This is a genomic window from Streptomyces sp. NPDC051320 (assembly GCF_040682175.1).
Classification (GTDB): domain Bacteria; phylum Actinomycetota; class Actinomycetes; order Streptomycetales; family Streptomycetaceae; genus Streptomyces.
Genome location: NZ_JBFBAL010000006.1, coordinates 282,324 through 325,874 on the forward strand (window position 1 = coordinate 282,324; position 43,551 = coordinate 325,874).

The 43,551-nt window shown below is 69.1% G+C and carries 39 protein-coding genes and 2 pseudogenes (1 of these 41 cut by a window edge); 17 read left to right on the top strand and 24 right to left on the bottom strand.

The window, feature by feature from the left end; translation table 11 throughout:
- The 5 genes in view from AB0M87_RS16100 to AB0M87_RS16120 are tightly spaced (at most 57 nt apart) and all read right to left on the bottom strand, a layout consistent with a single transcriptional unit that may run on beyond the window.
- Positions 1-793 carry the 5' portion of an L-fucose/L-arabinose isomerase family protein gene (locus AB0M87_RS16100; RefSeq protein WP_365853166.1) on the bottom strand. The gene continues 632 nt to the left of window position 1, outside the view, so only the first 793 of its 1,425 coding nucleotides appear in the window; it begins with the start codon at positions 791-793; the stop codon falls past the left edge of the window.
- 57 nt (positions 794-850) lie between these two features.
- Positions 851-1,918, bottom strand: coding sequence for a rhamnose ABC transporter substrate-binding protein (gene rhaS / locus AB0M87_RS16105; RefSeq protein ID WP_365853168.1), 1,068 nt, complete (start codon positions 1,916-1,918; stop codon positions 851-853).
- 20 nt (positions 1,919-1,938) lie between these two features.
- Positions 1,939-2,922 carry an ABC transporter permease gene (locus tag AB0M87_RS16110; protein WP_365853170.1) on the bottom strand — a complete coding sequence of 328 codons (984 nt, stop codon included), beginning with the start codon at positions 2,920-2,922 and terminating at the stop codon, positions 1,939-1,941.
- The gene (locus AB0M87_RS16115; RefSeq protein WP_365853172.1) at positions 2,919-3,944 is read right to left on the bottom strand and encodes an ABC transporter permease; all 1,026 of its coding nucleotides are present in this window, start codon (positions 3,942-3,944) and stop codon (positions 2,919-2,921) included. Before AB0M87_RS16115 ends, AB0M87_RS16110 begins: the two co-directional genes overlap by 4 nt.
- Positions 3,941-5,476, bottom strand: coding sequence for a sugar ABC transporter ATP-binding protein (locus tag AB0M87_RS16120; RefSeq protein WP_365853174.1), 1,536 nt, complete (start codon positions 5,474-5,476; stop codon positions 3,941-3,943). Before AB0M87_RS16120 ends, AB0M87_RS16115 begins: the two co-directional genes overlap by 4 nt.
- A gap of 268 nt (positions 5,477-5,744) precedes the next feature.
- Between AB0M87_RS16120 and AB0M87_RS16125 the strand changes: the two genes are divergently transcribed.
- Positions 5,745-6,710, top strand: coding sequence for a pirin family protein (locus AB0M87_RS16125; RefSeq protein WP_365853176.1), 966 nt, complete (start codon positions 5,745-5,747; stop codon positions 6,708-6,710).
- 146 nt (positions 6,711-6,856) lie between these two features.
- Here the strand turns inward: AB0M87_RS16125 and lpdA are convergent, their stop codons facing one another.
- Positions 6,857-8,269: a dihydrolipoyl dehydrogenase gene (lpdA, locus tag AB0M87_RS16130; protein ID WP_365853178.1), complete on the bottom strand. Its 1,413-nt coding sequence runs from the start codon at positions 8,267-8,269 to the stop codon at positions 6,857-6,859.
- Positions 8,270-8,518: 249 nt separating this feature from the next.
- The gene (locus AB0M87_RS16135; protein ID WP_365853180.1) at positions 8,519-10,654 is read right to left on the bottom strand and encodes a SpoIIE family protein phosphatase; all 2,136 of its coding nucleotides are present in this window, start codon (positions 10,652-10,654) and stop codon (positions 8,519-8,521) included.
- Positions 10,655-10,974: 320 nt separating this feature from the next.
- Here AB0M87_RS16135 and AB0M87_RS16140 point away from each other — a divergent pair, with 320 nt between their 5' ends.
- Positions 10,975-12,546 carry a carbohydrate-binding protein gene (locus AB0M87_RS16140; protein ID WP_365853182.1) on the top strand — a complete coding sequence of 524 codons (1,572 nt, stop codon included), beginning with the start codon at positions 10,975-10,977 and terminating at the stop codon, positions 12,544-12,546.
- Positions 12,547-12,651: 105 nt separating this feature from the next.
- On the opposite strand, the gene AB0M87_RS16145 is transcribed toward AB0M87_RS16140, so the two are convergent.
- A complete protein-coding gene (locus tag AB0M87_RS16145; protein ID WP_365853184.1) occupies positions 12,652-13,350 on the bottom strand; it encodes a type III effector protein in 699 nt (232 codons plus the stop codon).
- A 127-nt stretch (positions 13,351-13,477) separates the two neighbouring features.
- Between AB0M87_RS16145 and AB0M87_RS16150 the strand changes: the two genes are divergently transcribed.
- From AB0M87_RS16150 to AB0M87_RS16170, 5 genes are all read left to right on the top strand, one after another.
- Positions 13,478-13,912, top strand: coding sequence for an Hsp20/alpha crystallin family protein (locus AB0M87_RS16150; RefSeq protein ID WP_365853186.1), 435 nt, complete (start codon positions 13,478-13,480; stop codon positions 13,910-13,912).
- 80 nt (positions 13,913-13,992) lie between these two features.
- Positions 13,993-14,388, top strand: a complete 396-nt coding sequence (locus AB0M87_RS16155) for a DUF2267 domain-containing protein (RefSeq protein WP_365853188.1) — start codon at positions 13,993-13,995, stop codon at positions 14,386-14,388.
- A gap of 106 nt (positions 14,389-14,494) precedes the next feature.
- On the top strand, positions 14,495-14,935 hold the full coding sequence (locus AB0M87_RS16160) for a DUF2267 domain-containing protein (RefSeq protein WP_365853192.1): 441 nt from the start codon (positions 14,495-14,497) through the stop codon (positions 14,933-14,935).
- A 37-nt stretch (positions 14,936-14,972) separates the two neighbouring features.
- Positions 14,973-15,461 (top strand): MSMEG_6728 family protein, encoded by a 489-nt coding sequence (locus AB0M87_RS16165; protein WP_365853194.1) that lies wholly within the window; start codon positions 14,973-14,975, stop codon positions 15,459-15,461.
- Positions 15,462-15,595: 134 nt separating this feature from the next.
- Positions 15,596-15,733: a hypothetical protein gene (locus AB0M87_RS16170; protein WP_365853196.1), complete on the top strand. Its 138-nt coding sequence runs from the start codon at positions 15,596-15,598 to the stop codon at positions 15,731-15,733.
- A gap of 25 nt (positions 15,734-15,758) precedes the next feature.
- Here the strand turns inward: AB0M87_RS16170 and AB0M87_RS16175 are convergent, their stop codons facing one another.
- The 3 genes from AB0M87_RS16175 to AB0M87_RS16185 form a co-directional block, all read right to left on the bottom strand.
- Positions 15,759-16,940: a glycoside hydrolase family 76 protein gene (locus AB0M87_RS16175; RefSeq protein WP_365853198.1), complete on the bottom strand. Its 1,182-nt coding sequence runs from the start codon at positions 16,938-16,940 to the stop codon at positions 15,759-15,761.
- A gap of 67 nt (positions 16,941-17,007) precedes the next feature.
- Positions 17,008-18,189 carry a glycoside hydrolase family 76 protein gene (locus AB0M87_RS16180; protein WP_365853200.1) on the bottom strand — a complete coding sequence of 394 codons (1,182 nt, stop codon included), beginning with the start codon at positions 18,187-18,189 and terminating at the stop codon, positions 17,008-17,010.
- 228 nt (positions 18,190-18,417) lie between these two features.
- Positions 18,418-18,615: a hypothetical protein gene (locus AB0M87_RS16185; RefSeq protein ID WP_365853202.1), complete on the bottom strand. Its 198-nt coding sequence runs from the start codon at positions 18,613-18,615 to the stop codon at positions 18,418-18,420.
- Between the two features lie 400 nt (positions 18,616-19,015).
- On the opposite strand from AB0M87_RS16185, the gene AB0M87_RS16190 reads away from it, so the two are divergent.
- The 4 genes from AB0M87_RS16190 (at position 19,016) to AB0M87_RS16205 (ending at position 21,478) form a co-directional block, all read left to right on the top strand.
- Positions 19,016-19,915, top strand: a complete 900-nt coding sequence (locus tag AB0M87_RS16190) for a serine hydrolase (protein WP_365853204.1) — start codon at positions 19,016-19,018, stop codon at positions 19,913-19,915.
- A gap of 88 nt (positions 19,916-20,003) precedes the next feature.
- Positions 20,004-20,273, top strand: a complete 270-nt coding sequence (locus AB0M87_RS16195; protein WP_365853206.1) for a hypothetical protein — start codon at positions 20,004-20,006, stop codon at positions 20,271-20,273.
- Positions 20,274-20,549: 276 nt separating this feature from the next.
- Entirely contained in the window at positions 20,550-20,960 is a 411-nt protein-coding gene (locus AB0M87_RS16200; RefSeq protein WP_365853433.1) for a N,N-dimethylformamidase beta subunit family domain-containing protein, read from the top strand.
- A gap of 74 nt (positions 20,961-21,034) precedes the next feature.
- Complete coding sequence (locus tag AB0M87_RS16205; protein ID WP_365853435.1) at positions 21,035-21,478, top strand: flavin reductase family protein; 444 nt, start codon at positions 21,035-21,037, stop codon at positions 21,476-21,478.
- A gap of 12 nt (positions 21,479-21,490) precedes the next feature.
- Here AB0M87_RS16205 and AB0M87_RS16210 read toward each other — a convergent pair whose 3' ends face one another.
- From AB0M87_RS16210 to AB0M87_RS16230, 5 genes are read right to left on the bottom strand one after another with little or no spacing between them, the layout of a single operon-like run.
- Positions 21,491-22,189, bottom strand: a complete 699-nt coding sequence (locus tag AB0M87_RS16210; protein ID WP_365853208.1) for a hypothetical protein — start codon at positions 22,187-22,189, stop codon at positions 21,491-21,493.
- Between the two features lie 7 nt (positions 22,190-22,196).
- Positions 22,197-23,111, bottom strand: coding sequence for a carbohydrate ABC transporter permease (locus tag AB0M87_RS16215; RefSeq protein WP_365853210.1), 915 nt, complete (start codon positions 23,109-23,111; stop codon positions 22,197-22,199).
- Positions 23,108-24,016: a sugar ABC transporter permease gene (locus AB0M87_RS16220; RefSeq protein ID WP_365853212.1), complete on the bottom strand. Its 909-nt coding sequence runs from the start codon at positions 24,014-24,016 to the stop codon at positions 23,108-23,110. The genes AB0M87_RS16215 and AB0M87_RS16220 overlap by 4 nt, the downstream gene beginning before the upstream one ends.
- Positions 24,013-25,272 (bottom strand): sugar ABC transporter substrate-binding protein, encoded by a 1,260-nt coding sequence (locus AB0M87_RS16225; protein ID WP_365853214.1) that lies wholly within the window; start codon positions 25,270-25,272, stop codon positions 24,013-24,015. Before AB0M87_RS16225 ends, AB0M87_RS16220 begins: the two co-directional genes overlap by 4 nt.
- 39 nt (positions 25,273-25,311) lie before the next feature.
- Positions 25,312-26,331, bottom strand: coding sequence for a hydroxyacid dehydrogenase (locus tag AB0M87_RS16230; RefSeq protein WP_365853216.1), 1,020 nt, complete (start codon positions 26,329-26,331; stop codon positions 25,312-25,314).
- 164 nt (positions 26,332-26,495) lie between these two features.
- Here AB0M87_RS16230 and AB0M87_RS16235 point away from each other — a divergent pair, with 164 nt between their 5' ends.
- The 3 genes from AB0M87_RS16235 (at position 26,496) to AB0M87_RS16245 (ending at position 30,422) form a co-directional block, all read left to right on the top strand.
- Positions 26,496-27,620, top strand: coding sequence for a substrate-binding domain-containing protein (locus tag AB0M87_RS16235; protein WP_365853218.1), 1,125 nt, complete (start codon positions 26,496-26,498; stop codon positions 27,618-27,620).
- 134 nt (positions 27,621-27,754) lie between these two features.
- The gene (locus tag AB0M87_RS16240; protein WP_365853220.1) at positions 27,755-29,758 is read left to right on the top strand and encodes a heparinase II/III family protein; all 2,004 of its coding nucleotides are present in this window, start codon (positions 27,755-27,757) and stop codon (positions 29,756-29,758) included.
- 16 nt (positions 29,759-29,774) lie between these two features.
- Complete coding sequence (locus AB0M87_RS16245; protein WP_365853222.1) at positions 29,775-30,422, top strand: DUF1707 domain-containing protein; 648 nt, start codon at positions 29,775-29,777, stop codon at positions 30,420-30,422.
- Between the two features lie 77 nt (positions 30,423-30,499).
- On the opposite strand, the gene AB0M87_RS16250 is transcribed toward AB0M87_RS16245, so the two are convergent.
- From AB0M87_RS16250 to AB0M87_RS16270, 5 genes are all read right to left on the bottom strand, one after another.
- Positions 30,500-32,284, bottom strand: coding sequence for an RICIN domain-containing protein (locus AB0M87_RS16250; protein WP_365853224.1), 1,785 nt, complete (start codon positions 32,282-32,284; stop codon positions 30,500-30,502).
- 169 nt (positions 32,285-32,453) lie between these two features.
- Positions 32,454-33,215 (bottom strand): carbohydrate ABC transporter permease, encoded by a 762-nt coding sequence (locus tag AB0M87_RS16255; protein ID WP_365853437.1) that lies wholly within the window; start codon positions 33,213-33,215, stop codon positions 32,454-32,456.
- A 65-nt stretch (positions 33,216-33,280) separates the two neighbouring features.
- Positions 33,281-34,255, bottom strand: a complete 975-nt coding sequence (locus tag AB0M87_RS16260; RefSeq protein WP_365853226.1) for a sugar ABC transporter permease — start codon at positions 34,253-34,255, stop codon at positions 33,281-33,283.
- Positions 34,256-34,313: 58 nt separating this feature from the next.
- Entirely contained in the window at positions 34,314-35,561 is a 1,248-nt protein-coding gene (locus AB0M87_RS16265) for an extracellular solute-binding protein (RefSeq protein WP_365853228.1), read from the bottom strand.
- 55 nt (positions 35,562-35,616) lie between these two features.
- On the bottom strand, positions 35,617-37,629 hold the full coding sequence (locus AB0M87_RS16270; RefSeq protein ID WP_365853230.1) for a beta-L-arabinofuranosidase domain-containing protein: 2,013 nt from the start codon (positions 37,627-37,629) through the stop codon (positions 35,617-35,619).
- 304 nt (positions 37,630-37,933) lie between these two features.
- Between AB0M87_RS16270 and AB0M87_RS16275 the strand changes: the two genes are divergently transcribed.
- A complete protein-coding gene (locus AB0M87_RS16275; RefSeq protein WP_365853232.1) occupies positions 37,934-38,953 on the top strand; it encodes a LacI family DNA-binding transcriptional regulator in 1,020 nt (339 codons plus the stop codon).
- A gap of 6 nt (positions 38,954-38,959) precedes the next feature.
- On the opposite strand, the pseudogene AB0M87_RS16280 reads toward AB0M87_RS16275, so the two are convergent.
- Positions 38,960-39,082: pseudogene (locus tag AB0M87_RS16280) on the bottom strand (LuxR C-terminal-related transcriptional regulator); the annotation flags it as partial.
- 65 nt (positions 39,083-39,147) lie between these two features.
- Between AB0M87_RS16280 and AB0M87_RS16285 the strand changes: the two are divergent.
- A pseudogene (locus tag AB0M87_RS16285) lies at positions 39,148-39,303 on the top strand (methyltransferase); the annotation flags it as partial.
- On the opposite strand, the gene AB0M87_RS16290 reads toward AB0M87_RS16285, so the two are convergent.
- Both AB0M87_RS16290 and AB0M87_RS16295 read right to left on the bottom strand, forming a co-directional pair.
- Positions 39,281-41,350, bottom strand: a complete 2,070-nt coding sequence (locus tag AB0M87_RS16290) for a SpoIIE family protein phosphatase (RefSeq protein ID WP_365853234.1) — start codon at positions 41,348-41,350, stop codon at positions 39,281-39,283. The pseudogene AB0M87_RS16285 and the gene AB0M87_RS16290 sit on opposite strands and share 23 nt — an antisense overlap.
- Positions 41,351-41,508: 158 nt before the next feature.
- Complete coding sequence (locus tag AB0M87_RS16295; protein WP_365853236.1) at positions 41,509-42,939, bottom strand: NAD(P)/FAD-dependent oxidoreductase; 1,431 nt, start codon at positions 42,937-42,939, stop codon at positions 41,509-41,511.
- Between the two features lie 115 nt (positions 42,940-43,054).
- Here AB0M87_RS16295 and trxA point away from each other — a divergent pair, with 115 nt between their 5' ends.
- Positions 43,055-43,420, top strand: coding sequence for a thioredoxin (trxA, locus tag AB0M87_RS16300; protein ID WP_365853238.1), 366 nt, complete (start codon positions 43,055-43,057; stop codon positions 43,418-43,420).
- The last annotated feature ends 131 nt before the right edge of the window (positions 43,421-43,551 follow it).

Below are 43,551 nucleotides of genomic sequence, written 5' to 3' on the forward strand. Positions count from 1 at the left end.
GCCGGTCCAGGCCCGCGGCGACCCTGGCTGCCCAGACGAGGTCCTCGGTCACCACCGAATCGGCGATCTCGAAAAGCTCGCGCGCCTCTGCGAGTCTGCTCTCGGTCTCCCGGTCGCCGGTCTGCTCGACCCGGACCCGCAGATCGTCGATCTCGAGCACCTCGACATGCCCTCCGAGGTGCCCGGGCACCATGGTGAGATCCGTGGAAACGTCGTACATGCCCGGGTACAGATGCCCGAGCAGACCGTGTCGGCCCCGGCGCAGCACGGACCGCACCCCGGCCGCCCTGACCCAGCGGCCGATCCGCTCCCAGGCCCGCTCGTCGTCCAGATGGCCGGAGACCGAGCGGAAGCCGACCCCGACGCGCTCGAAGGCGTTGGCCATCTCCGGCAACGGACAGGCGCCGCAGTAGGCCAGCCAGTCCCCGGTGCCGAAGGAGGCGTGATCCATCGCCTCGGTGGGCTGCAGATTGATCAGCAGCACGGGTGCGCCGGTGCGCTGGGCGACCGGCACCAGCATGGTGGCGGTCATGTACGTGGTGAGGAAACCGACGATGAGATCGCAGCCCGCAGCACGCAGCGTCTCCGCCGCTTCGGCGCCCTCCCGCGCGTCGGAGATGAACCCGACGTCGACCACGTCCGCGTCGTAACCCCGCAGCCGCTCGGCCACCCGGGCGGCCGAGCTCCGCAACTGCGGCAGAAGTCCCGGGAACTGTGGCCAGTACGCGCCGAGTCCGCCGGCGACCAGCCCGATTCTCGGGCGGCCGGCCACGCCGGGTGTCCGTACGGCCATGCCGTGATGCCTCCGTCCTGCCGGCTCGGCGTGCCGGCTCGTCCTGCCGGCTCGTCGTCAGAAGTTGAACTGGTCGATGTTCTTCTTGTCGAAGACGGTGGGCGGGCCGAGAATGACCTCGCCGGCAGCCCGCACGGTGAACTCACCGAGGTCGCCGGCCTTGAACTTCTCCCCCTCCGCGCCGGTGATCTGCCCAGAGGCGAGGGCGGCGGCCGCGTACGAGGCGAGCTTGCCCAGCTTCTTGGGGTCCCACAGCGAGAACTGGGCCACGGTGCCGTCCTTGACGTACTTACGCATCTGGTTGGGCGTGCCCAGGCCGTTGACCACCACCTTGCCCTTGTACGAGGAGGTGCTGATGTATCGCGCGGCGGCGGCGATACCGACCGTGGTGGGCGAGATGATGCCCTTCAGTTTCGGATAGGCCTTGAGCAAACCCTGGGTCTCCTGGAAGGACTTCTGGTCGTCGTCGTCCCCGTAGGCGACCTTCACCAGCTTCATGTTCTTGTAGGCCGGCTTCTTCAGCTCGTCCTTCATGAAGGAGATCCAGGTGTTCTGATTGGTCGCGTTCTGGGTGGCCGAGAGAATCGCGATCTGACCCTGGTAGTTCAGCTGTTTCGCGATGTGCTGGACCTGGCTGCGGCCGATCTGCTCGGAACTGGCCTGGTTGATGAAGATCTGCCGGCAGTCCTTGGCGGTGTCGGAGTCATAGGCGACGACCTTGATGTTCTGCTTCATGGCCTGCTTGAGCGGGCCGCACACCGCATTGGGGTCGTTGGCCGCGATGAGGATGGCGTCCTGACGCTGCTGGGTGAGCGTGTTGATGTACGAGACCTGGGAGGAGGCCTTGGCGTCGGAGGGGCCGACCTCCTTGCCGGTGGACCCGAACTCCTTGGCGGCGGCGATCCCCGCGTTGTCCACGATCTGCTCGTACGGATTGTTGATCTGCTTCGGCAGGAAGGCCAGTTTGAGGCCCTTCTTCAGCGCTGCGTCCGGGTTCGCCTTCGCGGCGCTCGCAGTGGGCTTGTCGTCGTTCTTGGTGGAGTCCTTGGTGGTGCCGGAACATCCCGCGAGGGCGAGGCAGCAGACCGCGGCGGTGGCGGCCAGCGTGCGGGTGCGCAGGTTCATGACGTAACGGGCCTCTCTGGTCAGAACGGGGACTGGTCGGGGAGTTGGCGGCGCTCGGAGACCGCGCTGATCACCCGTGGGGTGAGCACAGACGCGATGAGCAGCAGTCCGGTGACGATCACCTGAACCTCGTTGGACACATCGTTCAGCGTCAGCAGGTTGCCCAGCAGCCCGATCAGCAGAACTCCGGCCACGGCGCCGCCGAGTGTGCCCTTGCCGCCGTCGAAGTCGACCCCGCCGAGGAGGACGGAGGCGATCACCACGAGCTCCAGGCCGATCCCGTTGTCGGCGCGGGCGCTTCCGTAGCGGAGGGTGTAGACGATTCCGGCGAAGGACGCGACGAGGCCGGAGACCGCGAAGAGCGCGATCTTGATCCGCTTGACCCGGATGCCCGCGAAGTACGCCGCGTCCTCCTGGGCCCCGATGGCGAACAGCGAACGCCCGAAACCGGTGCAGTGCAGTACGACTGCGGCGATCACCGCGAGCACGATGAACAGCGCGATCGGATACGGGACGAAGGTGCCGGGGACCGTCCTGGTGTAGGCCGCCCACTGGGCGTACGTATCGGGGAAGTCGGCCACCGCCTTGTCGCCGAGCACCACGGACGCGAGGCCGCGGTAGAGGGTGAGGGTGCCGATGGTGACCGCCAGGGAGGGCAGCCCGATGCGGGTGACCAGCCAGCCGTTCAGCAGGCCACCGACCGCACCGACCAACAGGCAGACGGGCACGATGAGCTCGAAGGCCCAGCCGGCGTCCCAGAGCGATCCGGCGAGCGCGCTGGAGAGCCCGAGCATGGACGCCACGGAGAGGTCGACCTGCCCGGCGACGACCAGCAACGTCATCGGCAGGGCGATCAGGGCGATTTCGGCGGTGTCGTCAAGCGCGGCGGAGAGGTTCGACGTGTCGGCGAAGCCGTCGGTGCTTCCCGCACCGGCGAGGAAGACCGCCACCAGCAGCACGGTGACGACGGTGTCCCAGCGGACGTATTTGGTGAGCGCGGTCATCGCCTGCTCCTCTTCCTCAGGGCGCCGGTGGTGCGCACCTGCACGATGCGGTCGGTGGTGATGGCCGCGAGCAGCAACATGCCGGTGATGGCCTGCTGCCAGAAGGAGTCGACCTTCAGCACGACCAGCGCACTGCCGATGGTGGTGAGCAGCAGCGCGCCGAGCGCCGCTCCCCAGACCGCCCCGGTGCCGCCGGTGATCGCGACACCGCCGACCACCACGGCGCTCACCACGGTCAGCTCCCAGCCGCTGGCCGCGTCGGCGACGACCGTACCGAAGCGGGCCAGCCACAGCGCCCCGGCGAATCCGGCCACCGCACCGGAGAAGGCGTAGGCGGCCAGGATCCGGCGGCGGATCGGAATGCCGGCCAGTCGGGCCGCCTCGGGGTTCGATCCGATGGCGTAGAGCTCGCGCCCAGTGCGGTAGGTCCGCAGGAAGTAGCCGGTGGCCACCAGGACAGCGGCCGAGATCAGCGGCAGATAGGGGATGCCGAGAATGCTTCCGGTGCCGAGGGCGAGCACGCCGTCGGGCACGTTCACGGCGTTGATCTGCTCGCCGTGTGCCCAGGCGTGGTCGACACCCTGGATGACGTAGAGCATGCCGAGGGTGACGACCAGTGCGGGCACCCGTCCGAAGCTGACGAGCGCGCCGCTCACCAAGCCGCAGACGACTCCGAGGCCGAGACCGAGCAGCACGACGGTGAGGGCGCTGCGGTCCGTCCCGGAGACGAAGTGGCCGCAGGCGAAGGCGGTCAGCCCGGTGACCGAACCGACCGAGAGATCGATGTTGCGGGTGATGACGACGACCGACTGGCCGACCGCCAGCAGCACCAGGATCGACGAGTTGAGCAGCAGGTCCTTGATGCCCTGGTCGTCGAGGAAGCCGGGGTTGGCGATCCAGGTGCCGAGGATCAGCAGGGCGAGTGCGCCGCCGATGCTGAGCTCGCGGGCCCGGAAGACGGTGTCCATGAACGAGCGTGCGCTGTCCCGCGCCGGCGCGGGCTTCTCGAGTGTGGTGGTCATGCCGCCTCGTTCTCCTGTCCGCCGCGGCCCGCCGCCGCGGACATCACCGCTTCCTCGGTCGCATCGGCACGCGGTATCTCGGCAACCAGCCGGCCCTCGCGCATCACCAGCACCCGGTCCGCCATACCGAGGACTTCGGGCAGATCGGAGGAGACCATCAGCACGGCGAGGCCCTCCGCGGCGAGCGACGAGAGCAGCCGGTGGACCTCTGCCTTGGTACCCACGTCGATGCCGCGGGTCGGCTCGTCGACGATCAGGATCTTCGGCTCGGTGGCGAGCCATTTGGCGAGGACGACCTTCTGCTGGTTTCCGCCGGAGAGCACTCCGACGCTGTCGCCGAGCTTGTTGTACTTGAGTTGCAGCTTCACCGCCCAGTCGGCGGCCCGCGCCGACTCGAGGGTGCGGCGGACCAGGCCACCGCGGCCGAGGTCGCCCAACCCGGTGAGCCCGATGTTGCGCTCGATCGACATCTCCATGACCAGGCCGCGCTGGCGCCGGTCCTCGGGGACGAGCGCGATCCCGGCGTCCATCGCCGCGGTGGGCGAACCGGCGGGAAGTTTCCGTCCGTTGACGGTCACCTCGCCCACGTCCGCCCGGTCGACCCCGAAAACCGCCTGCACGACTTCGCTGCGGCCTGCGCCCACCAGTCCGGCCAGGGCGACGATTTCGCCCCGGCGCACCTCGAAGCTGATGTCGCGGAAGACGCCCTCGCGGGTCAGCCGGCTGACGGACAGGGCGGTTTCGCCTGGCGAGGTCCGCTCCTTCGGATAGAGGTCTCCGAGCTCGCGGCCGACCATCCGCCGTACGAGATCGTCCTCGGTCAGGCCCGCCAGTAGTTCGGTGGCCACCAGCCGGCCGTCCCGCAGCGTGGTGACCCGCCGGCAGAGCCGGAACATCTCCTCGAGGCGGTGCGATATGAACAGCACGGCCGCCCCCTCGGCCCGCAGCGTCTCGACGACCGAGAAGAGCCGGGCCGCTTCGCTGCCGGTGAGCGCGGCGGTCGGCTCGTCCATGATCAGCACCCGGGCGTCGAAGGAGAGCGCCTTGGCGATCTCCACGATCTGCTGGTCGGCGATGGACAGCCCGCGCGCGGGCCGGTCCGGGTCGAGCCCTACACCGAGCCTGCGCATCAGCGCGACCGTCGCCGCATGCACGGCCCTGCGGTCGATGCGGCGCAGCGACTGGCGCGGCTGACGGCCCATGAAGATGTTCTCGGCGATGGACAGATCCGGAAAGAGCGTCGGCTCCTGGTAAATGACAGCGACGCCGGCGTCACGGGCGTCGGCGGGGCTGTGGAAGTCGACGGGTTCGCCGTCGAGCAGTACCCGGCCCGAGTCCGTCCGGTGAACGCCGGCGAGGACCTTGATGAGGGTGGATTTGCCGGCTCCGTTCTCCCCCGCCAGCGCGTGAGCCTCACCGGCGAACAGGCGCAGCGAGACGTCCTGCAGGGCCCGGACCGCTCCGAAGGACTTGGAGACGTCCTCCAGCGCAAGCACCGGAGCGGGGGCCGCGTCCGGGTCGGAGTGGGTCATGGAAGCTCCTCGGTGACGGACGGCGAGCGCCTCGTAGACATGAAAGGTTTCAAACCCGATGGCACGGAAGCTAGGGCCGCCGGTTGCCACACGTCAATGGGTAGACCAGCAGAAAATGAGACGCCTTGCAGATCCCCTGATCGGCTACGGAACAATCCGCCGCCGTAGCACGGTTATGAATCGATTCATGCAGGGGTTCTCCGGTGCGCGGCACGGATCGCGGCGCTGCTCGGGCAGCGCCGGGGCGCGCTGGATTAGATTGGGTGGCATGAGCAATCTCGAGCGCCCGGCGACGCTCTCCGTCTGCGGTGGCCGTGGGTTCGTCGCGGCCGAACCGGTACGTGAACTTCTCAGTCCCCGACAGGTCAAGCTCGGCGAATCGACCGAGGTACGCAGGCTGCTCCCCAATCTCGGCCGGCGCATGGTCGGCGCATGGGCGTTCGTCGATCACTACGGCCCCGACGACATCGCGGACGAGCCGGGAATGCAGGTACCGCCCCACCCGCACACGGGCCTGCAGACGGTGAGCTGGCTGCACGACGGAGAGGTGCTGCACCGGGACAGTCTGGGCAGCCTGCAGACGGTGCGCCCGCGCGAGCTGGGTCTGATGACCTCGGGCCGGGCCATCAGCCACTCCGAGGAGAGTCCCCGTCCGCACCCCCGTCTGCTGCACGGCGCACAGCTGTGGGTCGCGCTCCCCGACCAGCACCGCAACGTCGAGCCGCGTTTCGAGCACCACAGCGCACTGCCCACCGTCATCGCCCCGGGCCTCACGGCAACCGTGATCCTCGGCGAGCTCGACGGGTCCCGTTCCCCCGGCACGACGTACAGCCCGCTCGTCGGCGCCGATCTGTCCCTCTCCGCCGGAGCGGCAACCGCCCTGCCGCTCGAACCCGACTTCGAGTACGCGGTCCTCGCGATGTCCGGCGAGGCGTCCGCCGACGGTGTGCCGCTGGAACCCGGCTCGATGCTCTACCTCGGCTGCGGCCGCACGGAACTGCCGTTGCGCGCCAGGTCGGACGCCGGGCTGATGCTGCTGGGCGGCGAGCCGTTCGAGGAGGAGATCGTCATGTGGTGGAACTTCGTCGGCCGCTCCCACGAAGAGATCGCACGGGCTCGTTCGGACTGGATGTCCGGGACTCGCTTCGGCGAGGTGCATGGCTACGACGGCGGTCGGCTGCCTGCCCCGGAGCTCCCGCCCGTACCACTGAAACCACGCGGACGGGTGCGCTGAGCCGCACCGCAACCCCCGTGGCGGCCCGTCGGCCCGCCCGGCTGCCAGACCGCCGCCGCGGGGTCCGGCGGACCCCGCCGGTCCGCCGGTCCGCCGGCGATCACCTTCCCCGTTCCTAGGGGACGCCATCGCCTCGATCGCCCTCGTCACATGTTGATCATGTGTCCGGCGAGGCCGTGCACGGCCTCCTTCACAGCCTCACCCAGGGTCGGATGGGCGTGGACATTGCGGGCGACCTCGTGGACGGTGAGGTCCCATTGCTGGGCCAGGGTCAGCTCGGGCAGCAGTTCGGTGACGTCCGGGCCGATCAGGTGACCGCCGATCAGCTCGCCGTACCTGCCGTCGCTGATCAGCTTCACGAAGCCACTCGCATCACCCAGGCCGTGCGCCTTGCCGTTCGCGGTGAATGGGAACTTCGCCACCTGGACGTCGAAGCCCTTCTCCCTCGCCTGCGCCTCCGTATAGCCGAAACTGGCGATCTGCGGCTGGCAGAAGGTGGCTCGCGGAATCATCGCGTAGTCCAGCTCCATGGTCTCCGCATCCGCGATCGTCTCCGCGGCGACCACGCCCATCGCCTCTGCCGCGTGCGCGAGCATCAGCTTCGCGGTGACGTCACCAATGGCGTAGATGTGCGGCACGGAGGTGCGGCAGCGACCGTCCACCTCGATCGCACCGCGCTCGGTGACCCGCACACCGGTCTTCTCCAGACCGTAGCCGGTGACGTTCGGGGCGAAGCCGATCGCCTGGAGCACCTTCTCGGCCTCCAGGACCTGCTGGGAGCCGTCCTTGCCGGTGACCGTCACACGGACCTGCGGACCCGATTCGTCGATCGACTCGACCCGGGTCGAGGTGAGGACGTCGATACCCAACTTCCGGTACTGCTTGGCGAGTTCGGCGGACACCTCGGCGTCCTCCAGAGGCGCTGCACGGTCCAGGAACTCGACGATCGTCACCTTCACGCCGTAGTTGTGCAGGACATACGCGAACTCGACACCGATCGCACCGGCACCAGCGATCACGATGGACTGCGGGAGCTCATCCGCGAGGATCTGCTCCTCGAACGTCACCACGCGCGAGGTCCGGCGGGTGCCGGGCAGTAGCTTCGGCGTCGCGCCGGTGGCGACGATGCAGTGATCGAAGCCGATCGTGCGGGTGTTGCCGTCGTAGTCGGCCACCTCGAGCGTGTGCGGGTCGCGGAACGTGCCGCGCCCGCTGATCTCCGTGATCTTGTTCTTCTTCATCAGGAAGTGGACGCCTTTGACCCGGCCGTCCGCCACCTTACGGCTGCGGCGGTGCGCTTCGCCGTAGTCGAAGGAGACCTGCCCCTCCACCTTGATGCCGAAGGTCTTCGCCTCGCGCGTGAAGATGTGCGCCAGCTCGGCATTACGCAGCAGGGCCTTGCTGGGGATGCAGCCCACGTTCAGACAGACGCCGCCCCAGTACTTCTCCTCGACAACCGCGACCCGCTTGCCCAACTGAGCCGCGCGAACGGCGGCGACATAGCCGCCCGGACCTGCTCCGAGTACGACGACGTCGAAGTGCTCGCCCTGCTCGTCCATGAACGTTCCCTTTCGCTGGGCGGCCCCCCTCCTGAGAGGACCCGCTCACTCCCGGTCGCACAGCCCGTTCACCGCTCCACCGGCTGCCACCCGATCTTCCTTTGCCAGCATGCCCCATGAGCCGGGGCAGCCTCGCGTGCTGAGCCGAAACCGCGTCGGTGGCCAGCAGGACATTGCCGTGGAGGGGGCCCTGGGCCTCGCCGGTGCACTGATCGATGCACCGGCGACAGCAAGCCGCTGACCGCTTCGTCACCTTCGGGGTCCGCTCGCGTGCGTTCTGCTCTGCAGGACGAGGAAGGCCAGGTCGTCGGCGCGCTGCCGGGCGGGACGTACCTGCTCCAGCAGGGAGTCGATGAGGAGGTACAGATCCCGGTCGTCGGCGCGTGCGAGACGGCGTGCAAGGTCTGCGATGGAATCGTCGAGATCGATTCCCGGGGTTTCGACGAGACCGTCGGTGTAGAAGGCGAGCAGAAGTCCCGGCGTGAACGGGATCTCGGTGACCGGATAGGTGGCGCCGGGCTCGATGCCCAGCAGTGGCCCAGGTGTGACGTCAAGGGGGAACGTGCGGCGGTCCGGCAGGCGCACGAGTGGCGGCGGGTGTCCGGCGCTGGCGACGCAGACGCGCCGGCGGTCGAAGTCGAGATGGGCGTAGAGGCAGCTGGTGAACAGACCGGGGTCGAGGTCGATGAGGAGGCGGTTGGTCCTGGCGAGGACCTGGTCGGGCGGTGTTCCCAGGGTGGCGTGGGCGTGGACCCCGGTGCGCACCTGGCCCATGAGCGCGGCAGCGGCCGCATTGTGCCCCTGGACGTCTCCGATAACGGCCGCGGCGGCGGTGCCACCGAGTCGGATGAGGTCGTAGAAGTCGCCGCCGATTTCCATGCCGCGGGTGGCGGGCAGGTAACGCGCGGCGACGTGCAGGTCGGGGATGCCGGGAAGGGTGTGCGGCAGAAGTGCCTGCTGAAGACCATGGGCGAGCTGATGCTTGGTGTCGTACAGGCGGGCACGGTCGAGTGCCTGGGCGATGAGCCCGGCGAGCGCGGTCATGACGGCGCGTTCTTCGGCGGAGAACGTGTGCGGGTGCTCGTAGGACAGGACGCAGCAGCCGACCGGCCGTCCCGAGATGTTCAGCGGCAGGAAGGCCCAGGCTTGCTTACCGCTGACCAGCGGAGCGTCCGGGTAGCTCCGCTGCATTTCCTGCGGCTCCGCGAAGAACGAAGGGATACCGCTGGTGAGAGCTTGCCCGGCGGGCGTGAAACCGGTGTCGACGGGGAGGCCGTCGAGGCGCTCGATGGCCCGGGAGGGGTAGCCGCGGTGACCGGTGATCCGTAGCCGGCCGGCCTCCGCGGCGGACAGGACCAGGCCCTGGGCGCCGAAGGCGGGCATGATCTGGTCGGCGATGAGATCCACCACGTCCTGGACGCCGACGACCTCGGTCAAGGCCGCGGCCAGGTGCATCAGTTGGTAGAGCTGCCCCGCGCGGGCCGGCGTGGCGGTGTGCGTGGACAGCCGGGCAGCCGGTCTGGGCGGGGGCTGGGCGCCGGTGGGAATGATCTGGATGCTGATGCCGCTGGCGTCCGGGTAGAGGTGGAAGTCCAGCCACCGGTCCGGTGGCCGGCAAGCAGCGAACGCAACGGGCTCGCGGCTGATGACGGCGGCGCGGTAGCGGTCCTCGTAGGTGGGGTCGTCGAGCCAGGGCAACGACTGCCACGGCAGCGTCCCCAGCAACTGACCGGCCTCGCGGCCCAACAGCCCGGCGCCGCGGGAACTGAGAAAGGTGATGCGCCCCTCGAGGTCGAGCGCACAACAACCGCCGGGCAGGCGCTCGGCGAAGTCGGCGGCGGCCAGCGCGGGCCCGGAGACCGGGCCGCCGGTCTCGACGGGAAGCGCCCGTGGTCGGCCGCCCGGGAACGGGAACATCCCGGCCTCAACGGCTTCCTCAAGCGTCCGAGCCAGCATTCGGCAGCTGGCGGCGACATGACCTTGCTCCCGCCGCGTCATGTTCGGTGGACGGGTGGCCGGCCACAGCAGCAGCAGAGAACCCCACTGCCGGATGCCCGTCACGGGTGCGGCGGCCAGCGCGAACGGGTAGGGCAGTGCCATGGCCGTGCGTGGATAGGACCGCGCCATCTCCTCCTGACTGCCCACCCAGACAAGCCGATTCTCCCGGATCGCCTCGGCCACCGGAGCCGGGCCCCCCACCGGCACTCGGCCCCATGGAGCGGCGAACTCCACCGGCGCCCCGGACAGTACCTCGAGGCGCAGGACGTTCTCGGCCGGGTCGAGCAGAAAGAGCGCACCGATGGAAGCCCCGGTCCGGCGCACCGTTTCGACGAGCGCCGCATCCACCCCGCCGGCATGGGCCGCCGGGTCACTTGCGCTGGTCACGATGCACCTCCAGCGTCTCCGGATGCCGGCCTACCGAGCAGGGTGTACAGGACCGGACCCGGGCCGAGTACCCGATGACGCCGCGATATCCCGGGGAGCACCGGGAGCTTCTCTATGCGCGGCCCGGACGTCGTTCATGTTCATGAATAATAATCAAGCATCCGCATATTGACGCGTCCACGGCAACGCCTTAGCGTCCGGGGAAAGCGCTTCCTACGCACCGGATCCCCGCGAGGTCCGGCCGTCCGGTTCGTTCCAGCTGTCGAACCAATCCCCTCGCTCCCTGAATGGGGGCGAACCCAACCACCTGGAGACAAACGATGCAATTACGACCTGCTTTCGCGTGCGTCAGCCTGCTGGCCGGCACGCTCGTCGCGCTGTCCGGCAATACGGCACAGGCCGCGTCCACCCGCTATGAGGCCGAGAACGCGCAGGCGATCTGTACCGGCACGATCGACTCCAACTGGGCCGGTTACTCCGGGAACGGGTTCTGCAACGGCAACAACGCGGTCGGCGCCTACGCACAGCTGACCGTGAACGCCGCCACGTCGGGCACGGCGACGCTGAAGGTCCGCTACGCCAACGGAACCACCACCGCACGGCCCGCGGCCGTCACCGCGAACGGATCGGCTGCCACCTCCGCGTCGTTCGAAGCCACCGGCGCCTGGAATACCTGGGCGACGCAGACGGTCACGGTGCCGGTGAAGTCGGGCAGCAACACCATCAGGCTCAGCCCCACCACCTCCGCCGGACTGGCCAACATCGACTACCTCGACGTCGAGGTGAGCAGCGCCCCACCGCAGACCGGCACGGCGCTGTACGTGGCGCCGAACGGCAGCGACAGCGCTGCCGGAACGGAGGCGGACCCGACGACGCTCGCGTCGGCGATCGGCCGCGTCACTCCGGGCGGAACGATCTACGTGCGCGGCGGGACCTACCACTACGCGCAGACGGTCACCATCCCGCCGGGCAACAACGGCACATCGAGTGCCCGCACGCAACTGACCGCCTACCCGGGTGAGACCCCGGTGCTGAACTTCTCGGCCATGAGCGAGGACCCGGCGAACCGCGGCCTCGCCGTGAACGGCTCCTACTGGCACGTCGACGGAATCGTCGTCGAACATGCCGGTGACAACGGGATCTTCGTCGGCGGCAGCGACAACATCATCGAGCGCACGGTGACGCGCTTCAACCACGACTCGGGGCTGCAGATCTCGCGCATCGCCTCCTCCACCCCCGACAACCAGTGGCCGTCGAACAACCTCATCCTGAGCTCGGAGTCGCACGACAACGCCGACTCCGACGGCGAGGACGCCGACGGCTTCGCCGCGAAGCTCACGGCCGGCCCCGGAAACGTCTTCCGCTACGACGTGTCCCACAACAACATCGATGACGGCTGGGATCTCTACACCAAGACCGCCACCGGTCCTATCGGGCCGGTGACCATCGAGGACTCGCTCTCCTACGGCAACGGCACCCTCACCGACGGCACCACGAACGCGAGCGGCGACCGCAACGGCTACAAGCTCGGCGGCGACGACATCAAGGTCGACCACGTCGTACGGCGTGACATCGCCTACGACAACGGCCACCACGGATTCACCTACAACAGCAACCCCGGCACGATGTCGATATCGGACAACGTCAGCATCGACAACGCTGAGCGCAACTTCTCCTTCGACAAAGGCACATCGGTGTTCCGGAACAACACATCCTGCCGCAGCAGCGACGGGTCGAACGACAAGACCGTGGGGGACGCCGACAGCTCGAACCAGTTCTGGTCCGGCACGAACGGGTCCCGGTGCTCGTCATACGCCGGCGCGCTGAAGTGGTCCTTCGCCGCAGACGGTCACCTCGTGGTGACCTTCGGCGGCAATGCGGTGACGCCGTAACCCACCACGGTCAACGGTGCCGGTCCCACAGGTATGGCCTCTCCGGGGCACCCGGAGAGGCGGCCCCGGAGAGTTGCTCTCCTGCCTCGGTGGTGGTCCGGCGCGTCACCCGAGCCGGCCGGTCGTGTCTGTGGAGGTGCGGTGAGGGCTGTCGTCGCCCCGGCGGAGCTCGTCGGTATGGCCGGCGATGGTGTCGACGCGGGCCGCGAGATCGGGGTTCCGGGCTTCCAGGTGAGCGCGGCTGTGCAGCAGGGGCGCAAGGAGGCGGGCGGCGTCGTTGTCGGCGAGGGCTTCGGTGAGGGGGCCACGGTCACCGGCGGGGAGATCGGTGAGGGCGATGATCTGGCCGGCGAGCTGGCGCAGGTGTGCCGCGTTGTCGCGGGCCCAACCGGTGACCGTGCGGTCGGCGGCACGGCGGTCGCGGGTGGCTTGTACCCGCTCCTCCCCGGTAGTGCCGGGGGGGCCGGGGCGTACGCGCAAGTAGCGCCGTTCGGCGGCCTGTCGGCTGGCGACGCCGAGGGGGTGGGCCAGGTCTGCCCAGCTGGTACCGGCCGCACGGGCCGCTTCGATCAGTCCCGCCTCCCAGCCGGCGAGTTGCTCGCGCAGTTCGCGCAGCAGGAGCAGGGCGGCCAGCGCCTGCTCGGAGCTGGCCTGCTCGGAGCTGGCCTGCCCGCGCTCCGGGCGTGGCCCGTCCTGCGGGGTGCGGGCGGTCCGAAGGGCCTCGTCGGCGGCGCGCAGTGCCGCCGACGCAGCGAAGAAGGAGGTGGGGTCGCCGACCTGGTCGGAGTGCTCGGATGTGGTCATGGGTCGCCTTCCGTTGATGTCACCCTCCAGATGACGCCAAGCTTGTCATCGTTCCGATGACATGTTACAACAGCGGGGACGAAGCGCATTGGCAGCTACTGCCTGAACCTTTTGGAGGTGTTTCGCGATGTTGATGCGCACCGACCCGTTCCGCGAACTCGATCGGATCGCCCAGCAGCTGACAGGTACGACGGGGACCTGGTCCAGGCCCTCGGCGATGGCCATGGACGCCTACCGCGAGGGCGAGGAGTACGTCATCGCTCTGGACCTTCCGGGCGTCGCCAAGGACGCGATCGACATCGACGTCGAGCGGAACATGCTGACCGTCAAGGCGGAGCGCCGGCCGGAAACCAAGGCCGAAGACGTGCAGATGGAGCTCTCCGAGCGCCCGCTGGGTGTCTTCTCGCGCCAACTGGTCCTGGCCGACACCCTGGACACGGAACGCATCAGGGCCGATTACGACGCCGGGGTCCTCACCCTGCGGATCCCGATCGCCGAGCGCGCCAAGCCCCGGAAGATCGCCATCGGCGGAGAGTCCGTGCACCCACAGATCAGCAGCTGAACAACCCCGCAGCAGCGGAGGGCGGGAAGTGATCTCCCTCTGGCCCGCCCTCCCCTGCGCACCGGCGCCAGGAGGCAGCGGTGACCCTACGATGGGAAGCGTTCCTCGACCAGGTTCAGGAACGCGGACAATACGGCACCCATGAGGAAGCCGAACGGGCGGCGCGTACCGTGCTGGCCCTGCTGGGCGCCCACCTGGTGGGCGACATCAGGGCCGAGCTGGCCGCCCGGCTACCGGACACCTTCGCCCTGATCCTGCTCAACCCGCTCCAGTCCGCCGAGCCCCTTTCACCGGAACGGTTCGTGCGGGCCACTGCGGCGTGGATCGAGGGAGCCACCGAACAGACCGCGACCTGGGACGTCAGCGCCGTACTGAGCGTGACCGCTGATGTGGCGGGTCAAAAACTCACCCGTCGTGCCCTGCTCCAGCTCCCCCCGGGCTACGACCTTCTCTTCGGCCGACCCGACCCCACCTGAACCCACCAGCGCCCCACCAACCTTGGAAGTCAGTAGCGAAGGCGGCAACTGCCCGAGTCCGCAGAACCGCCGACGACCCTCGGAACGAGAAAGGCACACCGCACCGATGTCTCCCCTCCCGCTACCCGAGCAGACCTCGTCCGCGCCGGACATGACGTTCGACCGGATGCTGGAAACAGTCCGCTACGACGGCGTGTATCCCACGCGCGAACGTGCAGAGGAGGTCACCCGCGCCGTGCTGGCCGCACTGGGCCGTCAGCTCACCGGCGACGAACGCGTCGCCCTCGCCGCTCGTCTTCCTTCCGAGGCCGCCCGCATCTTCGCCGGACAGGTACCCGACACCGAACCGCTCACCGGCTGGGGCATGGTCAAGGACCTCGCCACCCGCACCGGTGGCACCCCCGCCACGGCACGCTGGGACACCGGAACCGTGCTGGCCGTCGTCGCCCGCCTCGCCGGCCCGGACCTCCTCGACCGGATCCTCGCCCAGCTCCCCTCCGGCTACGCGCTCCTGTTCGGCCGCGCCGAACTCGTACAGGCCGCATAGCCGACGCCGAAGGCGCTCCGGCGGGTAGAGACGTCACATGCAGACATTTCTTCCCTTTCCCGACTTCACCCGATCAGCAACCGCGCTCGACCCCCGGCGGCTGGGCAAGCAGCGGGTCGAGGCGCTGCAGGTGTTCCGCGGGCTGACCGTGCCCGGCTACGGTTGGCGCAGGCATCCGGCGGTCCGCATGTGGGCCGGGTACGAGGAGGCGCTGGTCCTTTACGGGCTGGACGTGTGCCGGGTGTGGACGGCCCTGGGGAACGCCGACACCTGCGCTGTCACGTTGGTGAACGACTTCCGGAGCTGGCTGCCGGACGCAACGGTGCGGACCCAGCTCCGGCTCGGCGTGGACGGTGACCTCCCGCCGTGGCTCGGCGCCCGGGAGTTCCACCGCAGCCACCAGTCGGCCCTGCTGCGCAAGGATCCGGACTACTACCGGGGCCGGTTCCCCGGGGTGCCGGACGACCTGCCGTACGTATGGCCGGCGTCGGACCGTGCTGCGGAACCGCGGCCGGGCGCGGAATAGCCGCCGGCCTGGCGCGGAGCACCCACCGCGCTCCTCAGCGGCTCGGGACCACGCGTTTGTGAGGTCCCGGGCCGGGCACTCGCAGGTCCCTCACAGAAGAGGAAGACCGTTTCTGTGCGCGAGAGGAGAAAGCGATGAGTGAATCCACTCCGTCACAGGCCGAGGGCGAGCGCGACGACGAAGAGGAGGAACCGGAGAGCACCGCGGGGCCGTCCGAGGTTCCCCGCACAACGCCATCCCAGGCCGAGGGCGAGGACCCGGACCGCGAGTGAGTCTGCGCCCGGCCGAGCACGTCGGTCAGTACAGCGTCGGCCACTTGCCGCGCGGCCAGGCGAGCACGGCGTAGATCTGCGCGACTGCCGCCTGCTGGATGGCCTGAGTGGTGCCGCCGGCGTCGAACCGCACGAGGCCGGTCCCGGGGTCGCGCAGCTTCGCCCACACCTGGTCCGCGTAGTCGGCCATCGCCTTCAGGTACTTGTTTCCGCCGGTCGCCGATTCGAGCAGCAGGAGGTTCTTGAAGAAGATCGAGTTGAAGTAGGGCGGCTGCGTGAGCAGACGTCCTTCGGTGACGTAGTGGGTGTAGGCGGCCTCGGCGACCCGCTCGGCCCGGCGCAGGTACGCGCGGTCGTGGGTTACCTCGTAGAACAGGACGTTGACACCGATCGGCACCCCCTGGTTGTAGGACCACACGGTCTTGTCGATGGAGCCCTTCAGGTCGAGGTTGTCCCAGTACAGTCCGTCGGGGCTCTGCAGGTAGGTGTTGGTCCAGTCGTAGAACCGTTCGGCCGAGTCCAGATAGCTGCGTCGGCCGGTGATCTGATAGAGCCGGAGCCCGAGTTCGGCGGCCGGCATGTTGGACACGGTGTTGCGGGCCTGGCTCCATCCGGCCTGGGTCCAGAAGACGCCTCCTGGATCTGCGTGGCCGGGGTCGGTGTCCCAGCCCGACTCGACGAGCTCGAAGGTCTGCTCGGCGCGCGACAGCGCGGCAGGGTCGCCGGCCTGCAGGTAGCGCTGGACCTTCTCCAGTCCCACCCACTCGTTGTCGTCGTAGAACATGTCGCCGCCCGAGCCGTACGGGGAGACGGGGTAGGAGGCGTAGCCCGGGAGTCCGGTCGTTCCGCCGGCCGTATTCCAGTAATGCTCCTGGGACTTGGCGACGTCGGCCAGTTGCGTCTCGTAACGCCGGTCCACCACCGAGATGTCGAGCGCGGCGATGTGAAACTGGGAGTGCGGCCATTCGTACGAGTACGGGTTGTCGTCGGCGGCTGCAGGGTACTGCTCGCGGAAAAGCCCGGAACCGTCGGTCGTGCCGAGGTACTTCTGCAGAGCGGCGTATGCGGCGGTGGCCCGTGCCGTCGCTTCCGCTCTGTCCACCGGGGCCGGCCGGCTCGGGTCCGGCGTGGCTGCGGAGACCGTCCCCGCAGCCAACACCGCGAGCACAACGCCGGTCAGAACGGTCCGGGAACGACGCGCGTGCATGGAATACCTCCGTTGGTTGTCGATGGCTTCCGCGAGCAGCAGCCGCACGCCGCCCCGGGCCCGCGGCCTATCCCTCGGCCACAACGGCGTGGTACGCGCGCCGGGGCACCGCCGCGACCAGGGCGCCCAGTGCACTGGCCTGGGTACGCCAGTCATGGGCGTTGGGATGACCGGCGGGGTCCGCACCGGCCCAGCGCTGCCCCAAACGGTTCCGGGAGTCCCGGTCCCGGGTCCAGATGCTGTTCGCCTGCTGGACGGTGAAAGCGCGGTAGGTGCCATCGCCGGTGGTGTCGGCCAGGTCCATCATGGAGCGCATGAAAACGCCCTTGAACTGCTTGGCGTTGTCGTCGCAGGTCCGGTCGAGGGCGTCGCACTGCTCAGTGAGCACGCCCCGCTGTACGAGGTCGGGCGAAGCGAGCGCCGCGTCGGCCAGGCGCCGGGCGGTCGCCAGGGCGGTCCGGTCGCCGGTGGCACGGTAGACCTCCAACGCACCGCCGATCGCGGCGCCCTGGTTGTACGTCCAGACGGTCCCACCGTTGTTGCGGCAGTCGTTGGTCAGTCCGTCGTTGACCAGACCCGAGTTGTTGATGAGTCCGCTGCCGGCCAACCAGGTCCAAGCCGTCTGCGCCCGGCCCGACCAGAGCGTATCGCCCGGTATGCGGTTGTGCAGTGCCGCGGTGAGTCGCACGTACAGGCCGTTGGTGATGGAGTTCTTGTAGGTCCGCTCCCGGTCCCACCAGACCCCGCCGCCGCACGTGCTGGTGTCCCAGTAACCGTGCACGTAGTCGGCTATGGTGACCGCCTCGCTCAGGTATTTCTGCTGGCCGGTCAGGTCGTACGCCTGCAACCACGCCAGGCCCCACCACTCGGAGTCGTCGATGGCGCGGCTGGTGAAGTCCCCATCGATCGGGTCGCTGCTGCGCTCCCCGGCCGGGAAGGCACCACGGTTGACCTCGAAGGTGTGGTCGACGATGGGCAGCCGGCGGGTGTTCCCGGTGCGCTGCATGTAATCCATCATCGTGGTGAGTGCGACAGCCGAGTTCCACCAACTGGACGGCCACCAGGCGGTGTCCTGATCGTATGACTGCATCAGCACATCCGCGGCGGCCTCGGCCCTGCCCTGCGGCGTCATCTGCTTCATGGCCGCGCCGGCCGGGCTCGCTGCTCCCAGCAGCATCGCCAGCAGCCCGGCCAGCAACGTGCAGAGGGTTCTGTTCCGGTAGCTCTTCGTCCGCGTGCCCGTACGCATGCCCGCTCCCTCCCTGTTCGTGACGATCAGTTCGGACCTCTGACAACGTTGTCAGGGCGGACGGCCGACGGTACTCGCGGACCTGATCCGGCGTCAATGGGAAGCGGGAAAGCTCACGGAATAGGGGTCGGGAAGGCGTCGTCGAGGGAGTCGGAGTGGACCGGCGACCAGCGAGAGGCGCATGGGCCCTGCGCGACCTCGCGGAAGTGGCCGGCGGCGACAACCGGATCAAGGCAGCGCGCCGCCGGGTCGACGACCGGCTTCCGCCAACAGCACCCGGGGGACGCGTGCCCCGAACTGGTCCAGCCTGCGCTGTGCGGCCAGCAATGGCTGCGGCCCGGATGCGGGCGCGAACGCGACCGCCGTGTCGTCCGGGGTGACGCCGGGCCAGTAGCTCTCCTTATCCGTCCACCTGCCGACGATCACGCTTGCGACCCCGCACCCCTCGAGCCGGACCCGATACACGCCCTTCTTGCTCCCCCGCGCAAGCGGTCCGTCCGGCAATCCGACTCCCGGCCCCCAGCGCGTCGGGTATCACTTCCGACAGGCCCTCGGCGGCCTCCGCATGTCCGCGCATCCGCAGACGACACTCCCCGGCCGGGGCGCACAGTTGGCGAACATCACACGCCATTACATCGGTCAAATAGGACAATTCGTCCCCATTTTTCGAAGCTCTCGTCACGGAGACCCGTACCGTAGCTGCGACCCAGGAACGGGAATCCGAGCCGCCGCGCACAGTGGGCCGCGCCTGGGCTGCCCGCCGAACGCCCTTGCCGGATGGGGCACCAGAGGCCCCGAGGCCACCGTGGGAACAGGACTCACCCTCATGCACCGATCACTGCTGTCGAGCTGCGCGCTGCGCGGACTGACCGCTGCCGTAGCCGCCGGGACCTTGCTCACGACGGCGGGCCCCGCCGCCGCGAGCGACACCTCTGCCGCAGCCACTGTGGCCGGCGGCTCCAAGGTCGTCTGTGCGTCGAACAAGCCGGGACTGGCGCCCAAGCTCTCGCGGGACATCGCGAATGCCCTCAAGAAGCGCCACGGCACGTCGGCGCTGGCTCTCTACGACCGGCGCACCGGGACCAGCTGCACGCTCAACGCCGGAAAGCACTTCGACTCGGCCAGTGTCGTCAAAGTCACCGTCCTCGGGGCACTGCTGCGGCGGGCCGAGGAGGCGCACCGGAAGCTGACGCCGAAGGAGGGGAAATTGGCCACCGCCATGATCACCAAGTCGGACAACGACTCGACCTCCGCCCTGTGGCGCGAGGTCGAGGTCGCCGGCGTCAAGCACTTCCTGTCTCTGGCGAAGATGCGGCAGACCACCCCGGGGGCGGGCGGGTCTTGGGGGCTCACCCAGATCACCGCAGCCGACCAGGTCACCCTGATGCGGCTGCTGACCACGGAGAACGCAGTCCTCAGCCCGAGCGCCCGCGGCTACGCACTCGGCCTGATGAAACGGGTGGTGCCCGAGCAGAGGTGGGGCGTACCCACCGGAGCACCCACCACCGCGACGGCGCATGTCAAGAACGGGTGGCTGCAGCGCGCCACCGACGGGTGGCGGGTACACAGTGTCGGCGCCTTCACCGGCGGTGGCCACGACTACGGGATGGCGGTTCTCTCCCAGGACAACCACACCATGGGTTACGGCGTCTCCACCATCGAGGGAGCTTCCCGCGTCATCCACCGGGACCTGGACAGCGCGGTCGCGACGACGGACGGCGGCTGAACGCGCCGGCAACACGACGACGGGGTGGCGGCCGGCCGTCGCTCGGGCCGCCGGGCGCGTTCGTCGTCCCGGGGCCATCCTGAGACGCATGACATCTGAGATAGCCGAGAGCCGGACAGTGGCCGAGCAGACCGTGGCCGGGCAGAGAGTGGGGGCCACCGCGGCTTTCCGCTTCGGCAGCTGGGACGACATCGAAAGGCGGCGGCCGGTCGGTCACATCGCGGACCGACGTCGCCTGAGCCCACGAGCGGTGCGGGCGGTGCGGGCGGTGCGCCGCGATCGGGTGGCGCGGGCGGGCGTGTCAACGGCCACGGTTGGGGCATTGCGACAGGCCGCGCATCACCCGGACGGCCGGTGACCGACGTCGTCGGAATCCGAGCCGGTCCTGGGCGCAGCTGCTCGTCCGATCCGCCTTCCGGCCCGCGCGGGTCTCCAGGGACTCGGCTCGGGTTCACGATCGCCGGGATGGCGTATCCGGGCGCGACGCACCGGACGCGCCGGTGAACGACCGTGGGACTGGCCTATCCGTTCGACCGGTCCACCCGAGGCCGTTCAGGGTTGCACCGACAAGGTGAGTGTCCGGCCGGGAGAGACGTTCCGGCCGTACGTGTCGACCACCGCGCCGGGGTTCCGGGTGTCGGCCTACCGGGCCGGCCGGTACGGCGGAGCGCAGGCGGCGCTGGTCCGGAGATCTGGCGGCATTCCCGGCCACGCCCAGGGCAGCCGCGCCTGCTCTCCGGCACCCGAACGGTTCAGGCGGGCTGGACGCATCCGGTCCCTGTTCCACGCCGGCATCCGGCCGGAGTGCACGTATCCGCTCCGGCCGGATGCGGAGAACGGCTATCAGCGGTGTGTCCCGCTGGTAGTCCGCTCGCCCAGCGGCGCCGGCCGGACGGTGCTGATGCTCGCATCGGCGACCTGGCCGGCCCACAACCGGTGGGCGGTCTCGGAGCGGTGCCGGGGTCTTCGCCGCAGGCCTCCGCCGGGAAGACGCAGCCGGCGCCCCGGGACAACGTCAACGGCGCTTACGCCGCCGCGTGAGTGAGGCCGATTCGCCGGCGGGCCGGGTACGGTCGGCTTGTGGAACTCGACACGTTCACCGATGTGCTCAACTACCCGATGTACCTCGTGACGGCCTCAGCAGCGGGGGAACAGGCGGGGTGCCTGGTGGGTTTCGCCTCGCAATGTTCCATTCACCCGGTGCGCTACGTGGTCTGGCTGTCGAAGGCCAATCGCACCTACCGCGTGGCGCGACAGGCCACACACCTCGGTGTACACCTGGTGCGCCGTGAGGACGAAGCACTGGCCGCTCTGTTCGGCGGCGAGACCGGTGACCACGTCGACAAGTTCGACCGTGTCGGGTGGCGGCCACGGGACGGTGATGCACCGGTGCTGGATGATGCCTGGGCGTGGTTCGTCGGACGGGTACTCGATCGTTTCGAGGGAGGCGACCATATGGGTTTTCTCCTGGCGCCGGTAACCGAATCCCCGCGCCCGTCCGGCCGTCCTCCGTTGCTCTCCCTCACCGACGTCGTGCACCTCTCCCCCGGCCACCCGGCCTGACCGGAAGAGCCGTCACCGCGTCCCCGGAAGCGCCGCAGCGAGCATGGCGCCGGCGTTCCGCCGGACCACGAACAGGACGCATCCCGGCAGCACGGCCAGACCCAGCAGCGGATCCTGGTTGACCAGCAGCACGGCAACGGCGAGCAGCCCGAGATTCATGAGCCCGAGCATCCAGCGCCGGGTGACGGTGTAGAGCGCGGCCAGACAGCTCCGCCCGCCGACGCGGACCGAATCGTCAGTGGCCACGTGAACCATGGCCACCACCCCCGAGTTCCCGGCCAGCAGGGCGATGACGACGAGCGCCGGGACAAGGGCGAGGACCGGAGCGGTCTCCCGGAGGAGTACCGCGTCGGCTGCGGCGGTGCCGGCGAGGAGCGCGAACGGCGCCCACATGGCCACGGCCCGCGCGAAGAGGCGCCGGTAGGCGCGGAAGTAGTCCGCTGTGGGCGCGCGTTCGTCGTTCTCCGCCCTCCCGAGGTAGCCGAAGGCGGCCGCGAGCGACGGGCCGATGCCCAGGGAGAGCAGCAGGAAGGCGATCGGGTGCCCCCATGGCTGGTGGGTGGCCTGCAGGGCCACGAGAAGCGGCAGGTTGGCCGCCGCCAGACCGAGGTTGACGACCAGCACGCGATGGACGTGGGACCAGATGAGGTCCCACGAGCCGTACGCGACGTTGAGCCGCGGGCGTCGGCCGGCGTTCGGCATGCCGCTCATCGGGGCCTCATCCCTTCATTCCGCTGGCGGCGATGCCGCGTACGAAGTAGCGCTGGCCGAACAGGAAGATGGCGAGGATCGGCAGCACGGAGAGGACCGACCCGGCCATGATCATCGCGTACTGCGCGTTGAACTGGCCGATGAACGAGCGCAGGCCGATCTGGACGGTCCACAGGTTGTTGTCCGTGAGGTAGATGAACGGCCCCATGTAGTCGTTCCAGGTGTTGACGAACGTCAGCAGCGCCAGGCTGGCGAGGGCGGGCTTGGACAACGGCAGGATGATGCGGGCCCAGATGCCGTACTCGCTGAGGCCGTCGAGGCGCGCGGCCTCGCTGAGCTCGTCCGGGATGGTCAGGTAGAACTGCCTCATCAGGAAGACCCCGAAGGCGCCGAACGCCTGCAGCAGGATCAGCGACCAACGGGAGTTCACCAGCCCGAGGTGCTGCATGATGATGTACTGCGGCACCATGTATGCCTGCCAGGGCACGGCGATCGTCGCGATGTAGCCCATGAACAGCACGTCCCGACCGGGGAAGCGCACCTTGGCGAAGCCGTAGGCCGCGAAGCTGCCGGTGAGCACCTGAAGGAACGTGATGACGACGCTGAGGATCAGCGAATTCCCCAGGTAGGTCGCGAGCGGGATGTCCGTCCAGATGTGGACGAAGTTGTCCCAGTGGTAGCTAGTGGGGATCCACTGGATGGGCACCGTGAAGACGTCCCGGTCGGCCTTGACCGAGGAGATCACCATCCAGACGAACGGCAGAAGGATGACCGCCGCGAGTACGACGAGGACCGCGTAGAGCCCCACCCGACCTGTCGTCCCGCGGATCCCCCGGGAGGCGGGCCGGTTCGTCCGGTCACTCGGCGGACTCGGCGTCGCCCGGTCCGGCGGGCTGTCCTTTCTCATCACGGTCGTGTTCATCGCTCGCTCCTGCGCTGGAATTGGAACTGGACGAGGGTGATGACCAACACGATCGTGAAGAGTGCCAGCGAGATGGCCGAGGAGTAGCCGAACCGGCCCTGGGTGATGCCTTCCCGGAAGATCAGCTGGGAGAGCACCAGCGAGGAGCGGCCCGGGCCGCCCTCGGTCATCACCTGCACCAGGTCGAAGATCTTGAAGCTGGAGATGGTGAGCATCATCAGCACGAAGAACGTGGTGGGACGCAGGCCCGGCAGGGTGATGTGCCAGAACCGCTTCCATGATCCGGCGCCGTCGACCCGCGCTGCCTCGTACAGCTCGATGGGAATGGTCTGCAGACCGGCCAGGAAGAGCACCATGTAGTAGCCCATGTCCCGCCACACACTGGTCAGGATGAGCGCGGGCAGCGACCACTGGGTGGAGGTCGTCCATCCCGGGGGGTGTGCTACGCCGAGGTGGTGCAGCAGTTGGTTCACCGGCCCGACGTCGGGGCTCAGCAGCATGTTCCAGACGACGGCGACCGCCACCAGCGAGGTGATGTACGGGAAGAAGAACGCGGTGCGCAGGAGCCCCACCCCGCGCAGCTTCTGGTTGAGGAGCACCGCGAGGCCGAGGGAGGCCGCCAGCGTGAGTGGGATGTGTCCCGCCGCGTACCAGGACGTGTTCCGCACCGCGGTCCAGAAGTTGTCGTCCCCTGCCATCCGCCGGAAGTTGGCGAAGCCGATCCACTTCGGGGTCGAGAAGGAGTCCCAGTCGGTGAAGGCGACCACGAAGGCGCCGATGACCGGTACCAGGGTCAGGGCGGCGAAGCCGATGAAGTTGGGCAGGATGAAGCTCCAGCCGACCAGTGCGCTGCGCCGCCGCCGCCTTTTGACGGCGGCGGCGTTCGTGGTGGAGAGCGTGGTCACTGGACTTCGGTCTTCACGCGGTGGTTCATCTCTTCGATGCCCTTGTCTATGGACTTCTCCCCCGTCATCACCAGCTGGTGCTCCTCGGTGAGGATCTGGTCGATGTCCGAGGACTTGTCGCTGATCGGCATCTCCAACTGCACCTTGGAAGGCTTCATGGCCTGCCGGGACAGCGCGTCGGTGGGCATGCCCTTCACCCCGAAGAAGGCCTTGGTGATCGCGGCGTCCGTGTACGACGGCACGATGCCGATCTTGGCAACGGCGGTGGCGCCTTCGGGACCTGAGGCCCACTCCACGAACTTCTTGGCCGCGTCGGCGTTGCGTGCCTTCTTGTTGACGGCGAAGGCGGTCGGCGAGCCGAAGGTCACGGTCTTGCCGTTGTGGGTGATCTGCGGCATCGGAGCCATCCCCCAGTCGACCGGGTTCTTGCCCTGCGCCTTCTCGGCCAGGAGGGCTGCGGCCCACCAGGTGCCCATCGGGACCGTCGCGGCCTTACCGGTGGTGAGCTGGGAGTCGTAGCTGACCTTCTGGCTGGTGGCGGTCGCGAACGACAGTGCGGCGCCGGATTTCTGCAGGTCCAGGGCGGTTTTGTACTGGTTCTTCATCCACCCGTAGTCACCGCTGAGCAGGTTTCCGCCGGTCTGCGCGGAGGCGATGGCCTGCACCACCGAGCGCCAGGTCTGCAGGTAACTGCCGTAGACCTTGGACGACCCCGAGCCATGGGTGAGGCTCTTCGCCAGGGCGTCGTAGTCGGCCCAGGTCAGATGGGACAGATCCTTCTTGCCGACCATGGCCTTGTTGTAGAACAGCACCCAGAAGTCCTGACGGTAGGGCAGCGCGTAGTAGTCGCCCTTGAGATCGAAGTTGTCGAGCCCTGCGTACGACGCCTTGTTCAGCTTCTTGACGTCGTCGGTGAGCGGCAGGAGCTGGCCGCGGGTGGCGTACCTGGCATAGTCCGTGACGTTCTTCATGGTGAGCACGTCGGTCGTGTCCCCACCGGACAGCATGGTGGTGACCTTGTCGGAGTAGTTGTCGGCGAGGATGTCGACGGGCTGAACGTCGATCTTCGGGTACTTCTTCTCGAAGCCGTCGATCAGTGTTTTGAACTCGGGGGTCTGCTGGTAGTTCCACAGCGCGATCTTGACGACGGTCCGCCCGTCGGAGGTGGTCCCTGATCCGCTGCTGCCGCAGCCCGCGGCGCCGAACAGGGCAACGGCGAGCGCGACAGGCAGCACTCGTGCGGTGGTCTTTCTCATGGTGCGGCTCCTTCGGGGTGGCGAGGATGTGCGTGAGGCTCAGGCGCTCAGGCCCTGGGCCCAGCTCTCCGCGGTGATCTCCGCGGCGAGCGGCTGTCGGGCGGTCCAGCGGACCAGTTCGTCCAAGGCGTGGTCGGTGAGGCGGCCGATCTCGGTACCGAGCGAACCGGCCACATGCGGTGTGACCATGACCCGGGCCAGGCGTCGCAGTGGGGATTCCGGGGGCAGCGGCTCCGGGTCTGTGACGTCGAGGATGGCGAACAGCCGACCGGACAGGCACTCGGCGGCCAGCGCGTCGGGGTCGATCAGGCTGCCGCGGGCGGTGTTGATCACGGTCGTGTGGTCGGGGAGTTTACGAAGCTGCTCGGCACCGATCAAGTGCCGGGTCTCACGGAGTTCCGGGGCGTGCAGTGACAGCACGTCCACCCGGGGCAGCAGATCCTCCAGGTCCATCAGCGTGGCACCGGCGCGTGCCACCTCCTCGGGATCGGCGTGCGGGTCCGCGACGAGGCAGGTCGTATCTCCCAGCATGTTGAGCAGGTCGACGACCTTGCGGCCGATCCGGGAGAAGCCGACGACGCCCACCGTCCGGCCGTAGTTGGACAGGTCCCCGTAACCGCTGACCGAACCCCAGCCCCCGTAGGCCCGGCTTTCGTCGGCAGCGAGAAATGGGGCCTTCTTCCCGGCGAAGATGATGGCTGCCAGGGTGTATTCCGCGACGGGTATCGCATTGGCGTCGGCTCCGCTGGTGACCCGGATACCGCGCCAGTAGACCTCGTCGTCGACCAGTCCCCGCACGCTGCCGGCGCAGTGCAGCACCGCGCGGAGCGCCGGTGCGGCGGCCAGACGCTCACGGGTCAGCCGTGGCGCTCCCCACGAGGTCAGCAGAACCTCCGTCTCGGCCAGGCGTCTGCGCACCTCGTCGCTGTCGAGTTCGTCGGTCCAGACCGGGTCGCCCAGGGTCGCCAGCTCTGCGAGCCGTGCGATGCGGTCGGCGTCGAAGTGGGCATCGAAGCTCGACCCGCTCATCACGACCAGCACGTGCGGCTTCGTCTGCATCGAGTCTCAAGTCCTTCCGATGGGAGCGTTACCTGAGCGAGATGGGGTTCCGCTCCGAACAGGTTGAGACAGGAATAGTGGTAGACAGAGCCCAACCACTAGTGGTGAAACAACTTTGAACCTGAACGTTCAGAAACGAACATCAGACAGGGAGGGTGCCGCCGATGACCGACGACCGACTCTTCGCTTCGCAGCGCCGGGAACGTGTCATGGAGGAGTTGCGTCGGCATGGCGCCGTCCGGGTCGGCGACCTGGCACAGTCCCTGGGGGTCAGCGAGCTGACCGTCCGGCGGGACATCGCCGCCCTGGCCGAGCGCGGTTTGCTCACCAAGGTGCACGGAGGGGCGACCTTGCCGACCGACCTCGACCCGTCACGGGCACCGGTTCGTCGTCAGCGTTCCGGAGCGGCCCAGTTCACCATCGGCGTCGTCGTACCGTCACTGGACTACTACTGGCCGCAGATAGTCAGCGGCGCCCGCACCGCGGCCGCCGCGCTCGGCGTCAACATCCAGCTGCGCGGGTCGAGTTACGACCCGGTCGAGGACCGGCGGCAGATCAGCCGGCTGATCGCGTCGCAACAGGTGCAGGGGCTGTTGCTGGCGCCCAGCCTGGAGGACGACGGCGTCGACGAGATGATCGACTGGATCGGCCGGCTGCCGGTGCCCACCATGCTGGTCGAACGGCAGACACCGCACTGGACGCCGACCCCGCGCCAGCTGGAGTGGGTACGCAGCGACCATGCCCTCGGCATGGAGATGGCCGTGCGCCACCTCCACGAACACGGGCATCGCAGGATCGGATTGGTGTTGTCCAAGGGCAGCCCGACCTCGGCCCATCTCGACGTCGGTTGGACGCGGGCCTGCACGGAGCTGGGCCTGCCAGGTGATTTCGTGGTCAGGGAGAGCGTAGGTCTGGACGTGCCCGGCCATCGCGAGATCATCAAGGGCGTTCTCCAACGCTGCCTCGCCTCGAACATCACCGCGCTGATCGTGCACAGCGATCCCGACGCGATGTCCATCGCCCAGTACCTCACGGAGCAGGGCGTCTCCATCCCCGGTGACATGGCGATGGTCAGCTACGACGACGAGGTGGCGCACCTGGCAGAGCCCGCCATGACCGCGATACGTCCGCAGAAGGCACGCGTGGGACGGGTAGCCGTCGAGATGATGGTCTCCCGCCTGATGGAGGGCAAGCGCCGCCCCGGACAGCGGGTCCTGGTCCTGCCCGAACTGGTCATCCGCAACTCCTCGGTGTCGGCGACCCATCGGACGGGGACCGCCTGGGCGTGACGGAAGCTGCGTCAAGAGACCGGAGTCAACGGCTGCCTTCGTTTGTGTTCGCTTCTGTTCGACCTGGTGCGTGCTGGTTGACGCGACCGGCACTGAAGTCTTGAGTGAACGGCCGAAGAGCATCAGGAGTCACAGTGAACGTCAAGCGCCCTTCAGCGACCGGATTTTCAGCGACCGGACTGCTGCACCGGCGGCTCGCCGGGATCCTCACCCCGGACGTCGACCGCGATGTGCTGGCCGAAGTGCTCAGTGGTGCGCACCGGCGCGTATCCGCACCCCGCGTCGAGGACCGCGCGGCGTGGGACACGGTCGACCGGCAGACCCGCCGCCGGCTGCTGGAGGAAGCGCAGAAGGAGCTCGTCGCGCCCGCGCCCGTGCTGCGCGGTTCCGACTGGGCGAGGACCTTTCGTGACGGCGTACGCACGGCGTACGAGGACGAGGCTCGTGCCCTGCGGGACCGCGCTGCGCTGCTCGCTGTCGCGGCGGTGCTCACGAACGAGGAAGCGCCCGCCGGCGCGCCGCCGGGCAGCGCGCCGTACCTTGACGCCACGGCGGACACGTTGCTGGTGCTGCTCGAGGCGAGCACCTGGTGCTGGGCGCCGCACGACCGCTTCGCCGCGGAGCGCGCCGAGATGCTGCCCGACCCGGACCGGCCGTTCCTGGACCTCGGTGCGGCCGAGACGGCCCTGCTTCTCGCGTGGGCGGATCACGTGCTCGGCGTGCGGTGGGACGAGCGTGTGCCCGGGCTGCGCCGCAGGATCCGCAGGGAAGTGACGCAGCGGGTGCTCGGGCCGTTCCGTGACGTCAGGGACTGGCACTGGATCGGACGGGACGGCTCGGCACACAACTGGAACGCCTGGATTCACCACGCGGTGCTGACCTGTGCACTGCTGCTGGTCGAGGACGACACGGAGCGGGCCGGGCTCGTCCGGTTGGTCGTGGAAGGGCTCGATCACTACCTCGCCGTGCTGCCCGACGACGGAAGCGTCGATGAGGGAGTCGCCTATTGGTGGCTCGGGGTAGGGCAGCTTCTGGAGTGCCTGGACCTGCTGGCCGACGCGGGCGGCCCGCCCCTCGACGCCCGCGACCTGCCCGTGGTCAGGCAACTCATCCGCTATCCGCACCTGATGCACCTGGGCGACTCCTGGTACGTCAACGTCGGTGACGCGCCGGCCCGGTCATCCGGCGATCAGCCCTGGCACCTGCTCTTCCGCTGGGGCCGGCTGCTCGGCGACGGCGAGGTCCGCGGCCACGCACGCGCGAGCCACCACCGTACGGGGACCGGTACCGCGCATCCCCGCCAAGGGCTAGGCCGTGCGATCGCCGGCCTGACGGACCCGGAATGGCACGCCGCGACAACCCGCTCGGCGACCTCGGAGGGCGGTGAGGGCGGCTGGCTCCCCCGGGACGTCTGGCTGCCGCGCGCCCAACTGCTGGTGACGCGTGAGCGCGCCGGTACCAGCGAGGGGCTGACGCTGGCGGTCAAGGGCGGCCACAATGAGGAGCGCCACAACCATCTCGACGTGGGTGCGTACTGGGTGGCGCTCGACGGCCGGCCGATGATCGTGGACATCGGCAAACCGACCTACACCGCCGCCAGTTTCGGGCCCGACCGTTACGAGGCCTGGCCCCTCCGGTCGAGTTGGCACAACGTTCCGGAACCGGGCGGTGAGCAACTCCCCGGTGCTCTGCACGCCGCCAGGGAGGCTGCCGTCGACCTGGGCCGGCACGCGACCGCCTGGCGCGCGGATCTCTCAGACGCTTACCCCGACGGGCTGGTGGAGCGGTGGAGCCGCCGGACTCGCCTGACACGCGCCACCGGTTCCCGGCCCGCACACATTGTCATCGAGGACGAGCCGCGCCCCGTACCGGACCGGTACCTCCTGCGCCATGTCCTGGCAGGGCGGGTCCGTCTCGACGACGGATTCGCTGTGGTCAGCGCCGAAGGCGGGCGGGCCCTTCGGATGAGTTGGGACCCGGCGCTGCTCGAGGCCCGTGCCGAGGTCCGCTCGCTGGGTGATCCCGAGTTGCGTGCGTCCTGGGGTGACTCGCTGACTCGGCTCACTCTGGCCCCGCGCGTCAGCGCCTCGGGCTCGGCCGGAGAACCCGCACGGGTGCGCATCGAACGGGCCGGTTGACCACTACAGTGAAGGTATGTCCGGTGAATTGGTGCCCGATCGCGGCGAGCTGCGCGCGTCCCACGAGGATCGAGACCAGGTAGTGGAGCAGCTGCAGATCGCTGCCGGAGACGGTCGGTTGACGGTGGGCGAGCTGGAGGAACGGCTCGACGTGGCGCTGACGGCCCGTACTCATGGAGAGCTCGCGGCGCTGCTGACGGATCTGCCGGCAGCCGGTTCGGCCTGGGCGGGCGCGGTCGCGGCCGCCGCTCCGAAGGAACTGTCACGGATCACGGTCGACAGCGGGAGCGCGAAGCGGGACGGTGCCTGGGTGGTACCGCAGCGCATGGAGATCGAGGCCAGAAGCGGGAGCGTCGTTCTTGACTTCACCCGGGCCGTCATCGCGTTGCCCACCTTGGAGATCGAGGCGTCGGTGCGCAGCGGGTCGGTGAAGCTGGTGGTTCCGCCGGATGTTTTCGTGGATGTGGATGACGTGGCGGTGAGCAGCGGGAGCGCGCTCAGCCGCGCGCAGATCGTCCCGGGGGCACCGGTCCGGCTGCGCGTCCATGTGACGGGGAAGGTACGCAGCGGCAGCATCACGGCGGGGCCGCCCAAGCCCCCACGTCGCAGTTTCCTGCAATGGCTGTTGCGGCGCCCGCGGCCGACGACGGCACTCCCCCGCTGATGCACGGCCGGCTCCTCAGCTGACAGCGCCGGGTTCCCGCACCCGCCGGATGACCGGCGGGCGCGGGGACAGATCTTTCAGCGAGCGGTCAGTTTCCACAGATGGTCGGCGGTGCCGTTGTCGTCCCACTGGAGGACCTGGGCGCCGGAGGAGGTGCTCATGCCGTCGACACCGAGCAGCAGACCACTGTTGTAGTTGGCGATCTTGTAGTAGCCGCTGCCGGCCGGAATGAGCTGCCAGAGGTGGTCGTCGGTGGCGTTGTCGCCCCAGATCAGAGCCGTGCCTCCGGCGCTGGTGCTCTCACCGGTGATGCCGAGCAACAGACCACTGGCCTGGTTGACGATCTTGTAGCGGCCCGAGCCTGCCGGCACCAGGGTCCAGTTCTGGTCCGTGCCCGAGGACGAGGCGGCCTGCACCACGGTGGTGCCCTGTGCGGTGCCCGCGCCCTTGGTGTCGAGGGCCAGGCCGCTGTTCCTGTTGCTGATCCGGTAGCGCCCGGCCAGCGAGGTGGAGTTGCCGCTGGGGGTGACGACCAGGTGGTAACCGTCGGACGCGTTCATCGCCACCGGAACGGTGATGGATCCGTTGTTCACCGTGTAGTCGCTCTCGGAGATGGTGAATGGTGCGGAGACGGCCGTGGTGCGCCCGCGGGACGGGGTGTATTCCAGTTTGACGTGCACCTTACTTCCGAAGGCCGACAGCGAGCCGAGTCCGTTGACGGTGACAGCCGTCGAACCGGTGCCGCCGCCGAAGATGACGCTGACCTGCTTGCCGTCCCCGCTGAGCGAGGCGGCGCCGTCGATGCCGGTCTGGGCCGGGGGCGTGGTGGTGAGCATGTTTCCTGACATGTCGCCGTACCACTTGTACAACCAGTAGGAGCCGTTGGGCGCTCCGCCGGTGTCGGTCAGGGTGTCACCGAGGGTGCCGTAATGATTCCAGAAGGCCAGCTCGGCGTCGTGGACGCCGGCCCGCTCGAACTTTGCGACGTAGCCGATGAGGGAGCCGGGCACGCCTATCTCGGTGGGTGTGGCGTATTCCTCGATGGCGATCGGCCGCGGGCTGATGCCGAGGCTGCTCTCCAGGGAGCGGTAGGCGGCGACGTGGGCCGCGATGTCCTTGCTGCCCTGGAGCTCGTGCCAGGCGATGATGCCGGGAACGGTGCCGCCGGCCTTCGCGTCGGTGAGGAACTGACTCATCCAGCCCTGGTTCCAGGCGGAGTAACTGGGGCCCTGGATGGGGGTGCTGCTGTCCTTTGCGCGCACCTCCTTGTACGTGCGTGCCCATCCCGCGTCGAAGGCGCCGGCGTGGGCGGTGTCCCAGGTCCAGTCGGGCTCGTTCCAGAGTTCGTACGCACTGACGTTGGTGGCACCGGACGACTTCACTGAGGCGACCTGGGTATCGACGGCGGACAGCCAGTCACTCCAACTTACCCATTTGTACGGAAAGTTCGGGTACCAGTCAGGCATCCGGACGACGACCTTGGCGCCCGCCCTGGCCGCCTTGGGAGCGACGACCAGGGAGTCGCCGGCCGGACGGGGCTCGCCGTTGGGCAGCTGATGGCCGCCGGGGGCCATCTGAACGAAGGTGTTGGGCTTCAGTGGCTGGACGAGGCTGTCGGCGGGTGTGCCGGCGTCGGCGAGTCCGTAGAGGCTGCCCGTGGCGACATGGGTGACCGGGCGCAGCTTCTGGTTGGCGTTGACGACCAGGGTCGTGGACGCGGTGGGGGCCGCGTCGGCGGATGTACCGCCCGTGAGGACGGTCGCCGCTGCCGCCAGGGTCGTGGCCAGGACGGCGGCGATGGGACGGCCGAACGGTCGTCGTGGGTGGAGGTGGTGACGTTGACGGGATCGCTGGTCGGACATGACAGCGGCTCTCCTGAGGACAGCTTGGGCTCGGATGCGGAAGTGAATGCGGCGACCGCCCTGACCGGTCGACCGGGGACCCGTAGCAGCGTGTGATCCTGCGCGCCGTACGGGAGCCGGGCGGGCCCCGGGCCACCGTCGCCCGCGGGCGGGAGGTGTGCGTCACCGGTCAGTCCTTGACCGCGCCCGCGGTGACCCCGGCGGCCACGTAACGCTGCGCGAGGACCAGGAGGACGGCGGTGGGCACGGACGCCACGACGGCGGTGGCCATGATGGAGTTCCACTCCTGGTTGTTGTTGCCGATGTAGTGGTAGATGCCGAGCGTGATCGGGCGCAGATCGCCGCCGCCGTCGAGCGTGTTGGCGAAGACGAAGTCGGACCAGGCCCACAGGAAGCCGAACAGTGAGACGGTGACCACGGCGTTGCGGCTCACCGGCAGGACGACGGACCAGAAGGTGCGCCAGGTGCCCGCGCCGTCGATCCTTGCGGCGGCGGTGAGCTCGTCGGGGAGGCCCGACATGAACGCAGTGAAGATCATGACGCCGAACGGCACGGCGATGGTCGAGTCCGCGACGATCAGGCCCCACCAGGAGTTCAGCAGGCCGAGGTTGAGGAAGATCCCGTAAAACCCCATCGCCATGACGATGCCGGGGATCATCTGGGCGATCAGCAGTACCAGGCCGAGCAGACCACCGCCGCGGGGGCGCAGTTTGGCCAGCGCGTAGCCGGCCGGCGCGGCGATGACGAGGGTGATCGCCACGGTGCCGAGACCGATCAGCAGGCTGGTACCGAGGTAGGGCATCTGGTCGTGCAGGACGGCCCGGTAACCCTCGAAGGTGGGGTGCAGCGGGAGCAGGTCGGGCGGGGACTTGCGCATGTCCTGCTGCGGGGTGACGGAGACGTTCAGCATCCAGTACACCGGGAACAGCATGATCGCGGTCAGCAGGACGCCGATGACGGTGTTGCGGCGCGAGTGCCGGATACCGTGGGAAGAGGTCACGGTTGCTGCCTCCTCTGGACGCGGATGTAGAGCAGGCCGAAGACGAGAGCGATGATGATCAGGATGTTGCCGACGGCGGCCCCCGGGCCGAACTGCGGGAGCAGCGTGCCGAAGCCGAGTTGATACGACCAGGTCGCCAGGGTGGACGAGGAGTCGCCAGGACCGCCCTTGGTCATGATCCAGATCAGGTCGAACACCTTGAGGGTGTACACCAGGCCGAGCAGCAGAGTGATCGCCGAGACCGGTCGCAGCATGGGGAAGGTGATGCGCCGGAACTGCTGCCAGCCGCCGGCACCGTCCAGGGAGGCGGCCTCGTACAACTCGGTGGGAATGTTCTGCAGGCCGCTGTAGAGGATGACCAGATTGAACGGGATACCGATCCAGATGTTGGCGAGAACGACCGAGGTCAGTGCCCAGTGCGGCGAGCTGAGCCAGTCGACCGGTGACACACCCACGAGGTGGAGGGCGTAGTTGACCACGCCGGACTCGCTGTTCAGCATCCAGGACCAGGTCGACGCCGACACGATGAGCGGCAGCAGCCACGGGACGAGGAACAACGCCCTGAGGGTGGCAGCCAGCCGGAAGTGCCGGTTGAAGAAGACGGCGAGCCCCAGCCCGGCGACGTACTGGAAGAGGATCGACACGAAGGTGAAGACCATCGTGTTACGCAGTGCGGGGCCGAAGGTCGGATCGTGCAGCACCTGGGAGAAGTTGTCCCAGCCGGAGAAGGGCGCGTTGTTGTCCACGAAGGACCGGACGGTGTAGTGGCGCAGACTCAGGTCGAGGTTGCGGTAGAGCGGATAGGCGTAGAAGGCCACGAGATAGGCGACGAGCGGGGCCACGAAGCCCAGCGCGGTCAGCTGGTTCCTGCGGCGCCGACGGCGGGCCGGGGGACCGGTCCGGCCGTCGGTGCCCGTTGCTCCGGACACGGCCGGCGCCCGCTTCCGGCGGTCGACTCGGGCGAGGGTCATGCGAACTCCTGGGTGCGGGTGTCGGTGTCCGGAACGCGATGTGCTCTGCCGCGCGCGATCAGCCCTTGGCCTTCGCGGCAGCCGTCTGAGCCGTGTCGAGGGCGGCCTGCGGGCTCTTCCCACCGGACAGGGCCGCCTGTACCGCGGTCCACATCGGCTGCGAGATGGCGGGGTATTTCGTGCCGAGGCCACCGCTGGTGCGTCCGCGAGCCGCGGCCACGGCCGTCACCCACGGCTGCAGCTTCGGGTTCGCCTTGACCTGCCGGCTCTGCACCGTCGCGGTGGGAGCGACGTAGGTGAGGGTGGTGTCGCTGGCCAGCAGGTTCTTGGAGCTGGTCAGGCAGGTGACGATCTCCTTGCTGACGTCGTAGCGGGAGGTGTCCCTCTGCACCGGGACGGTGACGAACTCTCCGCCGGTGGGGACGGGCGCGGAACCGCCGTTCTGCCCGGGGATGCTGACGACCCCGTACGGGAAGCCCGCCTTCTCCGCGTTGGCCAGCTGCCAGGTGCCGTTCTCGCTGAAGGCGTAGTCGCCGGTGGCGAACTCCTGCCAGTTGGTGGTCTGGGTGTTGTTCAGCACGTCCTTGGGTGCGTAGCCCTTGTCGACCCACTGCTTCCACAGGGACAGGGCTGCCACGCCATGAGCGGAGTTGAGCTTGGTGAGGTCGCCGCCGGCGCCCCAGAACCACGGGAGGAACTGGAAGCTGCCCTCCTCGGTGCCGATCGCGGAGAAGGTGATGCCCTTCTTGCCGGCTGCCTTGACCTTTTCCAGGGCGGCCGTCAGGGAGGCCCAGTCCTTGACGGACGCGGGGTCGACGTGCGCGGCCGTCAGGATCTTCTTGTTGTAGTAGAGGGCAAGCGTGTTGGCGCCGATCGGTACGCCATAGGCAGCGCCGTCCAGGGTGCCCGCGCCGATGATGTTCTTCTGGATCGAGGACGTGTCGAGACCGAGGTCGCTCGTCTTGTTGAGGATCCCGGCCTCCACCAGGGTGGAGACGACCGGGTTGTCCACCATCATCACATCGGGGGCGTTGCCCTGCTGGGCGGCCAGCAGGGCCTTGTTTCCCAGGTCCGTGGTGTCGTAGCCGGTTCGCTTGAGCTTGACCCCGGCTTCGGTACCGCACTGGGTGACGCGCTTGCCCCAGTCTGAGGAGGCGTCGAACTGCGGGTAGGGATCCCAGAACGTGTACGTCTTCGACGTGCCGGATGACGCCGAGGAGCTGGAGCCACCTCCGCAGGCGGCGACGGAGGCGACGGTGCCGACGGCGACCATCGCGGCGAGGAGGGAGCGGCGGGTGTTTCTCATCGTGGAGACCTCGTTGTCATGAGTGGCCGGGGTGGGAAGGACGGGTGGCACAGGCTCAGAAGGTGGGCAGCCAGACGCGCATGCTGCCGTCCTGCCGGTTGGCCCAGGCGTAATAGGGGATGGCGGTCAATTCGATGGGCTCGTCCGTCGAAGGGGCCGCTTCGGGGGCGGCTCCGGCGGAGCGGTAGGGCCACCAGTCCCCCTCCGGCAGCTGCCGGCGATGGCCCGCGGCCACCACGGTGGTGACGCCGCCGAGCAGGTCCGGTCGGTGCCGAACGGCCGGCGGGCGGGTCGTGTCGACGACGATGTCGTCCAGTCCCCCGGTGGGGTGGTCCACCTGTTCCAGGCAGTACACGAGGGGCCCGCGCTCGATGGCCACACAGCCGCGGACCGCGTCGACCCGGGGGTCGGCCGCGGTGAGGCGCGGGGCCATCCCGAGTTCCAGGACGACCTGATCCCCTGTCACCCAGGTGCGCTCCAGACGCAGCCAGCCGTCCTCGACGGGCGCGTCCGTGTGATCGTACGTCCGGTCGCCGCACCGCACTCGGTACTCGTGACACCACTGCGGGACCCGGGCGGACAGCGTCCAGGGACGGTCCCCCGGGGTCTCCTCGACCGTCAGGGAGACCACGCCCTGCCACGGATAGTCGGTCTCCGCGGCCACGGTGACGGGGGTACCACCGAGGTCCCCGCGGTAGCGGCCCGTGACGTACTGGTGAATCTGCAGGCCCTTCCCTTGGGCATCGGTGGAGGACAGGTAGTGCTCCAGCCCCGCCAGCAGCCGCATGACGTTCGGAGGGCAGCAGGCGCAGCGGAACCACTGGGTACGGCGGGCCGACTGGTCGCCGCCGGTGTCCGTGTGACCGTCGCGGACCTGCAGGGGGTTGACATACAGCCAGCGCTCGCCGTCCAGGGAGACGCCGGCGAGAAAGCCGTTGTACAGGGTGCGCTCGATCAGGTCGCTGTAGCGGGCCTCGCCGGTGAGCAGGGCCATGCGCCAACTCCACTGGATCGAGGCGATGGCGGCGCAGGTTTCGCAGTAGGCACGTTCGTTGGGCAGCTCGAACGGGTCGCCGAAGTCCTCCTCGTCGTGGTGCGCGCCGAGCCCGCCGGTCAGGTGGGTCTTGGTGGCGGTCATCGCGTGCCACAACCGCTCGGCGGCGGACCGCAGTTCGGCGTCGCCCGTCTCGGTGGCCAGGTCCGTCGCGGCGGCCAGCAGATAGAGCTGGCGAACGGCGTGTCCCTCGACCGTGGTCGCCGCACGCAGCGGCACCCGGTCCTGGCAGTAGGCCTCGCCGCCCAGCGCGCCGTGTCCGAAACGGTCCAGGAAGTATCCGGCGAGATCCAGATAGCGCCGCTCGCCCGTCTCCCGGTACAGCTCGACGAGGGCGGTCTCGACCTCGGGATGGCCATCGACCCCGTCGATGGGCCTGCCACTGCCGGAAGGGCCGAAGACCGAGTCGATGTGGTCGGCGAAACGGCGTGCCACATCGAGCAGTTCGTCCCGCCCGGTGGCCCGGTGGTGGGCCACCGCCGCCTGGATCAGATGCCCGGCGCAGTACAGTTCGTGACCCCACCGCAGGTCCTGATAGCGCTCGCCTCCCCGCCGGATCTGGAACCAGGTGTTGAGGTAACCGTCGGGCTGCTGCGCGTCGGCGACCAGCGAGACGATCCTTTCCACGTCGGCCGCGAGCCGGCCGGTTTCAGCACCGCCCTCCTCCTCCCGCCCTCGCTGAGCGAGCTGCCAGGAGGCTGCTTCCAGCCACTTGTAGACGTCGGTGTCCACGAACGGGTAGGCGCCCTGGTACTCCCCCTGGGCCGCGCCCGCTGCCAGGCGCAGGTTGTGCAGGTTTCCCGCGGACTCCAGCAGACCGGGGCCCTGCGGAATGGAGGTGCGCGCGTTGACCTCGCGTCGGGTGTGCCAGAAGCCGTCGCGCACCTCGGTGGTGGCGGGGTGCAGCGCGGCATGGGCACCAGGCCCGGGGCGGACCGGACCGGTTGGCGTCCCGCCCTGTTCGAGCGCGGCGGAGAACTGAGGGGAGGGCAGGGTTGCGCGTGAGCGGGGCATGGTTCTCCGAGAGGTCTGGAACGGGGCGCGAAGACCGGCGACGGGACGACGACCAGGTGGACCTGGTCGGGCGTGCGGGCCGGGGTGGCGCCCGTACAACCGGAAGAGGCAGCCGTCTTCCGAGCTCGTTTTGAGCAATCGTTTTCCTGCGGCAAAGTAGAGGCCAAGCCGTAGACCGGGTCAAGAGGTGCGACGGAATATTTTTCAGTTGCCCACGGTCTGGCACGGGGCATCGATGACTGCGACGATGGTGCCGCTCGTGCCGTCAGGAACGCCCGAGGAATGTCGAGGAAAAGGATTGTTCGTGACCGATGCTCCAGGTTCTCCCTCCGCCGACCGCGCGAAGCTGGCCGACGTCGCCGCCCTGGCCGGCGTCAGCGTGGGCACGGCCTCCAAGGCATTGAACGGCGGCGGCCGGATGCGGCCCGAGACCAGACAGCGGGTGCTGAACGCTGTGGAGACGCTCGGGTTCCGGCCCAACCAGCACGCGCAGAGCCTGCACACGGGGCGCAGCTGGACGGTCGGGCTGATGACGACGGACGGCATCGGCCGGTTCAGTACGCCGGTGCTGCTCGGCGCGGAGGATGCTCTCGGAGCGGGAAAGATCTCCGTGCTGCTGTGCGACACCCGGGGCGACACCATCAGGGAGCAGCACCACCTGCGCAGTCTCATGGACCGCCGGGTGGACGGCATCATCGTCACCGGCCGCCGCACGGATGCCCGCCCACCGCTGAAGGGCATCGCGCCGATACCGACCGTCTACGCTCTCTCCCCCTCCACCGACCCGTCGGACATCTCGGTGATCTCGGACGACGCCGGCGGTGCCCGCCTCGCCGTCGAGCACCTGCTGGCGACGGGCCGCACCCGGATCGCCCATGTCACCGGTCCGGAACACCATGCGGCCGCCCGTGACCGCGCCAGGCATGCGGTCGAACTGCTGGAGCACTCGTCCCTCGGCCTGGCCACCGGACGGATCCACTTCGGCGAGTGGAGCGAGGCGTGGGGGCGGCGCGCCGTCGACGCGGTCCTGCGGACGGCACCGGACACGGACGCCTTCTTCTGCGGCAACGACCAGATCGCCCGGGGGGTGGCGGATGCGCTACGGGAACGGGGGCTGAGCGTTCCCGGCGAGATCGCCATCGTGGGCTACGACAACTGGGACACCATGGCTCTGGCGTGCCGGCCACCCCTCACCACGATCGACATGGACCTCAATGAAATCGGCCGGATCGCCGCGCTGAAGCTGCTCGAGGCGATCGACGCCGCACCGGCGCCGGGCGTGCACCCCGTGTCCTGTCGTCTCGTGGTACGCGAGTCCACCTGAGCGGCGTCACAACAACCGTTGCTCGGTGGCGACCGCCACCGCTCCCGCTCGGGTATCGACACCCAACTTGGCGTAGATCCGGCTCAGATGGGTCTTGACGGTGGCCTCGCTGATGAACCATGAGCGTGCCGTCCATCTGCCGCGCCGGATACGCATGGCGGGCAGCCCGTGCCCGCGCACCCGGCCGGTAGCGGGAGCACCAAGTGCTCCGGGAGGATTTCTACTTCCGCACCGAGACGCTGATCTCGCTGGCCGAGAAACACGGCCTGACGGCCCGTTTCATGGCCGACTGGGAAAAGCTGTCGCACGGCCAGTCCAAGATCCGGGTCACCCGACGACCCGTGCCATGAGCAGCGCCACGTCGTCGTGCTTGTCCGGGTTCCGGAGCTCTCCCAGCAGCCGGTCGCAGGTGTCCTCCAGCGTCCGGTCCTCCGTGCGGAGCAGTTGGAGCAGGGCGTCCAGCCGGGTGTCGATGTCGTCGTGGTGCGTTTCCACCAGCCCGTCCGTGTACAGGACGATCCGGTCACCCGGCGCGAGGTCGATGGTCAGGTCCTTGAAGGCGACGCCCCCGACGCCCAGCGGCGCGCCGGTCGGCAGGTCGAGCAGCTCCGGGGGTCCCGCGTCCCGGACGACCACCGGGGGAAGATGGCCGGCGGTACTCACACAGCACTGGCCGACCGTCGGGTCGAAGACGGCGTAGAGGCAGGTGGCGAGCCAGGGGTCCAGATCGGTGATGATCTCGTCGAGGTGCCGCAGTACCTCGGCGGGCTGGAGCGGGAGGCGGGACAGCGTCTGGGTCGCGGTGCGCAGCCGGCCCATGGTCGTGGCGGCGTTGATACCGCTGCCCATGACGTCCCCCACCACCAGGGCGGTTCTTCCGTCACGCAGGGCGATGATGTCGAACCAGTCGCCGCCGACCTCGTACCCGGACCCGGCGGGTTCGTAGCGGGACGCGACTTCCAGGCCGGCCAGGTCCTTCGGTGTCTTCGGGAGCATGCTGCGCTGGAGGGTGAGTGCGGTGTCACGCTGCTGCCGGTACAGCCGGGCGTTGTCGATGCAGACCGCCGCCCGCGCTGCCAGCTCGCACGCCAACAGGGCGTCGTCCTCGGTGAAGGGCAGCGGGTTGCGGGCGCGCTTGAGGTCGAGAGCGCCCAGCACTTCGCCCCGCGCGATCAGGGGTACGGCCAGGTAGGAGTGGACTCCGGCCCGGGTGAGCCAGGCCGCCGCCCGGCTGTCACGGGCGACGTTCGCCATCTTCTGCTCGTCGAGGTGCGCTTCCCTGACCGGCCGGCCGGTGCGTACGCACCGGGTGACAAGCCGATGGGCACCGTAGTCGGCTGCCTCCCCCGGACGGTCGGCCGCGGCCGCGGCGATGGTCGGATAGGCCGCGGCGACGGCCAGCGCCCGGATGACCGCCGGGCCCTCCTTGGGGGTCGGCTGGCCCTGCAGAACGGTGTCCAGGAGGTCCACGGCAGCAACGTCGGCCAGTTCGGGGACGGCGACGCTCGCCAGTTCGCGGGCGGTCTGCTCCAGGTCGAGGGTGGTCCCCACGCGGACCGAGGCATCCGCCACCAGGGCGAGCCGGTGCCGGGCCCGTTCCGCATCGGCGGCCGCCCGGTACCGGTCGGTCACATCGATCACGGAGACCGCGAGTCCCAGCACCCGCCCTGCGGAGTCCTCCAGCCGGTACATCGATACCGACAGGGCCCGGTCGGTCTCCGGGGTGCCGCGCCGGTCCATCACCTGCCGGTCCAGCACGGGCTCGCCGGTCTCCATGACCTGACGCATGGACGCCTCCGCCTCGGCGTCGACGAACGGCAGGATCTCGCCCACCCGCCTGCCGAGACGCTCCGTCGACCGCTTTCCGTCCATGCGTTCCAGGGCGGCGTTGACGGCCAGATACCGCAGGTCGGTGCCGAGGACCGCGAGGCCGATCGGCGCCTGGTCCACCAGCCGCACCGACAGGGCGAGGTCCCGTTCCACTCGGCGCAGCGTGGCCTGATCGGTGGCAAGACCCAGGGCGTAGAAGTCGCCGAGGTCGTCCGTCAGCCGCATGTTGCGGAACTCCAGGAGCCGCGTTTCTCCGTTCTTGTGACGCACCGGGAACACCCCCGCCCAGCCTTCCCCGCTGCTCATCACCTCGGCGAACAACCGGAGCACCAGTTCGAAGTGTTCCTCGGCGACCAGGAGCTGGGCGGCGTAACGACCGAGCGCCTCTTCGGACCGGTAGCCCAGCAGCTGCTCGGCCTGTGGGCTCCACAGCACCACGCGCCCTTCGGCGTCCAGCACCATGGCGGCCACTCCGAGGACGTCCAGCAGCCCGCCCGCCGGCGAGGGGGCGACTCCGACCCGGTCGGGCTCGCTGTCACCGACCCCAAACCCTTCAGCGCCGCCCATAGCCGACCTTTCCCCTGCCGTCACTGCCGCCGGTCACTGCGTTCGGAACAGCCCTGGCTGTCGCCTTCCATGGTCCCCCCGCGACGCCCGCATGCGCAGTGCGACGCCCCGCGAATCCGGCGATGGCATACCGTACCGGGCCGGCGGTCGAGCGCCGGTCAGCCCCGGTAGGTTTCCAGCAGCCGCAGCCAGACTTCGCTGATCGTCGGATATGCGGGTACGGCGTGCCACAGCCGGTCGATGGGCACCTCCCCGGCGACCGCCACCGACGCCGAGTGCAGCAGTTCGCTCACGCCCGGGCCGACGAATGTGGCACCCAGCAGCACCCCCCGGTCCACATCGACGATCATCCGGGCGTGGCCGCGGTACCCGTCCGCGTACAGCCCGGCGCCCGCGACACCGGACATGTCGTAGTCCACGGCCGTGACCCGGTGACCCGCCCGCTCGGCTTCGGCGAGCGTGAGACCGGCCGATGCCGCCTCCGGGTCGGTGAAGACCATCTGGGAAACCGCGGCGTGGTCGGCGGTGGCGCAGTGGGCTCCCCAGCGGTCCGTCTCGAGGAGGGGTACACCCTGGGCCCTGGCGGTGATCGCCGCGCCCGCGATCCTGGCCTGGTACTTGCCCTGGTGGGTGAGGAGCGCCCGGTGATTGACATCGCCCACCCCGTAGAGCCAGTCGATGCCCTCGACCCGGCAGCTGTCGTCCACGGTCAGCCAGGATCCGGGTTGCAGTCCCACCGATTCCAGGCCGATGTCGTCGCTGCGCGGAGCCCGGCCGGTGGCGACCAGGACCTCGTCGGCCCCGACCCGCTCGCCGCTCTCCAGTACCACCGTCGCCGGGCCGTCGCCGCGTTCCACCGAGGCGACGGAAACCCCGGTACGCACATCGGCACCGGCCTCGGTGAGCGCCGCCGCGACGAGGTCCCCGGCGAACGGCTCCATCCTCGGCAGCAGTCCTCCGCCGCGCACCAGCAGGGTGACCTGTGAGCCGAGGGCCTGCCAGGCGGTCGCCATCTCGGCGCCGACCACTCCGCCGCCGATGATCACCAGGCGCCCCGGGGCCGCCTGGGCGCTGGTCGCCTCCCGGCTCGTCCAGGGCCGGGCTTCGGCCAGTCCCGGAGTGTCCGGTACTACCGCGCGGCTACCGGTGCACACGGCCACCGCGTGCCGGGCGGTCAGTACCCGTTCGCCGTCCTTACCGGTCACGGTCACCGTTTTACGGCCGGAGAGCCGGCCGTGCCCGCGGTAGAGGTCCACGCCGATGCCGTCCAGCCAGCCGACCTGGCCGTCGTCCTTCCAGTGGGTCGTGCACGTGTCGCGATGGGCGAGGACGGCGGCGGTGTCGAGGGGTCCCTGAACCGCCGGGCGCAGTCCCGGCACCCTGCGCGCGTCGGCGCGCGCCGTCACCGGGCGCAGCAGCGCCTTGCTGGGCATGCAGGCCCAGTACGAACACTCGCCGCCGACCAGTTCACTCTCGACCACCGCCGCGCTCAACCCGGCGGCCCTGACCCGGTCGGCGACGTTCTCCCCCACCGGACCTGCTCCGAGCACCACAACGTCGTACTCCGTACTTCCCCTGGGATCTGTCATGGAGACAGTCTGGTCCGGGGTGTGCCCGGTGGCCACATGGGCAGTCGGAATACGACATGGAAGAGCACGGTTGTCGCGGGTGACGCCCCAGACAGCCACGAAAGGCGGACCCCGCATGAGCACGGTCGAACTCACCAAGGACAACTTCGACGATGTCGTGACCGACAACGACTTCGTCCTCATCGACTTCTGGGCTTCTTGGTGCGGTCCGTGTCGGCAGTTCGCCCCGGTCTACGAGAGCGCCGCGGAGCGTCATGCCGATCTGGTCTTCGCCAAGGTCGACACGGAGGCGCAGCAGGAGCTGGCCGCCGCCTTCGAGATCCAGTCCATTCCCACGCTCATGATCGTGCGGGACAACGTCGCGGTCTTCGCCCAGCCGGGCGCCCTGCCGGAATCCGTTCTGGAGGACGTCATCGGGCAGGCGCGCGCGCTGGACATGGACGAGGTCCGCAAGTCCGTCGAGGAAGCGAAGAACGCTTAGCGCCGGCCATATCGGCGCGCTGGTTCGCCGGAACCGGCCGGGGCGGCGGCGCGCCCCCCCCCCCCCCCCCCCGGGGCGGGCCGAGCAAAGATGGGGGGGCCGGTGACCCCCGGCCGGGGGGCCCCGCAGAT

Bases quoted from the DNA above. Each gene is read 5' to 3' on its own strand.
- rhaS (WP_365853168.1), bottom strand. From the start codon at position 1,918: ATGAACCTGCGCACCCGCACGCTGGCCGCCACCGCCGCGGTCTGCTGC.
- AB0M87_RS16110 (WP_365853170.1), bottom strand. From the start codon at position 2,922: ATGACCGCGCTCACCAAATACGTCCGCTGGGACACCGTCGTCACCGTG.
- AB0M87_RS16115 (WP_365853172.1), bottom strand. From the start codon at position 3,944: ATGACCACCACACTCGAGAAGCCCGCGCCGGCGCGGGACAGCGCACGC.
- AB0M87_RS16120 (WP_365853174.1), bottom strand. From the start codon at position 5,476: ATGACCCACTCCGACCCGGACGCGGCCCCCGCTCCGGTGCTTGCGCTG.
- AB0M87_RS16125 (WP_365853176.1), top strand. From the start codon at position 5,745: ATGAGCAATCTCGAGCGCCCGGCGACGCTCTCCGTCTGCGGTGGCCGT.
- lpdA (WP_365853178.1), bottom strand. From the start codon at position 8,269: ATGGACGAGCAGGGCGAGCACTTCGACGTCGTCGTACTCGGAGCAGGT.
- AB0M87_RS16140 (WP_365853182.1), top strand. From the start codon at position 10,975: ATGCAATTACGACCTGCTTTCGCGTGCGTCAGCCTGCTGGCCGGCACG.
- AB0M87_RS16145 (WP_365853184.1), bottom strand. From the start codon at position 13,350: ATGACCACATCCGAGCACTCCGACCAGGTCGGCGACCCCACCTCCTTC.
- AB0M87_RS16150 (WP_365853186.1), top strand. From the start codon at position 13,478: ATGTTGATGCGCACCGACCCGTTCCGCGAACTCGATCGGATCGCCCAG.
- AB0M87_RS16160 (WP_365853192.1), top strand. From the start codon at position 14,495: ATGTCTCCCCTCCCGCTACCCGAGCAGACCTCGTCCGCGCCGGACATG.
- AB0M87_RS16165 (WP_365853194.1), top strand. From the start codon at position 14,973: ATGCAGACATTTCTTCCCTTTCCCGACTTCACCCGATCAGCAACCGCG.
- AB0M87_RS16170 (WP_365853196.1), top strand. From the start codon at position 15,596: ATGAGTGAATCCACTCCGTCACAGGCCGAGGGCGAGCGCGACGACGAA.
- AB0M87_RS16175 (WP_365853198.1), bottom strand. From the start codon at position 16,940: ATGCACGCGCGTCGTTCCCGGACCGTTCTGACCGGCGTTGTGCTCGCG.
- AB0M87_RS16180 (WP_365853200.1), bottom strand. From the start codon at position 18,189: ATGCGTACGGGCACGCGGACGAAGAGCTACCGGAACAGAACCCTCTGC.
- AB0M87_RS16190 (WP_365853204.1), top strand. From the start codon at position 19,016: ATGCACCGATCACTGCTGTCGAGCTGCGCGCTGCGCGGACTGACCGCT.
- AB0M87_RS16195 (WP_365853206.1), top strand. From the start codon at position 20,004: ATGACATCTGAGATAGCCGAGAGCCGGACAGTGGCCGAGCAGACCGTG.
- AB0M87_RS16205 (WP_365853435.1), top strand. From the start codon at position 21,035: ATGTACCTCGTGACGGCCTCAGCAGCGGGGGAACAGGCGGGGTGCCTG.
- AB0M87_RS16210 (WP_365853208.1), bottom strand. From the start codon at position 22,189: ATGAGCGGCATGCCGAACGCCGGCCGACGCCCGCGGCTCAACGTCGCG.
- AB0M87_RS16215 (WP_365853210.1), bottom strand. From the start codon at position 23,111: ATGAACACGACCGTGATGAGAAAGGACAGCCCGCCGGACCGGGCGACG.
- AB0M87_RS16225 (WP_365853214.1), bottom strand. From the start codon at position 25,272: ATGAGAAAGACCACCGCACGAGTGCTGCCTGTCGCGCTCGCCGTTGCC.
- AB0M87_RS16230 (WP_365853216.1), bottom strand. From the start codon at position 26,331: ATGCAGACGAAGCCGCACGTGCTGGTCGTGATGAGCGGGTCGAGCTTC.
- AB0M87_RS16235 (WP_365853218.1), top strand. From the start codon at position 26,496: ATGACCGACGACCGACTCTTCGCTTCGCAGCGCCGGGAACGTGTCATG.
- AB0M87_RS16245 (WP_365853222.1), top strand. From the start codon at position 29,775: ATGTCCGGTGAATTGGTGCCCGATCGCGGCGAGCTGCGCGCGTCCCAC.
- AB0M87_RS16250 (WP_365853224.1), bottom strand. From the start codon at position 32,284: ATGTCCGACCAGCGATCCCGTCAACGTCACCACCTCCACCCACGACGA.
- AB0M87_RS16255 (WP_365853437.1), bottom strand. From the start codon at position 33,215: ATGCTGTTCCCGGTGTACTGGATGCTGAACGTCTCCGTCACCCCGCAG.
- AB0M87_RS16260 (WP_365853226.1), bottom strand. From the start codon at position 34,255: ATGACCCTCGCCCGAGTCGACCGCCGGAAGCGGGCGCCGGCCGTGTCC.
- AB0M87_RS16265 (WP_365853228.1), bottom strand. From the start codon at position 35,561: ATGAGAAACACCCGCCGCTCCCTCCTCGCCGCGATGGTCGCCGTCGGC.
- AB0M87_RS16270 (WP_365853230.1), bottom strand. From the start codon at position 37,629: ATGCCCCGCTCACGCGCAACCCTGCCCTCCCCTCAGTTCTCCGCCGCG.
- AB0M87_RS16290 (WP_365853234.1), bottom strand. From the start codon at position 41,350: ATGGGCGGCGCTGAAGGGTTTGGGGTCGGTGACAGCGAGCCCGACCGG.
- AB0M87_RS16295 (WP_365853236.1), bottom strand. From the start codon at position 42,939: ATGACAGATCCCAGGGGAAGTACGGAGTACGACGTTGTGGTGCTCGGA.
- trxA (WP_365853238.1), top strand. From the start codon at position 43,055: ATGAGCACGGTCGAACTCACCAAGGACAACTTCGACGATGTCGTGACC.